Source organism: Paracoccus shanxieyensis, assembly GCF_009711265.1.
In the GTDB taxonomy this organism is placed as follows: domain Bacteria; phylum Pseudomonadota; class Alphaproteobacteria; order Rhodobacterales; family Rhodobacteraceae; genus Paracoccus; species Paracoccus shanxieyensis.
In genome coordinates this window covers 1-55,925 of record NZ_WMII01000019.1, presented here as the reverse complement: position 1 = coordinate 55,925, position 55,925 = coordinate 1, and the positions used below count along the sequence as shown (strand labels likewise).

The 55,925-nt window shown below is 59.4% G+C and carries 55 protein-coding genes and 3 pseudogenes (1 of these 58 running past the window's edge); 24 read left to right on the top strand and 34 right to left on the bottom strand.

Annotation, left to right across the window (positions count from 1 at the left end):
- The 4 genes and pseudogenes from phnE (GL284_RS17060) to phnC all read right to left on the bottom strand — a co-directional run.
- Window positions 1–780 carry the 5' portion of a phosphonate ABC transporter, permease protein PhnE gene (gene phnE / locus GL284_RS17060; protein WP_024899731.1) on the bottom strand. It extends 81 nt beyond the left edge of the window, so only the first 780 of its 861 coding nucleotides appear in the window; its start codon is at window positions 778–780; its stop codon lies off the left edge, out of view.
- Window positions 780–1,706 carry a phosphonate ABC transporter, permease protein PhnE gene (phnE, locus tag GL284_RS17055; protein WP_024899730.1) on the bottom strand — a complete coding sequence of 309 codons (927 nt, stop codon included), beginning with the start codon at window positions 1,704–1,706 and terminating at the stop codon, window positions 780–782. The genes phnE (GL284_RS17060) and phnE (GL284_RS17055) overlap by 1 nt, the downstream gene beginning before the upstream one ends.
- Window positions 1,707–1,770: 64 nt before the next feature.
- Window positions 1,771–2,673, bottom strand: a pseudogene (gene phnD / locus GL284_RS17050) (phosphonate ABC transporter substrate-binding protein).
- Window positions 2,674–2,694: 21 nt separating this feature from the next.
- Window positions 2,695–3,501, bottom strand: coding sequence for a phosphonate ABC transporter ATP-binding protein (gene phnC, locus GL284_RS17045; RefSeq protein ID WP_024899728.1), 807 nt, complete (start codon window positions 3,499–3,501; stop codon window positions 2,695–2,697).
- Between the two features lie 63 nt (window positions 3,502–3,564).
- Here phnC and tnpA (GL284_RS17040) point away from each other — a divergent pair, with 63 nt between their 5' ends.
- From tnpA (GL284_RS17040) to tnpC (GL284_RS17030), 3 genes are read left to right on the top strand one after another with little or no spacing between them, the layout of a single operon-like run.
- Window positions 3,565–3,960 (top strand): IS66-like element accessory protein TnpA, encoded by a 396-nt coding sequence (gene tnpA, locus GL284_RS17040; protein ID WP_035746776.1) that lies wholly within the window; start codon window positions 3,565–3,567, stop codon window positions 3,958–3,960.
- Window positions 3,957–4,304, top strand: coding sequence for an IS66 family insertion sequence element accessory protein TnpB (tnpB, locus tag GL284_RS17035; RefSeq protein ID WP_035746778.1), 348 nt, complete (start codon window positions 3,957–3,959; stop codon window positions 4,302–4,304). Before tnpA (GL284_RS17040) ends, tnpB (GL284_RS17035) begins: the two co-directional genes overlap by 4 nt.
- Before the next feature lie 58 nt (window positions 4,305–4,362).
- Entirely contained in the window at window positions 4,363–5,862 is a 1,500-nt protein-coding gene (tnpC, locus tag GL284_RS17030) for an IS66 family transposase (RefSeq protein ID WP_035746780.1), read from the top strand.
- Between the two features lie 192 nt (window positions 5,863–6,054).
- Here tnpC (GL284_RS17030) and GL284_RS17025 read toward each other — a convergent pair whose 3' ends face one another.
- The 15 genes from GL284_RS17025 to GL284_RS16955 all read right to left on the bottom strand — a co-directional run bounded on the left by GL284_RS17025 (window position 6,055) and on the right by GL284_RS16955 (window position 17,488).
- Window positions 6,055–7,224 (bottom strand): alpha-D-ribose 1-methylphosphonate 5-triphosphate diphosphatase, encoded by a 1,170-nt coding sequence (locus GL284_RS17025; RefSeq protein WP_155045812.1) that lies wholly within the window; start codon window positions 7,222–7,224, stop codon window positions 6,055–6,057.
- On the bottom strand, window positions 7,211–7,918 hold the full coding sequence (locus tag GL284_RS17020) for a phosphonate C-P lyase system protein PhnL (RefSeq protein ID WP_024899723.1): 708 nt from the start codon (window positions 7,916–7,918) through the stop codon (window positions 7,211–7,213). The genes GL284_RS17025 and GL284_RS17020 overlap by 14 nt, the downstream gene beginning before the upstream one ends.
- Before the next feature lie 7 nt (window positions 7,919–7,925).
- On the bottom strand, window positions 7,926–8,741 hold the full coding sequence (locus tag GL284_RS17015) for an ATP-binding cassette domain-containing protein (RefSeq protein WP_036568190.1): 816 nt from the start codon (window positions 8,739–8,741) through the stop codon (window positions 7,926–7,928).
- Window positions 8,738–9,652 carry an alpha-D-ribose 1-methylphosphonate 5-phosphate C-P-lyase PhnJ gene (locus GL284_RS17010; RefSeq protein ID WP_131390041.1) on the bottom strand — a complete coding sequence of 305 codons (915 nt, stop codon included), beginning with the start codon at window positions 9,650–9,652 and terminating at the stop codon, window positions 8,738–8,740. The genes GL284_RS17015 and GL284_RS17010 overlap by 4 nt, the downstream gene beginning before the upstream one ends.
- Entirely contained in the window at window positions 9,649–10,734 is a 1,086-nt protein-coding gene (locus GL284_RS17005) for a carbon-phosphorus lyase complex subunit PhnI (RefSeq protein WP_131390043.1), read from the bottom strand. The genes GL284_RS17010 and GL284_RS17005 overlap by 4 nt, the downstream gene beginning before the upstream one ends.
- On the bottom strand, window positions 10,734–11,291 hold the full coding sequence (gene phnH, locus GL284_RS17000) for a phosphonate C-P lyase system protein PhnH (RefSeq protein WP_036568189.1): 558 nt from the start codon (window positions 11,289–11,291) through the stop codon (window positions 10,734–10,736). The genes GL284_RS17005 and phnH (GL284_RS17000) overlap by 1 nt, the downstream gene beginning before the upstream one ends.
- Complete coding sequence (gene phnG, locus GL284_RS16995) at window positions 11,291–11,746, bottom strand: phosphonate C-P lyase system protein PhnG (RefSeq protein ID WP_107328120.1); 456 nt, start codon at window positions 11,744–11,746, stop codon at window positions 11,291–11,293. The genes phnH (GL284_RS17000) and phnG (GL284_RS16995) overlap by 1 nt, the downstream gene beginning before the upstream one ends.
- Window positions 11,743–12,489 (bottom strand): phosphonate metabolism transcriptional regulator PhnF, encoded by a 747-nt coding sequence (phnF, locus tag GL284_RS16990; protein WP_024899717.1) that lies wholly within the window; start codon window positions 12,487–12,489, stop codon window positions 11,743–11,745. Before phnF (GL284_RS16990) ends, phnG (GL284_RS16995) begins: the two co-directional genes overlap by 4 nt.
- 355 nt (window positions 12,490–12,844) lie before the next feature.
- A complete protein-coding gene (locus GL284_RS16985; protein ID WP_131390111.1) occupies window positions 12,845–13,990 on the bottom strand; it encodes a site-specific integrase in 1,146 nt (381 codons plus the stop codon).
- Complete coding sequence (locus tag GL284_RS16980) at window positions 13,980–14,399, bottom strand: type II toxin-antitoxin system VapC family toxin (protein ID WP_131390045.1); 420 nt, start codon at window positions 14,397–14,399, stop codon at window positions 13,980–13,982. The genes GL284_RS16985 and GL284_RS16980 overlap by 11 nt, the downstream gene beginning before the upstream one ends.
- Window positions 14,399–14,638, bottom strand: a complete 240-nt coding sequence (locus GL284_RS16975; protein WP_131390112.1) for a type II toxin-antitoxin system Phd/YefM family antitoxin — start codon at window positions 14,636–14,638, stop codon at window positions 14,399–14,401. The genes GL284_RS16980 and GL284_RS16975 overlap by 1 nt, the downstream gene beginning before the upstream one ends.
- A gap of 260 nt (window positions 14,639–14,898) precedes the next feature.
- Entirely contained in the window at window positions 14,899–15,543 is a 645-nt protein-coding gene (locus tag GL284_RS16970; protein WP_155045811.1) for a DUF6904 family protein, read from the bottom strand.
- 37 nt (window positions 15,544–15,580) lie between these two features.
- Complete coding sequence (locus tag GL284_RS16965) at window positions 15,581–16,003, bottom strand: type II toxin-antitoxin system VapC family toxin (protein WP_131390049.1); 423 nt, start codon at window positions 16,001–16,003, stop codon at window positions 15,581–15,583.
- Window positions 16,000–16,242: a type II toxin-antitoxin system Phd/YefM family antitoxin gene (locus GL284_RS16960; RefSeq protein WP_230383150.1), complete on the bottom strand. Its 243-nt coding sequence runs from the start codon at window positions 16,240–16,242 to the stop codon at window positions 16,000–16,002. The genes GL284_RS16965 and GL284_RS16960 overlap by 4 nt, the downstream gene beginning before the upstream one ends.
- 112 nt (window positions 16,243–16,354) lie before the next feature.
- Window positions 16,355–17,488 carry a site-specific integrase gene (locus GL284_RS16955; protein ID WP_131390114.1) on the bottom strand — a complete coding sequence of 378 codons (1,134 nt, stop codon included), beginning with the start codon at window positions 17,486–17,488 and terminating at the stop codon, window positions 16,355–16,357.
- Window positions 17,489–17,613: 125 nt separating this feature from the next.
- Between GL284_RS16955 and GL284_RS16950 the strand changes: the two genes are divergently transcribed.
- From GL284_RS16950 to GL284_RS16935, 4 genes are all read left to right on the top strand, one after another.
- Window positions 17,614–18,045 carry a DUF1403 family protein gene (locus tag GL284_RS16950; protein ID WP_155045810.1) on the top strand — a complete coding sequence of 144 codons (432 nt, stop codon included), beginning with the start codon at window positions 17,614–17,616 and terminating at the stop codon, window positions 18,043–18,045.
- 150 nt (window positions 18,046–18,195) lie between these two features.
- Window positions 18,196–19,824: a Mu transposase C-terminal domain-containing protein gene (locus GL284_RS16945; protein WP_155045809.1), complete on the top strand. Its 1,629-nt coding sequence runs from the start codon at window positions 18,196–18,198 to the stop codon at window positions 19,822–19,824.
- Window positions 19,802–20,659, top strand: a complete 858-nt coding sequence (locus tag GL284_RS16940; protein ID WP_230383148.1) for a TniB family NTP-binding protein — start codon at window positions 19,802–19,804, stop codon at window positions 20,657–20,659. The genes GL284_RS16945 and GL284_RS16940 overlap by 23 nt, the downstream gene beginning before the upstream one ends.
- Window positions 20,620–21,594 carry a TniQ family protein gene (locus tag GL284_RS16935; RefSeq protein ID WP_196217077.1) on the top strand — a complete coding sequence of 325 codons (975 nt, stop codon included), beginning with the start codon at window positions 20,620–20,622 and terminating at the stop codon, window positions 21,592–21,594. Before GL284_RS16940 ends, GL284_RS16935 begins: the two co-directional genes overlap by 40 nt.
- Here GL284_RS16935 and GL284_RS21565 read toward each other — a convergent pair.
- Complete coding sequence (locus GL284_RS21565; RefSeq protein WP_230383146.1) at window positions 21,534–22,031, bottom strand: hypothetical protein; 498 nt, start codon at window positions 22,029–22,031, stop codon at window positions 21,534–21,536. The genes GL284_RS16935 and GL284_RS21565 overlap by 61 nt on opposite strands.
- Before the next feature lie 29 nt (window positions 22,032–22,060).
- Here GL284_RS21565 and GL284_RS16925 point away from each other — a divergent pair, with 29 nt between their 5' ends.
- From GL284_RS16925 to GL284_RS16905, 5 genes and pseudogenes are all read left to right on the top strand, one after another.
- Window positions 22,061–23,128: a recombinase family protein gene (locus tag GL284_RS16925; RefSeq protein ID WP_198647702.1), complete on the top strand. Its 1,068-nt coding sequence runs from the start codon at window positions 22,061–22,063 to the stop codon at window positions 23,126–23,128.
- A 239-nt stretch (window positions 23,129–23,367) separates the two neighbouring features.
- Window positions 23,368–24,867 (top strand): IS21 family transposase, encoded by a 1,500-nt coding sequence (istA, locus tag GL284_RS16920; protein ID WP_131390051.1) that lies wholly within the window; start codon window positions 23,368–23,370, stop codon window positions 24,865–24,867.
- Between the two features lies 1 nt (window position 24,868).
- Complete coding sequence (gene istB / locus GL284_RS16915) at window positions 24,869–25,603, top strand: IS21-like element helper ATPase IstB (RefSeq protein WP_107327912.1); 735 nt, start codon at window positions 24,869–24,871, stop codon at window positions 25,601–25,603.
- A gap of 124 nt (window positions 25,604–25,727) precedes the next feature.
- Window positions 25,728–26,162: pseudogene (locus tag GL284_RS16910) on the top strand (integrase core domain-containing protein); the annotation flags it as partial.
- A gap of 73 nt (window positions 26,163–26,235) precedes the next feature.
- Window positions 26,236–26,520, top strand: coding sequence for an argonaute/piwi family protein (locus GL284_RS16905; protein WP_131390053.1), 285 nt, complete (start codon window positions 26,236–26,238; stop codon window positions 26,518–26,520).
- A gap of 302 nt (window positions 26,521–26,822) precedes the next feature.
- Here the strand turns inward: GL284_RS16905 and phnF (GL284_RS16900) are convergent, their stop codons facing one another.
- The gene (gene phnF, locus GL284_RS16900) at window positions 26,823–27,599 is read right to left on the bottom strand and encodes a phosphonate metabolism transcriptional regulator PhnF (RefSeq protein ID WP_230383145.1); all 777 of its coding nucleotides are present in this window, start codon (window positions 27,597–27,599) and stop codon (window positions 26,823–26,825) included.
- 117 nt (window positions 27,600–27,716) lie between these two features.
- On the opposite strand from phnF (GL284_RS16900), the gene phnG (GL284_RS16895) reads away from it, so the two are divergent.
- The 10 genes and pseudogenes from phnG (GL284_RS16895) to GL284_RS16850 form a co-directional block, all read left to right on the top strand.
- Complete coding sequence (gene phnG, locus GL284_RS16895) at window positions 27,717–28,232, top strand: phosphonate C-P lyase system protein PhnG (protein ID WP_131390055.1); 516 nt, start codon at window positions 27,717–27,719, stop codon at window positions 28,230–28,232.
- Complete coding sequence (gene phnH / locus GL284_RS16890) at window positions 28,232–28,843, top strand: phosphonate C-P lyase system protein PhnH (protein WP_024897962.1); 612 nt, start codon at window positions 28,232–28,234, stop codon at window positions 28,841–28,843. Before phnG (GL284_RS16895) ends, phnH (GL284_RS16890) begins: the two co-directional genes overlap by 1 nt.
- A gap of 3 nt (window positions 28,844–28,846) precedes the next feature.
- A complete protein-coding gene (locus tag GL284_RS16885; RefSeq protein ID WP_024897963.1) occupies window positions 28,847–30,016 on the top strand; it encodes a carbon-phosphorus lyase complex subunit in 1,170 nt (389 codons plus the stop codon).
- A complete protein-coding gene (locus GL284_RS16880; RefSeq protein ID WP_007875096.1) occupies window positions 30,013–30,906 on the top strand; it encodes an alpha-D-ribose 1-methylphosphonate 5-phosphate C-P-lyase PhnJ in 894 nt (297 codons plus the stop codon). Before GL284_RS16885 ends, GL284_RS16880 begins: the two co-directional genes overlap by 4 nt.
- Window positions 30,903–31,691: a phosphonate C-P lyase system protein PhnK gene (gene phnK, locus GL284_RS16875; RefSeq protein WP_230383144.1), complete on the top strand. Its 789-nt coding sequence runs from the start codon at window positions 30,903–30,905 to the stop codon at window positions 31,689–31,691. The genes GL284_RS16880 and phnK overlap by 4 nt, the downstream gene beginning before the upstream one ends.
- Before the next feature lie 67 nt (window positions 31,692–31,758).
- Window positions 31,759–32,478: a phosphonate C-P lyase system protein PhnL gene (gene phnL / locus GL284_RS16870; RefSeq protein WP_024897965.1), complete on the top strand. Its 720-nt coding sequence runs from the start codon at window positions 31,759–31,761 to the stop codon at window positions 32,476–32,478.
- Entirely contained in the window at window positions 32,475–33,131 is a 657-nt protein-coding gene (locus GL284_RS16865; RefSeq protein WP_024897966.1) for a DapH/DapD/GlmU-related protein, read from the top strand. The genes phnL and GL284_RS16865 overlap by 4 nt, the downstream gene beginning before the upstream one ends.
- Window positions 33,124–34,263 carry an alpha-D-ribose 1-methylphosphonate 5-triphosphate diphosphatase gene (locus tag GL284_RS16860; RefSeq protein ID WP_024897967.1) on the top strand — a complete coding sequence of 380 codons (1,140 nt, stop codon included), beginning with the start codon at window positions 33,124–33,126 and terminating at the stop codon, window positions 34,261–34,263. The genes GL284_RS16865 and GL284_RS16860 overlap by 8 nt, the downstream gene beginning before the upstream one ends.
- Window positions 34,263–34,847 carry a phosphonate metabolism protein/1,5-bisphosphokinase (PRPP-forming) PhnN gene (gene phnN / locus GL284_RS16855; RefSeq protein ID WP_230383143.1) on the top strand — a complete coding sequence of 195 codons (585 nt, stop codon included), beginning with the start codon at window positions 34,263–34,265 and terminating at the stop codon, window positions 34,845–34,847. The genes GL284_RS16860 and phnN overlap by 1 nt, the downstream gene beginning before the upstream one ends.
- Window positions 34,848–35,062: 215 nt before the next feature.
- A pseudogene (locus tag GL284_RS16850) lies at window positions 35,063–35,305 on the top strand (transposase); the annotation flags it as partial.
- Between the two features lie 126 nt (window positions 35,306–35,431).
- On the opposite strand, the gene GL284_RS16845 reads toward GL284_RS16850, so the two are convergent.
- A complete protein-coding gene (locus GL284_RS16845) occupies window positions 35,432–38,407 on the bottom strand; it encodes a Tn3 family transposase (protein WP_131390057.1) in 2,976 nt (991 codons plus the stop codon).
- Window positions 38,408–38,562: 155 nt separating this feature from the next.
- On the opposite strand from GL284_RS16845, the gene GL284_RS16840 reads away from it, so the two are divergent.
- On the top strand, window positions 38,563–38,970 hold the full coding sequence (locus GL284_RS16840; protein WP_230383142.1) for a recombinase family protein: 408 nt from the start codon (window positions 38,563–38,565) through the stop codon (window positions 38,968–38,970).
- A 21-nt stretch (window positions 38,971–38,991) separates the two neighbouring features.
- Here GL284_RS16840 and GL284_RS16835 read toward each other — a convergent pair whose 3' ends face one another.
- Genes GL284_RS16835 through tnpA (GL284_RS16820) form a run of 4 tightly spaced genes read right to left on the bottom strand, consistent with a single transcriptional unit; the run spans window position 38,992 to window position 42,059 of the window.
- The gene (locus GL284_RS16835; RefSeq protein WP_155045806.1) at window positions 38,992–39,594 is read right to left on the bottom strand and encodes a plasmid pRiA4b ORF-3 family protein; all 603 of its coding nucleotides are present in this window, start codon (window positions 39,592–39,594) and stop codon (window positions 38,992–38,994) included.
- Entirely contained in the window at window positions 39,591–41,243 is a 1,653-nt protein-coding gene (gene tnpC, locus GL284_RS16830) for an IS66 family transposase (RefSeq protein WP_155045805.1), read from the bottom strand. Before tnpC (GL284_RS16830) ends, GL284_RS16835 begins: the two co-directional genes overlap by 4 nt.
- A gap of 58 nt (window positions 41,244–41,301) precedes the next feature.
- Complete coding sequence (tnpB, locus tag GL284_RS16825) at window positions 41,302–41,652, bottom strand: IS66 family insertion sequence element accessory protein TnpB (protein WP_112312267.1); 351 nt, start codon at window positions 41,650–41,652, stop codon at window positions 41,302–41,304.
- Window positions 41,649–42,059 (bottom strand): IS66-like element accessory protein TnpA, encoded by a 411-nt coding sequence (gene tnpA / locus GL284_RS16820; RefSeq protein ID WP_120441954.1) that lies wholly within the window; start codon window positions 42,057–42,059, stop codon window positions 41,649–41,651. The genes tnpB (GL284_RS16825) and tnpA (GL284_RS16820) overlap by 4 nt, the downstream gene beginning before the upstream one ends.
- Window positions 42,060–42,079: 20 nt before the next feature.
- Between tnpA (GL284_RS16820) and GL284_RS21905 the strand changes: the two genes are divergently transcribed.
- Window positions 42,080–42,331, top strand: a complete 252-nt coding sequence (locus tag GL284_RS21905; protein WP_341870496.1) for a helix-turn-helix domain-containing protein — start codon at window positions 42,080–42,082, stop codon at window positions 42,329–42,331.
- 40 nt (window positions 42,332–42,371) lie between these two features.
- Here the strand turns inward: GL284_RS21905 and GL284_RS16810 are convergent, their stop codons facing one another.
- The 8 genes from GL284_RS16810 to GL284_RS16775 all read right to left on the bottom strand — a co-directional run bounded on the left by GL284_RS16810 (window position 42,372) and on the right by GL284_RS16775 (window position 55,631).
- Window positions 42,372–43,040: an LbetaH domain-containing protein gene (locus tag GL284_RS16810; protein ID WP_024897970.1), complete on the bottom strand. Its 669-nt coding sequence runs from the start codon at window positions 43,038–43,040 to the stop codon at window positions 42,372–42,374.
- Window positions 43,041–43,116: 76 nt separating this feature from the next.
- Window positions 43,117–44,019 (bottom strand): CehA/McbA family metallohydrolase, encoded by a 903-nt coding sequence (locus tag GL284_RS16805; protein ID WP_131390059.1) that lies wholly within the window; start codon window positions 44,017–44,019, stop codon window positions 43,117–43,119.
- Between the two features lie 14 nt (window positions 44,020–44,033).
- Complete coding sequence (locus GL284_RS16800) at window positions 44,034–45,152, bottom strand: ABC transporter ATP-binding protein (RefSeq protein WP_131390061.1); 1,119 nt, start codon at window positions 45,150–45,152, stop codon at window positions 44,034–44,036.
- A gap of 17 nt (window positions 45,153–45,169) precedes the next feature.
- On the bottom strand, window positions 45,170–45,949 hold the full coding sequence (locus tag GL284_RS16795; protein ID WP_230383141.1) for an ABC transporter permease: 780 nt from the start codon (window positions 45,947–45,949) through the stop codon (window positions 45,170–45,172).
- 41 nt (window positions 45,950–45,990) lie between these two features.
- Window positions 45,991–46,818: an ABC transporter permease gene (locus GL284_RS16790; protein WP_230383140.1), complete on the bottom strand. Its 828-nt coding sequence runs from the start codon at window positions 46,816–46,818 to the stop codon at window positions 45,991–45,993.
- A gap of 55 nt (window positions 46,819–46,873) precedes the next feature.
- Complete coding sequence (locus GL284_RS16785) at window positions 46,874–48,010, bottom strand: extracellular solute-binding protein (protein ID WP_131390067.1); 1,137 nt, start codon at window positions 48,008–48,010, stop codon at window positions 46,874–46,876.
- Window positions 48,011–48,264: 254 nt separating this feature from the next.
- Complete coding sequence (locus GL284_RS16780; protein ID WP_131390069.1) at window positions 48,265–54,576, bottom strand: sacsin N-terminal ATP-binding-like domain-containing protein; 6,312 nt, start codon at window positions 54,574–54,576, stop codon at window positions 48,265–48,267.
- Window positions 54,577–54,806: 230 nt separating this feature from the next.
- The gene (locus GL284_RS16775; protein ID WP_155045803.1) at window positions 54,807–55,631 is read right to left on the bottom strand and encodes a protein NO VEIN domain-containing protein; all 825 of its coding nucleotides are present in this window, start codon (window positions 55,629–55,631) and stop codon (window positions 54,807–54,809) included.
- Window positions 55,632–55,925: the final 294 nt, after the last annotated feature.

The following is a 55,925-nucleotide window of genomic DNA, read 5'->3' as shown; positions in this document are numbered from 1 at the left end:
GATCAGGAAGATGATCGACCAAGCCTCGTCCCATCGATAGGCGCCGATGCGGTCGGAGAGGATGAAGCCGATGCCGCCGGCGCCGACAATGCCGAGAATGGTACCTGAGCGGACATTGGATTCGAAGTTGTAGAGGGTGATTGAAAGAAGCACCGGCCAGACCTGCGGCAGCATCCCGAAGCGGATGGCCTGGGAGCGAGACCCTCCGGAGGCAACAACGCCCTCGACGGGCTTCTTGGAGATGTTCTCGATCGCCTCGGCGTAGAGCTTGGCAAGAACACCGATTTCGCCCACCGCGATCGCGAGCACTCCGGGAAGCGGGCCGAGGCCGAAGGCGCGGATGAAGACGAGCGCCAGGATCAGCGTCTCGAAGGCGCGTATGATGTCAAAGCCTCGCCGAACGCCGAAGCGGAAGAAGGCGAACCGGTTGATGTTTTTGGCGCCGAGAAAGGAGAGCGGAAAGGCAACCACGGCGCCAAGCAGCGTCCCGAGAAAGGCCATGGCGAGCGTTTCGCCGAGGCCCGTCAGGATATCGCTTACCTGATCCCATTCCGTCCAGATATGGGGTGGGAACATGAAGGAGAGAACGCGCCCGAGGCGGCTAAGACCGTTGATGATGCGTTCTGGCGTGAAGCCGAAATCATAGAGGCACCAGGCAAACAGCGCGGTAAAGCCGAGCATCAAACCCCAGCGCTTCAGCCGCATCTCCATGGACGGACGGAAGGCGAGCGGCATGGACTGGCGCAGCGCCAAGATTTCCGCGCGGGTAACGGTTGTCATCAGTGGATCCTTTCCATGCCGATGATCCGGTGGCGCAGCTTTTCCGAGCCCCAGTCGATCACAAAGACTGTGACGAAGACGATGATGAAGAGCGCCGACAAATCGGTGTATTCCTGCAACGATACGGCAGTGCGAAGCTCCTGACCCAGGCCGCCGGCGCCGACATAGCCGATGATCGAGGACGAACGCACATTGATCTCGAAACGCAGCAGCGTGTAGCTGATGATGTTCGGCAGGATCTGCGGCACCGCGCCATAGCGTATCTGGTCAGCCCTGCTGCCGCCCGCCGATTTGACGCCCTCCAGCGGGCGCATGTCGATGTTCTCGTTCACTTCCGAATAGAGCTTGCCGAGCGCCCCGCAGGTATGGAGCGCGATCGCCAACACGCCCGCCATCGGGCCGACCCCGAAACAGAAGACGAAGATCAGCGCGAATACCAGTTCCGGCACCGTACGGGCAATTTCGAGATAGCGGCGCGACAGCCAGAGCATCCACCTGCTGGGTGAGAGGTTGCGCGCCGCCGGGAAGGACATGACGAAGCCGCCGGCCACCCCAAGGGCGGTCGCCATAAAGGCAATGAGCACGGTTTCGAGGAGGAGCCAGCCCCAGACCTTCCACCGCCAGAACCACGCGGCGAGGTCTGCACCAAGCGTTTCCGACGACAGCTGAGGAACGGTCTTGGCAAGGTATTCGCCGAGCCGTGGCAAGCCTGCGAGCAGGATCCAGCGTTCGGCTCTGCTGCCGTCAGACAGCGTGATCTGGCTGACTTTGAGGAGATTGGAGAAATCGGCTGTCACAACAAAGGCGATCAGCAGAGCCGCCGTCACGACGAGGAAGGTCAGCCGCCCGCGGGCGCGGTGGCGGGCATAGGCGCGTTCGAAATCCAGCACCGCCTGGGAAGGGGCTGCGGCAGGGGCGAAGGTCATGACGTTTCCCTGTAAAAAAGGGGCGATCCCTGTCGAGATCGCCCCGTCTGCGTTTCGCTCGGGATCAGCTCTTGCGCTGGGCCTTCAGCCAGGCGCGCATGTCGACGATCCACTGGTAGCGGTCATGGTCAACTTCGACGTAGCCCTTGGCCGTCGAGTTTTCGGCGCCGGTCATTTCCTTGAAGGCTGCCGGATCGGCTGTCGGCACGTTCTTCACGGCATCCTTCATGGCGCTGACCATTTCTGCCGGCAGGTTCCTGCGGGCGGTGAAGGGGCCGGACGTGATCTCGGGCGACTCCCAGATCCAGCAGACTTCGCCGGCCTTGATCATGCCCTTGGAGACCATGCGCTGGGGAATGCCGCTCTTCTCGTTGTTGATATAGGTGGCGGCTGCATCAAACTGGCCGTTGACGACGCCTTGAACGCCGGCCTCGTGGCTGCCGGAGAATGGCGTTGCCGAGAAATAGGTCGAGGGCTCGAAGCCCTGCTGCACGAGGTTTTAGTTCGGAACGGCATAGCCGCTGGTGGAATCCGGATCGGCAAAGGCCAACACCTTGCCCTTAAGGTCCTCGATCTTCTTATAGGGGCTGTCGCAGCGCACCGTAATGACCGAGAAATAGCCGGTAGAATCGTCTTCCTGAACCGCGGTCAGCAGTGGAACGACGCCGCCGTCGGTCTCGGTATAGGCGGCTGCATAGGCCGAGGAGCCGAGGAAGGCGAATTCGATCTGGTCAGCGGCGAGTGCCTGGACGACGCCGTCGTAGTTGCCAGCGGTGAAGAGCTCGACGTCGATGCCGAGGGTCTTTTCAAGATAGGCCTCAAAAGGCTTGTAACGAGCAACACGATCCTTCTCGTTCTCGCCGGACAAAACGCCGAAGCGAACGACCTTGTAGTCGGACTTCCAGTCGGCAGCGATGGTCGGCAGGGCAAAAAGCGTGAGGAGGGCTGTGGCGGCGATGAGACGCATTGGTATTCTCCCAGAGGTTGATCAGGCCGGAACCGCCGACCGGATGGAGGTCGAGGTGATGGATTCGTTGAACTCGGTGAGGCCGGAACTGCCGTAGATGTCGCGAACGACCTCGTCGGTGAGGTTGCGGGCGCTGCCGTCAAACATGACGAGGCCGGAGCGCATGGCGACGATGCGGTCACAATAGGCGCGCGCCGTGTCGAGCGTGTGCAGGTTGACGATAACGGTGATGCCGTCCTCGATGTTGATGGTGCGCAGCGCCTCCATGACGCGCATGGCGTTGCCGGGGTCGAGGCTGGCGATCGGTTCGTCGGCAAGCAGGATACGCGGCTCCTGCAGGAGTGCGCGGGCGATGGCAACGCGCTGTTGCTGACCGCCTGAAAGCGTGCCGGCGCGCTGCAGGGCCTGCGGGGCGAGATCGAGCCGGTCGAGCGCACGGATCGCCAATGCACGTTCGGCGTCGGAAAAGCGCATCGCCATGGAGCTCGCGAAACCATGCGAGGAGATGCGGCCGACCAGCACGTTGGTCAGCACGTCGAGCCGCTCGATCAGATTGAATTGCTGAAATATCATCGCGCATTCGCGACGCCACTGGCGCAGCGCTCGTCCGTTGAGCGACGTGATCTGGCGCTCGCCGAAATGGACGCTGCCGTCCGTCGGGTCGATCAGCCGGTTGATTAGGCGCAGAAGCGTGGACTTGCCGGCACCCGAGCGGCCAATGACGCCTACAAACTCTCCGGCGGCGATGTCGAGACTGACACCGTCGACGGCTCTGGTCGGGCCGAAGCTGCGGCCGAGATTGCGAAGGGAGAGCGTGTTCTTTTCCATGAAGCGATCATGGAGGTAACCGTCCGGTCTAACCGCTCTGCCGCGGTGTGAGAGTGCGGGATAGTGTCCACCATTGATAGTGGACACTGTGGTGATGACGTGGCGCGTCGGACGAAGCGGCTTTGGACGGATGAGGAGAAGCGGTCGATCTGCTTCCAGACGGCGGCGCCGGGGGTATCGGTCGCCCAGGTGGCGCGGCGCTACGCGGTGAATGCGAACTTGATCTTCAAGTGGCTGCGCGATCGCCGTTACGCGCCGGACCCCGCCTCGGCTCTTCCCCCGTCAGAGGAGGCGCGCTTTCTGCCTGTGGAGATTGTCGCGGAGACCAGGTCTGCCCGGGCAACACCTGCCGCCGACAACCACATCGAGATCGAATTGGCGGGCGGGCACCGGATGCGCATCAGCGGGAGCTATGATCCCGAGGCTCTGGCGCGGCTGATCCGGGGCGTGACGGCGTGATCCCGGTTCCGGCGAACACGCGGGTCTGGCTGGCGGCGGGCGCCACCGACATGCGCAAGGGGTTCACGGCACTGGCGGCGCAGGCCGAGGCGGTGCTGAAGCAGGACCCGTTCGCCGGGCATCTGTTCGTCTTCCGTGGCCGTCGGGGCGATCTGGTGAAGGTGATCTGGTGGGATGGCCAAGGCGCGTGCATGTTCATGAAGCGGCTGGAGAAGGGTCGGTTCGTCTGGCCCTCGGCCAAGGAGGGCAAGGTGGCTTTGTCGCCTGCGCAACTGTCGATGCTGCTGGAAGGCATCGACTGGCGGGCACCGGAACGGACGTGGCGGCCTCTGGCGGCGGGATAGTCCACGGCGCCTGCAATCAGTGATTCCCACAAGTAATACAGTGGGATAAACTTTCCGCATGCTCACCCAGGCCCTGACATTGCCGGAAGACCCCGAGGAGCTGCGCAGCTTCACCGCGCGGCTTCTGGCCGAGGTGAAGGCCCAGGCGATCCTGATCGAGAAGCTCCGGCATCAGCTGGCCGGGCACCGGGCGCACCGGTTTGGTGCGTCGTCCGAGACGGCGGAACAGTTGCAGCTGGCCCTTGAGACCAGCGAGATCGCCGCCGCCGCGATGACCGCGCGGATGAAGCTGCCGGACATCGAGGAGAAGGACAAACCCAAGCGTCGTCCGATCCCGGACCACATCCCGCGAATGGAGGTGGAGCTGACACCGAGCACAGATGCCTGTGCCGATTGCGGCGGGCGCCTGCGCCGGATCGGGGAAGATGTGACGGAAGAGCTGGAATACGTTCCCGGGCGGTTCATCGTGAACCGGCTTGTCCGCCCTCGGCTGACCTGCTCGTGCTGTGAACGCTTCGTGCAGTCCCCACTGCCCTCGCGCCCGATCGAGCGCGGTCGCCCGGGGCCGGGCCTCCTCGCCCATGTCTTGGTGAGCAAGTATGCCGACCACCTTCCGCTCTACCGCCAGAGCCAGATCTTCGAGCGCGAAGGTCTCGACCTGGACCGGTCCACCCTGGCCGACTGGGTGGGCAAGAGCACGGCCCTGTTGGAGCCGCTGGCCGACGCCATCGGGCGCCATGTCTTCTCAGCCGAGGCGATCTTCGCCGACGACACGCCGATCAGCATGCTGGCGCCCGGCACCGGCAAGACCCAGACCGCCCGGCTCTGGACCTATGCGCGCGACGAACGCCCTTGGGGCGGGCAGGCCCCACCGGCGGCATGGTATCGCTTCTCCGGTGACCGCAAGGGCCAGCATCCCAAGGACCACCTCGCCCGCTTCCGCGGCTGGATGCACGCCGACGGTTATGCCGGGTTCGAGGATCTCTACCGCTCCGGCACCATCCGCGAGGTCGCCTGCATGGCCCATGTCCGGCGAAAGTTCGTCGATATCCATCGGTCGCAGGGCTCTCCGATCGCCGGAGAGGCCATCGGCCGGATCGCACAGCTCTACGCCGTCGAGAAAGAAGCCCGAGGGTCGCCGCCAGACCGCCGCACGGAACTCCGCAAAGCTCACGCCGCCCCGGTCTTCGACGATCTGCAGCGATGGCTGGCCATGAGACTGACGGAAATCTCGGGCAAATCCCCGCTCGCGGCCGCCATCCGCTATGCCCTGACCCGAATGGACCGCCTGCGCCCCTACCTCGACCACGGCATCCTGGAGTTGGACAACAACACCGCCGAACGCGGCATGCGCGCCATCGCCCTCGGGCGGAAGAACTACCTCTTCGTCGGCTCCGAGGCGGGCGGCAACGCCGCTGCCATCGCCTACACCCTGATCGAAACGGCCAAGCTCAACGCCGTCGATCCCCACGCCTGGCTCGCTGACACTCTCGCCCGCATTCCCGACTACAAGATCACCAAGGTCGATGACCTGATGCCGTGGCGCTGGAACGGATAGCGGTCACGCCGGACGGTTACGTTTGGAATGCCTCTGTGACAGCGACATATCATCCGAATGAATTTAAATTGGAGGATTTGCGACAGTTCTGTAGCAGCCTCAGCGGCGCTCCAAGCCCTGTAGACAAGGGCAAAAGAGAAACGGGCCGCGCAATGCACGGCCCGTCTCACAGTGATAGGCTCCCTCGCGATCTTACGCTGCGCGGGCTAAAGTGAGCGAACCGTCGGAATAGATTTTGCGGCCGCCCCGGAAGACGCAGCGGACATGGCCGATGCCGTTGTCGTCGGCGACAAGGAGGTCGGCTTTTTTTCCGACTGCGATCTCGCCGCGATCGGAAAGCCCGAGCGCCTGGGCTGGATTGGACGTCGCCAGCCGGCAGGCACCGGAAAGTCCGTGCTTGTCGGTTTTTGACAGTTCCAGCACCGCCGGCAGGATGGCCGAGGGATGATAATCGGCGGCCAGGATATCCAGCAGTCCGGCGGCATGAGCGTCGCGCGCCGAAAGATTGCCTGAATAGGACTGTCCGCGCAGCGCGTTTGGCGCGCCCATGGCGTTCATCAGGCCGAGCCTCTTCGCCTCGGCGGCGGCCTCGAGGGTGACCGGGAACTCGCTGATCAGGACGCCAAGCGAGTGCATCAACTGCACCTTGGCCACGGTGTCGTCGTCGTGGCTGGCGATCACCACACCATGGGCATGGCAGGCTTTGGAGATCGCATCCAGCGTATGCGTCATTACGTCGGCAGGCTGGGTGCGTTCCTCGATGCGCCGCGCGATCGACTGTGCGGCCTCTTCGAGGCTCGTGCCCTTGTCGCGGGCGAGCCTTTCGACGTGGCGCTCCACATTGCGATACTTACCCTGTCCCGGCGTATGATCGTTGAGCGAGATCAGATCTACGGAACCCTCGGCGATCAGCTCCTCGATCACGGCAAGCGCCTTGGGGAAGGTGATTTCGAAGCGGGCATGGACTTTGTGATCGACCAATAGCTGGTCGCGCATGGTCTTGATAGCGCGAATGACGCTGCTGGTGTGCTCGTAGCTGCGCAGGTGCCCGTAGGTCGAAGCCGGGCTAAAGGATAGCGCGGCATAGGCGGTCGTGACGCCGGAAACAGCAAGACGGCGGTCGAGATCGCGCAGACCGAGCTCAAGCGGCATGCGCACATTCGGCCGTGGTTCCACCTCGCGTTCCACCATGTCGCCGTGCATGTCGATGAAGCCCGGCATAAGGATCAGGCCTTGCGCCGACATATCGGCATTGGCGACGGGTTTTTCCGAGATTTCGGCGATCATTCCGTCCTCGATGCGCACCGCAGCGTTCGGCAGCATGCGGTCTAGCAGCACCACCCGGCAATCAGAGATCCACATTGGCAAGTTCCTCAAAAGCATGAAGTTCGATTTCCCGGTCGATGAGACCCGCTACATCGCCCGGGTGGTGAAAGACGCCGATCATGGCGACACCCTGCGCCTTGAGGTCGGCGAGACGGTCGACCAGCGCCTTTCGGGCGCCGGCATCGAGGGAGGCCGTGGGCTCATCGAGCAGCAACAGCCGCTGCGGCAGGATGAGCGCTCGTGCGAGGTTCACCTTCTGCTGTTCGCCGCCGGAAAAGGTGGTGGGATAGGCTTTCCAGAGATTGCGCTTGACGCCGAAGGCCTCCAGCCAGCGCCGCGCCTCGACGAGCGCTTCTTCGTGCTGCATGCCCGCTTGGCGCAAGGGTTCGGCAACGATATCCTCGGCAGGAACCCGCGGACGGGCGATCAGGAATTGCGTGACGAAACCGATCTCACGCCGGCGCAGAAACGCGATATCGACATCGGCTGCCCTGGCAAGGTCGATGCGGCCTTCAGCCGTGTGATACCAGATCTGGCCCGCGCGTGGAAGGTAGCTGCGATAGAGGGTGCGCAGAAGCGTCGATTTTCCGACGCCGTTCGGGCCCCTCAAAAGCAGGAATTCGCCTGGTTTCAGTGTGAAACCAATATCGGAATATGCGTGAAGGTTCTGGTCGAGATGGTGCATGTGGAAGGTTTTCGAGAGGCCTTCCACCTCCAGGACGGGCTGCATGGCGGCCTCACAATTTGGCGTGAACGAGTTGCTGGGTGTATGCGTGCTGGGGATCCTGGAAGATCTGGTCGACCAGGCCTTCCTCGACCACGCGACCGCGCCGCATGACCATGACCCGGTCGGCCATGGTACGGATCACGCCGAGATCGTGGCTGACGATGACCATTGTGATCGCTCGGTCCCGCTGCAGCCGCTTCAAGGTGTCAAGCACCAGTGCCTGTACCGAGACGTCGAGGCCTGTGGTCGGCTCGTCGAGCAGGAGCAGTGCCGGTTCGAGGGCGATCGCCTTGGCGAGCTGCACCCGCTGCTGCATGCCGCCGGACAGTTCGATCGGACGCGCATCCATGCGCTCCAAAGGGAATTCCGAAGCGTCGAGCGCCTCTCGCGCCTTTGAGCGCAGTTCGGCGAAACTCCGCTCGCCGGCGATGAGCAGACGCTCGGCCACGTTGCCGGAGCTGGTATGCCCCATCAGGAGCCCGAGATGCGGGTTCTGATAGACAATACCGATCTGGCGCGCGCAAAGCATACGGCGAGCGAAGCGGTCGAGATCGAACAGGTTGCCATCGAGCTCCGGCAGGGCCAGGCGATAGTCACCGCTGTCGGGCGTGTCCTCAAGGTTCATCATCCTCAAAAGGGTGGACTTGCCCGAGCCGCTTTCGCCGACGATGCCGAGCACTTCGCCCGGATAGACGGTCGCGGACACGTCCTGAAGAGCGACCACGCTGCCGAAGCGTTTGCTGACGTCGGTCATCGTCAGAAGCGGCGGGGTCGTCATCAGTTGCGGGGCATTCAGCCGCCGCGCAGCCAGATTTTCTCCGATCATGGGCGGAATGCTCCGTGCTCGTACCAGGTTTCGCCCTGCTTGACGTCCAGCCCCTCGGCACGGCGAATAGCCTTGATGCCAAGATTGCTGTCAGACAGCTCGAATTGTGAGCCGCCGTCGTCCTGTGGGATCTCGTTCATGAAATAACCTCTGACGCCTGAGCGGTGGCAGGTGAGGTCGGCATGGTCCTCGACCTTGTAGGGCACGTCGGAGAAGACCAGCGGCTCGACCCGCGTGAAGGGCGGCACGGCATACAGGCGCTTCTCTCGCCCGGCCGAAAGAAAGGTGAGGTGCTTTGCCATGTCGAGCTTTGGCACGTCCCAGCGCGGGATCGGCGACGGTGTCATGACATGGCGACCATTGACGAGGGAAGGGTAGGACGCGCCCTGCATGATGCGGCCCGAATGCACGATCTGCTCATAGAGCGTCAGCCACAGCCGGCCGTAATCGGCGTCGGCATGCATCTGGCGGGCGATCGACATGTTGGGCTCGACCGGGCGCAGCGGTTCGGGATTTGGCACCTGCAGCACGAGGATCTGATCCTCGCGCAGCTTTTCCTCAGGGATACGGTGCCGGCTCTGAATGATCGTTGCCTCCTGCGTGTCCCAGGTCTCACCGGCGCCGGATACGCGCGAAAGGAATCGGCGGATCGAGGCGGCGTTGACGCTGTCGTCGGCGCCCTGGTCGATCACCTTGATCACGGAGGAGGGCTTGATCAGGGTCAGCGTCACTTGCAGGCCGCCGGTGCCCCAGCCGCGCGCAATCGGCACCTCGCGGCTGGTATAGGGCATCTGGCAGCCGGGCACGGCGATCGCCTTCAGCATCTTGCGGCGCAGCTCGCGCTTGGCCGAGGCATCAAGGAAGCCGTAGCTGAAGGCTTCCCATGGCTTTGTGAGTGCGGAAAGGCTCATGCCGGCTCCTTCACGGGCTTATGTGTGTTCGTTACGTCGCTGGCAGGGGCCGCCGTCTTCTTCGCGTCGCGCAAGGCGTCGAGCGAAGACTGGAAGGTGACGTAGTGCGGCAGCTTGAAATGGATGCAGAAACCCGAGGCTTCTACGGGTTCGGTGTGGTAGAGGAAGAATTCCTCGTTGACGGGTGAATTCTTATCCGCCGCTGCCGAATTCAGATCCAGCGTCGCGCCAGCGATGGTCTTGATTTCGTTCCAGCCGAGTGTCGCGCAGAAGCCGAGCGGAAGCTGGCCGCCTTTTCCTTTGCTCGTGACTTCCGCCTGCGAGACGCGGACGCGACCAGCCGAGAAAACCGTGCCCGCGGGATGGCGCACACGCACCTCCGCTTCTGCAAGTCGCAGTTCGTTGACGGTCGGATGCGCGTTGCCATAGCCGCGCATCGCCGAATAGCCGAGTGCCAGCACACCGCCAGTGTCGGCGCGAGCCAGGCTTTGCAGCGTATGGGCGCGCTTGGCCGGAAAGAGAAGCGGCTCGCGGGTGAGGTCTGGAATGTCTTCAAGGGCGACTTCGTCGGCGGCGACGTCGGCGACCAGTCCCTGCGCCTTCTGCCAGGCGGCAAGCGACGGCTGGCGTGCCGGAGCAGGTTTTGCCGCGGGTTCAACCGGGGCCGGCATGAAGGGTTGGCCTTCCAGCACGCCGGTCGCCAGCAGACGGTGCGAATAGTCGAGCGTCGGGCCGAGCACCTGACCGCCGGGAATATCCTTGAAGACAGCAGAAATGCGGCGGTGCGTGAACAGGCTTTCCTGCGTCACCGGTTCGGCGATCGCAAGGCGCGGTTGGGTGGTCCGCCAGGCACGCAGAAGGAGCACCGCCTCGTATAGGTCGCCGCCGGCCTGGGCGAGCGCAAGTGCTGCCAGATCACGGTCGTAGAGCGAGGCCTCGCCCATCACGCGATCGATCAGGTAAGGCAGACTGTCGCGGACGTCCGCGACACGCTCCATGTCAATCGTCCCCATTTCTGCGCGGTAGAGCCGCTCAGACTGTTCAATGGCACGTTCACCGCCTCGAGTTGCCACATAGGCCATCAGAGCACCTCCACCGTGGTTGAGCGTGGCAGACCGACAACGCGGTCTCCATCGATGAAGAAGAGTTCGAACCCGGTCGGGTAGAGGCAACGCGTCGCGCGAAGCGTCCAAACATCAGGCCTGAGGCCGCCGAGGCGGATATCCTTATAAGTTTCGATGCCGGGGCCGCGCAGGCGAAGCCCTTGTCCCTCGCCAATCCTCGCCCCTGAAAACACCGTCGCGCCGTCATCGGGATAGAGATGCGAGCCCGCAGGCACGACGGCCAGATCGCGAATGCCCGCCTCCGCTTCGAGATCGAGGAAGGCGTGGTCAGCGTCGCGCGCGCCGCTAATCGCCGCTCCGGTCGAGGCGATCAGCGGCAGGAGCGTCTTGTGGCCCGAAAAGACCCGGCATTCGCGGTCAACCAGCGTTTCGACGATGGCTTCCAGGCCCAGCTGCGGCAGTGATTGCACTGTGCCGGGGCGAGCGAGCGCCCACATCAGGGCATCGTAGGTGGCATTGTGAAGCCGCTCCAGGTCGTTTGGAACGGGGACAGCAATCAGGGCGGAGGCATTCATCAGAAGGTCTCCATGTCTACGCGGGTCGCCTCGACCGCGCGAAGGCGTTCGGTGTCGACTGCCACGATCGTCAAGGCCTCATCTTCCACGAAGTTGCTGACGCGCGCGGCAAGGGTTTCGATCGATCCGGCGGCGTCCACGATCGCCATTGCCATGGCGCGCTCGAGGTCGCGGCCGACGATCATGCCATAGCCTTCAGTGCCGTTGGACTGGAGCCGGATATGCGCCTCTGCCACCAACACCTCGCCGAGATGAAAATCTGTGCCCTTTACTGTGTCGCGCATCGGCAGCATCGCGAGCCCTGTGCGGCTCTGGATGACGTCGATCGCGCCGAGCGGTGGAAGAAGCTCTTCCGCGAAGGCCTTCAGCGCGGCTGCATCGGCGCGCGCAAGGGTTTCGAGCCGGCGGGCGTGGTCTTCGCCTGGCGCACCGGCATGCTGGAACTGTGTTGTCATGGGGTCTTGCCTTCCTCGCCCACGAAGGGGTCATCGAGACTGTCGAAAGAAAACTGGACACGGTCGCCCGCCCAGACCGCCTCGGAGTAACCCAGCGCCGTACCCTTGGCATCGACGTCGATTTTGGTGACGATCATAACGGGATGATCCGGATGTTGCCGCAGCAGCCTGGATTCCTCCGGCTCGGCGCGGCGGGTGAAGATGGTGGTGCTCTTGCGGAAATAGTCCGTGACCCCGTGGTCACGATAGATCTCGGTCACGGAAACGCCGGCCTCGCGGCGCGCGCCTAGATCGGGAAAGAGCGCGACCGGATGAAAGGCGATGCCGAGATTGATCGGCATGTCGTCGGCCAGGCCGCGCCTCATGATCCGGTGGACCTCGGCCCCGCGAGCGATGCGTAGCGCCTCGGCCACACGGTCGGGTGCCGGCACGATCGTGGAGGAAAGATGCTCTCCGTAAGGCTTATAGCCCTGGCCTATCAGGTTCTCGCGGAAACGCGTCCTGCGCCCGATCTGGTAGTTTATCAGCCGGGCCGCCTCGACGAAGGTGCCGCGCCCCTGTTCTACCCTGAGCTTACCCTCGACCGCGAGCGCCGGAACTGCGCGCCGGACCGAGTGGCGACCGACACCGAAGACCTCGCACAGCTCGGGCTCCGTCGGCAACCGGGCGCCGGGAGCAAGTTTGCCGGAGGCAATGTCACCGGCCAGGTGGTCTTTGATGATTTGCCAGGTGTCTCTCTGCATGCGCTATCCATGATTCATTCGAATGAATCATGGATAGCGCATGAGTATGACGTAGCGATGACACGGCCTTGATCCTCAAAACTGCACGGGACCACCACTCCTCGGGCAATGCCAATCTGCAGTTGAGATGTAAGCTGCCTATCGCTGCGGATGCTGTCGTTGCTCATCGTGATGCGCGGTTTGCTTCCGATGGGAACGGCAAAATGGCGCTCTTCTTAACCGTGACAGGACCTTGGCTTGACATGGCGCTGATGGCTTTCGTCGTCGGGACCGTCGGGTCGATCTGAACAGCCCCGGATTTGTCGGAGACTGCTTTGTTTAAGCCATTCAGCCATCGCCAGTTTTCTTGAGCTTTTCAATCCATCAGCCTTGCGGCCCTGCCACTGCGCCTGGTGGCGCTGTTGTAGTATTCAGAAGCTTGCTGGACGGATCTGTGTCGTGATTGCTCCATCGCCTCAGGCAGAGGAATGCCGCGATTGGCCGCTTCCGTGAGATAACCCGACCGCAGGCCGTGGGCTGAGAAGTTGTTCGGATCGAGACCGGCCATTTCGGCCCGCTGTTTGACGATGTCGTTGATGGCCTTCGGATCAAGGGCACGCTGCGAGACATTGCCCCAGCGATCGATCGCCCGGAACACACTGCCGCTTTCGATCCTGGCAAGCGCGAGCCAGGCATTCAGCGCGTCGACGGGCCGACCGGTGAGGTAGACGACCTCATCATTGTCCGCGCCGCTGGTCTTGGTGCGTCCCAGGTGAATGGACAGCGAGGGCAGGGGAGGGGCGCCGTCAAGGTAGATAGGCGCTTCCGTAGCCAGTTGATCCTTACGCAACCCCGCAACTTCGCTGCGACGCCGACCGCCTGAGGCGAAAGCGACCATCAGGATCGCCTTGTCTCTGACATCGCGCAGATTGTCGGTTCGGCATGTGCCAATCAGCTTCGACAGGATATCGCCTGTCACCGCCTTGGCGCTCTTGCGTCGTTTGGGGCGTGGCGTTGCGCGCACTGCAAGCCGGATGGCGGACTTCAGGGCAGGGGAGGAAAACGCACCAACATGCCCACGCCATTTCGTCAGCGTGGACCAGGTGGCGAGCCGCCGGCGCACGGTATCGGGTGCATGCGGTCCGACCGTCCGCAGAAATCCCTGGATCCGGAGCTTGTCGTCGACATCTGCCGGCATCCCGTGTTCCGGATCCGTCAGACGTTTCTCTGCGTCCCACAGGTGGTGCGCGACGAATTTGAGAAGGAGCGCTTCGGGTGCCGGCCAGGGAAGGGAGCGGCCTGTCGCCGCCAGCGACCAAGCCTGCAGGTAAGCAAGATCGGAGGTCAGCGCGCGCAGCGTGTTGGCACCCATGCCCTCGTTGACGAGATGGCGAAGGGTCTCGATGTCCTGATCGGTCAGCAGTTCCGCCAGCTCATCCCGTCGGTCCATGGGTAGAACTGCGGCAATTGTGTCGAGTGTCGCTACACGGGCCGCGAGCTCAGCAGGGCGATCAATGCTCATGCTCAGGCGATCCAAACACCGCCACACCTTCTGCACGGGCAGCTTCCGCCAGTCGACGGTCGAGCGTGGCAAGAGGGAGTTGTTCCAGAAGTGCTAGTGCGAGGTAGGCGGCGTCGTAAGCGCTAAGACGGTATTTCCGGGACAAACGCACCACTTCCGTGTCGTCGCCGGGGCCGCTCAGTTGCAATGGTAGGCCGCGAAACCGTGCCAGCGCCGAATGAACAAAATCAGCCGAAATCCGCTCGCGTTTTTCGGCGCTCAGGAGAATGCTGCGGATCTCATGGCGAAGCAGATCAGGGGCAACCGCGTCCTCCTCTATCATGCGGGTCATTGCCAGTTCGGCGGTCGCGTTTTCCTCGTCCGGCAGCAGCCACGCGCCAGCGATCGAAGCATCAACGACAAAGGCCATCAGCGACGCCCTTCCTGCTTCCACTCCTGAATTTCCTCATGGGTGACGGGCCTGGCCTGCATGCGAAGTGCCCGCACCGCTTCAATCGCGGCCAGACGCTGCCGCCGTTCGTCCATGGCCACCAGGCGCGCAACCGGATCATTGCCACGGGCAATAATGAAGTCCTCGCCGGCTTCGACGCGAGCCAGCAGTTCAGACAGATGCGTTTTGGCCTCGGCCACCTTTACGGTAACGGTCATGGCAATTCCTTCGTCACGCTTGCGTTCACGGCACAGACTAGTAGCAATACCAATATTGGTCAATAGGTTGACCATATCACATACGATAAGGGTTACTTATCGGAGGTGAGCCATCGCGGGCACATTTGTGGCTTTTTCTTTCCGATTTCAATTGAAGCGATAAGCGGAAATCCTGCCCTTGGTTTTCAAGCTTGCGGTTTCAACAGAGAGCAGGGGAGGGGCGTCTATCCGGGTGATATCACTATTGATGAGCCCGTGATCTACCACCGAGGATCCGGCCATTCGGCATTTTCCCAGCCCGCGAATTCTGTCGGAGAGATCAGGTTCTTTTCGCCGTTCTCCAATCGCATAGCGTAGAAGCGGTCATACATCGGATCGAAACTCGAAAGGAGCTGCGCAAAGCCGGCCTTCCGCTGCGCCTTCGTCCATGAGCAAAAGATTGCCCCTCGACTGTCGATCATGTCGAACACTTCAGACTGTGCCGGATCAAGGCGCTGCCAGAGATCGATGATATGCCCCGCCTGCGCACCAAAATCCTCGCGCAACGCATCTTCGATGACGGCCTCCAATGCGTAGGCTATGGTTTGGGTCTTGGCAGTATGATTGAGGAACGCGAGAGATTGCCTCAGCAGCCTTTGCTGCAACATAAGGACGGGCCAGAGGATCTGGACACCATATCGGACGCCGATTTCTTCAATATGTTTTGGCGGCTGAATAACCTCGCGCTGCCGCTCATATGCTTTGCGCACATCGTAGGCCAACCCAAGGAACGAGCCTTCCTTGTCTTTCACAATCGGCGAGCGCTCATTCACGTCATGGACGACTTCATGCAGCCAGGTCAGGGACGTGTAGTCCCCGACGAGCAGGATCCCGGCGTGATTTTTGAGCAAGCTGTAGGAGAGCACCGAGACCAATCCTTTCAATCGACAAACAAGAGCCTGATCAGTCCACCCATGGGTCAATGATGTCTATTCCAAAGCCCTCGAAATCCTTGATGTTGCGCGTCGCAAGGGTCAACTGGTGAGCGATGGCTGTGGCGGCAATCAGACCATCCATCGAGGCAAGCCCCCGACCACTTCGCTTGGCAAGTGCCATGAGATCGCCCCAGGCCAAGGCGACATGCCCTTCCACCGGAATAATCCTGCTTTCGAAGCGTTGAGGCAGATCATGCGCGAGCCATTCGTTCAGGGCATCGCGTTTTCGCCCAGCATCCATCAGCGCGACACCGCGGCGAATTTCAGCGATCGACACGATGCTGATGAACGTACGGTCTTCGTCCAGCCCGTGAAGCCACTTAAGAACCGCTTCATCCGGGCGAGGTTTCGTAACTTCCGACAGAACGTTCGTATCGAGGAGCAGCCTCATAACGACAAGTCACGTGGCTCGTCGTGCTGCCGTTCAAGATCCAGATCCGCGCCGCGCAGAGGCGATGCCAACAGAAATTCCGCGAGCGATCCCCTACGCCCAGTTTTCCGCTGCCACTCTTCTGCGGAAACGACGACCACGCTCGGCTTTCCGTTGCGGGTAATTGTCTGAGGCGCCAATTGCGCACGTTCCATAACTTCCGAGAGCTTTGCCTTCGCGCCAGCGACCGTCCAGCTCATATCTTCGTGCGTTGATGCTTGCATCGTCTCACCTATAACCAAAATGACTATTATGACTATAATACACAAACGGTCCTGCTGCAAGCGCTTGGCGGGAAAGGGGAGGGGACAGCTAAAGTCCGGATGCCTTGGTCAGATTTACCCGGAAGCGGTCGCGCCTTCGCTGGTACCGGCGAGTCATCTCTGCTGACGCGTGCCCCAGCTGCTTCTGGACATAGCGTTCATCGACCTCGGCCGAGGAGGCGAGGCCCGCTCTCAGCGAATGTCCGGAGAACTTGAAGACGCGCTCGATCTCGCTGAGATCGCCGCGAACGCCTGCCGCCATCGCGGCCCTTTTTACAAGCCGAGCAACCTCCTTGTCGTTCAGCCGCTCTGACCCGACAGCTTTTCCTTGCCCCGTCACCCGACGAAACAGGGGGCCATGAGCCAGCTTGGCGAACTTGATCCAGGTCTCGATTGCGGCAACCGGGCAGGTCGCATCGGCTGAGCCGCGGCCGACCTCGACCTCTCGCCATCCGGTTTTACCGCGCAGGGTAATAAGCATGCCCTTGTCGAGAATTTCGATCCAGCCGCGGCCGTCTTCGGTCTGGTTGGCCTTCAAATCAAGGCCAACGATCTCTGAACGCCGAAGACCGCCAGCAAAGCCGACGAGCAACATAGCCCGATCCCGCAGGCCGCGCAGAGAGCTGCGATCGAGCGTCTCGACCATGGCGATGATGTCTTCAGCCATGACCGCTTCCTTCTGGACCGGTGGCTTGGCGTGGCTGTTGCGGATGCCGGCCATCACGGTGGCGATATGCCGGTCTTTTCGGTCAAGCACGAGTCCGCGCTGGGCATAGTTCCAGGATAGGGAGGAGAGGCGGCGTTCGATGGTCGAGACTGAGTTCGCTTTTGCACCCCGTTCAGCCGTGCCGGAAGCGCAGGCAGTGATATAGAGCCCGATGGTTTGAGGATGCGGAGGAAGAGGAGCCAGGTTTGACCGCCGGCACCACGCCGAAAAGTGCTTCCAGTCTGCGGCGTAGGCTTTGCGGGTATTCGCAGAACTCGCGGCTTCAACGTATCCCCGGGCGCGATCGGCGAGGCTGGTAAGATGCGCTGGCGTCTGATCCTGATCAGTAGGGGAGGGGAGGGCGCTGTCACCCAACACCTCCGGCGTGGAAACATTATGCCTGGTCACCGTACTGAGAGACGGCGCTGAGGTCTTCTCGACGTGATTTTCGGTGTTTTGCTCGATGATTTGGGCCATTTCACCCATAATGAGAAAGATGTCCGATAATGCAAGATTATCGGACATTTTATATTTCTGACATGTAGTGCGGTTTGCATCTATATAGATAGCATAAACCGCACATTTGATCTATACTGCGAAGCATGAACTCGATCACCAAAGTGCAAATTCCATCAGTGACATGGTCGGCGAACATGCCGGGCTGGACGTTGGCATATGGCCGTGACATCGACGAAATTGATGCCGCCTTCGCCGCCGGTATCGGATTGAAATCCCTCGACGATTTGATCCGCGCCGACCCTCCTTGGCTCGGCTGCTGGCGCGACCGCCTAGCCCTGAAATCAGCCGCCGTCGCGGCCCGCATGCTCGATCGGAATGAAGAAGAGAATGCGCTGCGCGACGCCGTTTTGCTGACTCCCGCGAATGGAGATCCGGGACCGGCCGGAAAGCTGTTTTTGGCCACACGAATGCTGGCACGTCGAACAGCGATGCCCGGCACTGCGTTTGTCAGGGAACTGGCCGAGCTTCTGTCTATCCGATGGGACATGGAGCTGTTGTCACCGTATCCTAATTAATCAGAATCTGGTCTGAAATTTTGTAACAATATCAACAGTGACCTGTATTCTTAATTTTCATATTGTATCGTTAATTACAATACTGTACCTTTTATTGCCGTAAGGTCGGAACTGTGGATAAGTGTCGACCTATTGAGGCGAGGGATTTACGTGGTCAACGAGCTTTCTGCGAAACATCGTGCAGCGGTTCTTCGTCCGATCCTGGAACTTGAGAAGAAGGGCGAGCCAATCAGCGCGGCTATCGGAGATGCCGCTTGGGAACTGGGCTTAGCAAAAAGCCACACATGGTCGCTCTACCGGCGTCTGAGAGAGAACGATGCGCGCGCTGCGGCGCTGGAATTGGGTCCCCGCGGGCCGAAACCGGGGTCGAAACGGATCGCGCAAGGGGTCGAAGACCTCATCGATGAAAGCCTGCGCAGGTATTATCTGGTCCGCGAACGGTCGAGCTTTTTACGAATCTGGCGGGAGATCCGCGCGGAATGCGAGGCGAAGGGGTTCCAGCCGCCGACCCGGAAGACGGTGAAAGCCCGGCTCGACGCGATGGATCAGCGAAAGGTTCTCCGTAAAAGGCACGGGACAGAGGAAGCTGACAAGGTCTTTGCCGCGCGTCCTGGCCGCCTTGAAGTTTCGGCCCCGCTGGAAGTCGTTCAGATCGATCATACAACTTCGGACATCACGTTGGTAGATCACGTCAATCGACGGCCGCTTGCGCGCCCCTATCTGACGGTAGCCATCGATGTCGCGACCCGAATCGTTCTCGGGGTCTATGTCACTTTCGATGAGCCATCTGTCTTGTCGATCGCACTATGTCTCGATCACTGCGTGCGTCGGAAATCGGTGCACCTCCCAGAAACACTGGAAGAGGTGGTTTGGCCGACGGCCGGCATCCCGAAGGCGATCCACGTCGACAATGCGCAGGAGTTCCACAGCGACGCCTTCAGAATGGCCTGTGAAGATTGGGGCGTTGCTGTCGAGTATCGTCCGCTTGGCGGCAAACACTACGGCGGCCATGTCGAACGGCTGATCGGAACGACTATGGGGGCCGTTCATGTGCTGCCCGGGACTACGCAGTCCTCAATCGTCGAGAAGGGCGACTATGACAGTGAGAAGCATGCGGCCTTGACCCTGGCCGAGTTCGAGGATTGGCTTCATCTGGAAATCTGCCGCTACCACAATACGGTTCACGAAGCCCTCGGCCGAACGCCGCTGGCTGCCTGGGCTGACTTGGGCGGGGATACTGCGGGGCGGCAGGTCGTCGACGTCGAAGCCTTTCGGACGAGCTTCTTGCCCTTCGAGTGGCGCCAGCTCGGGCGCACCGGGGTCACGCTCTTCGGGGTGCACTACTGGAGCGATGTCTTTGCGTCGTTGGTGGGACGCAGGCAGGGCAAGCTACAGGTGAAATACGATCCGCGAGACTTGTCGCAGATCTGGGTCATCACCGATGATGGCCGCGTGATCTCGGCGCGCTACCGGGATCTCAGCCACCCGCGGATATCGCTTTGGGAAAGTCGGCGGGTGCGGAAAGAGTGGCAGGATAAACATGGTGGCCGGATCAACGAGCGGGTCCTATTCCAATTGATTGACGCGCAGCGGCGGCTGGCTGAGGCGGCGCGCCAAAAGACGCGGACTGCCCGGTTGGAAAACGAAAGAGGTGCTCGGCTTCCCCGGCACCAACCGCGCCGCGATCCGTCGCGCGAAATGTTCGCGATTGATACAGGCAACCCTGATCTCCCAACCTATGAGATTGATGAGTTTAATGACCCCAGAAGAAAGAACTGACCGTATCCGCGGCGATCATTGGATCGCGTTTGACCGTGCCACGATCGTTCTCAACCGATTGACATCCTTGATGGAAATGCCGCAGCAAAGCCGGATGCCGGGGCTGATGGTCTATGGAAGCTCTGGTATCGGCAAGACTATGATCGCCAAGCGTATCGCGAGCAAATATCCAACACAGTACAACGCCGAACTGGGCGCCACGAAGACACCCATCCTTTTGGTTCAGGCCCCGCCTGCGCCGGACGAGCGCCGGTTCTATCAGCACATCCTGGCGACGATCGGGGCGCCGATGTGGGGCCGGCATACCGTGTCCGAGCTCGAGGTGCGCGCGCTCAGTCATCTTCGGGATATGGACCTTAGGATGTTGATGATCGACGAGGTGCACAATCTGCTTGCTGGCAGCTACCGGGAGCAACGCCGCTTCCTGAACATGCTCCGGTTCCTCGCCAATGATCTGTGCGCATCACTTGTCGTTTTTGGCGTGAACGAGGCCCTTGAGGCCGTTCGAGGAGACGACCAATTGGCCCGACGTCTGGATGAACACTACTTGCCGCTCTGGGAAGACGACGTGGAGTTCTCCCGCCTCATCCAGACACTGATCGCGGCAATGGCGCTTGAGCAACGCTCAGGCCTTACGGTGGCGTCGCTTCGGACGATCCTGAAAGTGACTGGCGGCGTCACCTCGCGCGTGTTCATCATGATCAAGTCCCTGGCTATCGATGCGATCGAGACCGGAGAAGAGCGGATCACGGACGAAGCGGTTCAGGCTTGGCAACCGGTTTGGACGAAGCACGCGTGGAACATCCCTCGCCAGCCCGCCGCTGCATTCGGGTGACCCCCCCCGGACCGCTACCGTTTCGACCGCCACCTGCACGCGATGAGCTTCTGTCCAGCTGGATCGGGCGATTGGCGAGGGCCAATCACTGCTCCGCTGAAGAACTTTGCGGCTATCTCGGATTGGGGCAGGGCAGGGTGCTGGAGCGTATCAACAATCTCGGACAGGTGGACTGGGCCCGCCTCTGCTCGGCAGTTCAACGGACCCAGCATGAGATTGCCGCCATGACCCTTCCGGATACGGTGCATCATGCCGTGCGATACCTGTCGCGGCATGACTTCCAGCATTGTCCGGGGTGCGCGGAGCAAACGCCCGGTCTCGCTCTTCGTCATTGGCGCTTCGCGTGGTCGCTGACCTGCGAGACCTGTGGTCAGTCCCTCGCGGCGAAATATCCGGCCGGGGCTGTATCAGACCGGCTACTTGCGCGCGCTGCACGTGGCGCGCAGGTCCTAGAAACGGCTGTGGCGAACAACGATCTCAGGCGGCTGCGCCGGATGGATCTGACCCTGCATGTCGTATCGATGCTGGACGTCTGCCGCTCAGCTTCCGTTATCTCCGCAAATGAGCGCGAAAGATTGATAGCGCTCACCGCGGTCGACGTCGGCATGACCCGTCCCTTGTTGGGTGCCGCCATCATCCTGAGAGGAAACGAACGTGCGGTTCGGGGGTTGCGCCGTGCCTTTCCGCAGCATGGTCGGGTGTTTGAACGGATACGAGCATTGACGCATTACCTCGACCAGCGGCTTCCGGGGCGATGGGAAACAGAGCATCCGACCGGGCAGAAAACAAATGGAACGAGCCGCCCAAGTGCATCCGAGAGCGCTCTGCAGGCAGCTCGTCAGGCCATCTCCGAACTTGGATCCGAGGCAGATCGTCAAGCGCTTCTGGCGCGGGCCGATGCAATCTGGAAGCGCTCAAGCGGCATCGAGCACTGAAGCGTGTTGCCTGTGGATGTATTGTAATTAAGGGTATAAAAACGCCCCAAAATGCTCCGAAGCCGCAGAATCTGATTAATTAGGGTACAGTGACAGGTGGCGTAAGCTTCTCTGGTCGCAAAGCGAATGACGCGATCGTTCGCAGGAGAAGTTTGCTCGGATGCCGGGCCTTCGATGATACCAAGTACAAACGCTCTTACGACCGGCGAGGAGACCACGAGCCGAAGGAAAAACATAACCTCTGGAGCATGTTGACCAGACAGCCAGTGTTTTACGGTTCGTTCGCTGGCGCCTGTCTGGCGCATCAACTCCTTGATTGCGCGGTGACTATCGCCATGCTCTTTCTTCAAGAGATCGGCGACGGTGAGGGCAAGGACCTCTCGGTCACCCAGAAAGCCGGGCCAAGTCGGCAACTTACTGCCCTTTTTCGGCAACATCTTCCGCTCCTTCATGCGCTAGGATTGCGATGCGGATGTCTGCAAAAATGGATGTGCTCGGCGCCGCGCCAGCCTCAGGATCAAGCGCCTTTGATCAACGACAGGAGGGGCAAAAAGTGGATCGGGAGACCTTTAACGGCATGTCATCGGAGCCGCAGCCAATTCGGGCTGCCGAATATGTCCGTATGTCGACCGATCATCAGCGATATTCTACCGAAAACCAGTCGGAGGCAATTCGGGACTATGCTCGGGCGCGTGGTATTGAGATTGTCCGGACATACGCGGATTCCGGAAAGAGTGGCCTGAAAATCGAAGGGCGCGATGCGCTACGCCAGCTCATCGAGGACGTGCAGATCGGCACAACCGATTTCACGATGGTCCTGGTCTATGACGTAAGTCGATGGGGCCGGTTCCAAGATGCCGATGAAAGCGCTTATTACGAATACATCTGCCGCCGTGCCGGGATCTCTGTCCAGTATTGCGCCGAACAGTTTGAAAATGACGGCAGCCCGGTGTCCACCATCGTCAAAGGCGTTAAGCGGGCTATGGCTGGAGAGTATAGCCGTGAGTTGTCGGCGAAGGTTTTCGCGGGGCAGGGCCGGCTGATCGAAAAGGGGTACCGGCAAGGCGGACCAGCTGGTTTCGGCTTACGACGAACCCTGATCGATGAACGCGGCCAGGTGAAAGGTATTCTACAGCGCGGTGAGCACAAAAGCATTCAGACTGACCGTGTGATCCTCACTTTGGGGCCGGTTGAAGAGGTGGAGCTGGTTCGCGAAATATATCGCAGATTTGTCCATCACGGGGAAAGTGAGAGCGAAATTGCAACTGATCTGAATAAGCGGGGCATCAAATCCGACCTTGGGCGCAACTGGACGAGAGGGACCGTCCATCAAATCCTGATCAATGAGAAATATGCCGGCGACAATGTGTGGAACCGACAGTCTTTCAAATTAAAGAAACGGCATGTCCGTAATGATCCCGACATGTGGGTCAGGGCTAACGGTGTGTTCGACGCTGTCATCGAGCGATTCCTCTTCGAGGCAGCTCGAACTGTTATCAACGCCCGGTCGTTCCGGCTGAGCGATGAAGTGTGATTAGGCATGGAATAAGGACCCCGCACATGGGGTGATCGGCGTCCAAACGGGACCCCCATCTGCAATGGGGTTACAACAGCCTCCGGTTTCATCGGAGGCTTTTTGTTCGGATGCTTATTGTGGATGTGATTAGGCATGGAATAAGGACCCCGCACATGGGGTGATCGGCGTCCAAACGGGACCCCCATCTGCGATGGGGTTACAACAGCCTCCGGTTTCATCGGAGGCTTTTTGTTTGGATGCTTATTGTGGAAACAATTCTGAAGATACGGCGGCTAGCCCATGTTCAGGGCAAGTCGATCAAGGCGATCTGTCGGGAGTTGGGCATATCGCGGAAAGTGGTGCGGAAGGTTTTGCGCACCGATGAGACGGAGTTCAAATACGAACGGAGCCGTCAACCTCAGCCGAAGCTCGGCCCCTGGCGCGGTCAGCTCGATGGAATGCTGCTCGCCAATGAGGCCAAATCCTCTCGCGAACGGCTGACACTGATCCGGATATTCGAGGACTTGCGCGACCTCGGCTACGAGGGCGGTTACGACACAGTCCGGCGTTACGCCCGAACCTGGGCGAAGGAGCGCGGGTCCGTGACGGCGCAAGCCTATGTACCGCTCTATTACGCGCCGGGCGAGGCCTACCAGTTCGACTGGAGCCACGAGATTGTCGTGCTGAACGGCGTGACGACGACGGTGAAGGTTGCGCATATCCGGCTCTGCCACAGCCGGATGATGTATGTGAGAGCCTATCCGCGCGAGACGCAAGAGATGGTCTTCGACGCCCATGACAGGGCGTTCGCTTTCTTCGGCGGGGCCTGCACGCGCGGCATCTATGATAATATGAAGACCGCGGTGGAGACGGTCTTCGTCGGCAAGGAACGGCAATACAATCGCCGCTTCCTACAGATGTGCAGCCATTACCTGATCGAACCGGTGGCCTGCACGCCAGCGTCGGGATGGGAAAAAGGCCAGGTCGAGAACCAGGTCAATCTGGTGCGCGAACGCTTCTTCACGCCGCGGCTGCGCTTCAAATCCTACGATGAACTGAATGGCTGGTTGTTGGACAAGTGCATCAGTTACGCCCGCGCTCATAAGCACGTCGATCAGACGGAGCGCACGATCTGGGAGGTGTTCGATGCGGAGCGGCCGCACCTGGTCGGCTATCCCGGCAAATTCGACGGCTTCCACGCTGTGCAGGCCTCGATCGGCAAGACCTGCCTCGTGCGTTTCGACAACAACAAATACTCGGTGCTGTCCACGGCAGTCGGCCGCCCTGCCGAGATACATGCCTATGCAGATCGCATCGTCATCCGGCAGGATGGCGTGGAGATCGGCCAACACGATCGCTGCTTCGGCCGTGGCGAGACGATCTATAATCCCTGGCATTACGTGCCGGTCCTGACCCGCAAACCGGGAGCACTGCGCAACGGTGCGCCGTTCCACGACTGGGTTTTGCCCGCCGCCATGGAGAAGGTGCGCCGCCGGCTGAAGGCCATGCATGACGGCGACCGGCAGATGGTGTCGATCCTCGAATGCGTGGGCCTGGACGGGCTCCCCGCCGTCGAAGCGGCCTGCCAGGAGGCGATCGATCAGGGCGTGTTCTCGGCCGCCGTCATCATCAACATTCTGGCCCGCAAGCGTGATCCGCAGCCGGCTGCCATCCTTTCCATCCCCGATGCGCTTCGCCTGACCCATGAGCCTCTGGCCGACTGCGCCCATTACGACAGCCTCAGGAGGGCAAGCTGATATGGAACGATCCCAAATCCTCGACATGATGGGCACGCTGAAGCTGTTCGGCATGCGTAGCGCCTATGACGAGATCATGGCCTCCGGCATCAAGCGACAGCACGAACCGCCGCGCATCGTCGGTGACCTGCTTCAGTCGGAGATCGCCGAGAAGCAGGCACGGTCCATCAAATACCAGATCACCGTCGCCAAGCTGCCACTGGCCAAGGACATCGACGACTTCGACTTCACCGACACGCCGGTCAACGAAGGCCTGGTGCGCCAACTCGCAACCGGGGCCTTCCTCGCCGAGCAGCACAATATCGTTCTGGTCGGCGGAACCGGCACGGGGAAGTCCCACCTGTCCATCGCGCTTGCACGTGCCTTGATCCGCAACGGAGCACGAGGCCGCTTCTTCAACGTTGTCGACCTCGTCAATCGGCTCGAGACGGAGGCACGTAGCGGTAAGCAGGGACGACTGGCCGACTTCATCACCAGGCTCGACTTCGTAATCATGGACGAACTGGGCTATCTCCCATTTGCCCAGGCGGGCGGCCAGCTCCTCTTCCATCTCATCAGCAGGCTCTACGAGCGGACATCGATCATCGTCACGACGAACCTAGCCTTCGGCGAGTGGCCGGCCGTATCCGGCGACGCCAAGATGACCGCCGCTCTACTCGACAGGCTCACCCACCATTGCGAGATCGTGGAAACCGGGAACGAATCCTGGCGCTTTAAAAACCGCTCTCAAAGCTAAAGCCGAAAAGACAAACAACCCGCGCCCGCAGGCCCCTGCGCTAAATGGAGAGCTCCGGGCCTACGCGCGCTGACCCGATGCAACTAGAGGCAGGGGTCCCTTTTGGGAGCCGATAAGGGGTCCCGTTACGACGCCGATTGACACACTGGCCGCCTCAGGCTGCGACAAGGTCAAGGTCGAACATCGGCCGCGCCTGCTGTCCGACAACGGCCCGTGTTACGTTGCGTCCGATCTCGGCGAATGGCTGGACAAATACAAGATCGACCAGGTCCACGGCGCTCCTGGCCACCCGCAGACACAAGGCAAAATCGAACGCTGGCACCAGACGCTGAAGAACCGCATTCTCTTGGAAAACTACTTCTTCAAGGAAGACCTCGAAGCCCAGATCGCGGCCTTCGTCGAGCATTACAATCATCGCCGATACCACGAGAGCCTCGACAATCTCACCCCGGCCGACGTCTACTTCGGACGCGGCCAGACCATCCTCATCGAACGTGAAAGGATCAAACGAGACACAATCCGACAGCGCCGCTTGAACCACCACGCCAAAGCGGCTTAAATCAACATGCAAACCGAGCCGGAAACTCCGTTCTTCCAAAGCCCAAAACGTCTCAAATCATTCGACGACGGACATGACACCCGACCGTGTCGTGATCCATAAGACGACAAACTATCAGCCAGAAGAAGAGCGGGGCTTTCGGACGGCTGCCAAAGATCGGGTCGCCAACTGTGATCTGATCTGGCTGCGCAATACCTCATTTCGAGTCGTTCGCAAAGGAACAGAAGAACCATGGCGCGGCACGTTGTGTTCGCTGGATGGTCATTCCTATCTTTTCACGAGCGGATATATCCCGTGGTGGAACGAGTTCCCTGGGATGAACATTCCGGCACCACTGGAAATCCTCTCTTCGCAATGAAGCCAATTCTGTCTCATGGGCGCTGATGTCGGACAGCCACAACAAAGTCGGCCAGCCTCAACACCGGTGGTGGCCAGAAGACCGACCATGCACTAACACTCCAAACGGATCACCCCATCGGGCAGGCCACCCCGTGCGGTGACGTCCTGCCCGAATACTTTCATCATTCAGTTCGACATACATACGCGGGTTCGCGTTTGAACCCTTCTGCAAATTCTTGCTGCTTCAATTCTAAGTCTCCTGTCAGTCTTGTCTAACAGAAGCTCTCAACTTTTGAAGGCCAAGTCCAAGGAAAAAGGTGGTCACATGATTGAGTTATTTTCATTGTCAGTTTCTATCACGAACTCCATACGGTCTGAAGAAAACCGTGTTAGTGAATATTGTATAGGCTTTCCCTTAGTATCGATATTAATTGCGCGAGCGGTCAGAACGATTGCACCTGGAGACAATTTGAGATGTTTGAGATCGTCTGGATCGGCATGGCGTGCCGATATCACAGTCGATTTCCTGAAATAATCACTGATGCCTGCCGCTTTGAAAGCGGAAGTGATCGAGCCGCTGGCCGTATAATCTTCGGTGAAAGTCGGAAAAGCGTTTGAATCTACCCAGTGAGTGGCGATTGAGATGGGGTGCCCGTCGGCGCTGTGCATGGTCTCTAATCGTAAGGCTACAGAACCAATATCCATTCCAAGCGCCTGCGCGATGTCAGTAGTCGCAGTTTCCAAAGAAGAGCTGAGCAGTATGCCCTTGGTTTCGCTCACTTGTGGGGCGAGCGCTTGTGAAATACGCGTGCGGCGCCCGATCTGGTAGGTGAGGCGCTTTGCATTGGCGATAAAGGTGCCGCGTCCTTGTTCCGCGCGCAATACACCTTCCTGAGTAAGAGCCGCAATTGCGCTGCGTACGGTATGGCGATTGACGCCAAATCGTTCAGCCAGATCCATTTCGGCTGGCATGCGCGCACCCGTTGTAAGTTTCCCGACCATGATGTCACCGCGTATCTCGTCGGCAATCTGCCGCCAGATGGCTACACCGCTGTTTCTTTCAATCCGTCCGCTCTTTTTCATCGGCGCCTTTGTCATCAATTGTCATCGTCCTGTCATTGACAGGGTGTATCTATTCTGATATTGTATAGTTGTCTATATGAATAGACAATTAAGGTTATCAAGTCAACCGGATTAGATAGGGCGGATAAGCTCATGAACGCGACGGAGCAAACGACAGTCGAAAGTGGAGATGGCTCCACGGCTGGAGCCAATTTTGCACTGGATACAACGCAGGCTGCACGTCAGGCAAGCATGGCGCTTCTCGCGCGCGCAAGCGGTGAAGAATTGAAAACGTTCTGGCAGAACTGGGCGGACAAGCCTGAATTTGAAGTTTTGCGTGGTCCGGAAATCGGACTGGTCATGATGCGTGGCCGCATTGGCGGTGGCGGTGCCCTGTTCAATGTAGGCGAGGCAACCGTTACCCGCGCAACTGTTCGTCTGGCGAATGGCTCTGTAGGACATTCCTATGCGCTTGGACGCGATCAGGAAAAGGCAAGGCTTGCCGCATTGTTTGATGCGCTCTGGATCGATGAAGCCACCCGCGATGCGATCGAAAGCGATGTGCTTAAAACATTGCGCGGGCGTGTTGATGCCACAGATGCAAAACGGCGTGGCGAAGCTGCCGCTACAAAAGTCGATTTCTTCACTATGGTTCGGGGAGACAACTGATGCTCCATTCTACTTCTGCATTTGAGGGCGGACTGACAGATCCAGTCAATGAAGCGCAGATGGCGTTTCATGCGGTCATGCACGCAATGGCTAATCCCGGTCGCATCTATTCGCTGCCGAGTGCTGCTGTGCCATCAAAGCCACTCACGCCAGAGCTTGGCCTGATCGCTGCAACGCTGCTTGATCACGACGCAAGCGTCTGGGTCGACGCCAAAGTCGCAGCCAATCAGGATGCAACAGCCTGGCTGACATTCCATGCCGGCGCGCCCATCGTTGGGGATCAGTCTAAAGCACAGTTCGCGCTCGTAAGTGATGCGCAATCGCTGCCAGCACTTTCTTCCTTTTCCCAAGGAGAACCAGAATTTCCGGACCGTTCGACGACCGTTGTTCTGGCTGTATCGTCGCTCGATAGCGGACAGGGGTTCACCCTCAAAGGCCCGGGCATCAAGGATGAAACTGTGCTGAACGTCGATGGTCTGCCGCAGGATTTTGCTGCGCAATGGCGTGAAAATGGCGCGCTGTTTCCGTTGGGTATCGATCTGCTACTCGTTGCTGACGGCAAAGTCGCAGCGCTTCCGCGTACCACGCGTATCGTTAGTTCGGAGGGTTGATCCATGTATGTTGCAGTAAAGGGCGGTGAAACCGCCATCCGCAATGCCCACCGTCTGCTTGATGATCGCCGTCGTGGCGACCGCTCGGTTCCAGCGTTACGTCTTGACCAGATTGCCGAACAGCTGGGTCTCGCCGTTGATCGCGTCATGGCCGAAGGTTCGCTTTATGACCGAGAGCTCGCAGCACTTGCCGTGCGCCAGTCGCGGGGCGATCTGATTGAGGCAATCTTTCTGGTTCGTGCCTACCGCACAACCCTGCCGCGTTTTGGCTATTCGCTACCCCTTGAGACCGCGAATATGCTGATCGAACGCCGCATTTCGGCCACCTATAAAGATCTGCCCGGTGGGCAGTTGTTGGGGCCGACATTTGACTACACGCATCGTCTGCTTGATCCGGAACTGGCGGGTGATGTCAGTGTTCCCGAGCCGGAAGTGCGTGCGATTGAGCCTGAAGAAACGCCACGCGTGACCGATATTCTCGGTGTCAACGGCATGATCGAAGAAGACGGTGCGATGCCGGAGGGGCATGAGCCGGGCGATCTTACCCGCGAACCTTGGACGTTCCCGATGCCGCGTGATCTGCGCTTGCAGGCTTTGGCGCGCGGTGATGAAGGCTTCCTGCTGGCTCTGGGTTATTCCACGCAACGCGGTTATGGCAACACGCATCCATTTGTCGGTGAAATCCGCATTGGCGAGGTGGAGGTTGAGTTTGATGTGCCTGAGCTCGGCTTTTCCGTTTCGCTTGGCCGTGTTCAGCTGACCGAATGCCAGATGGTGAGCCAGTTCAAAGGCTCGTCCAAGCAGGCACCACAGTTCACCCGTGGCTACGGTCTGGTGTTCGGACAAAGCGAGCGCAAAGCCATGTCGATGTCGCTTTGCGACCGGGCGCTGCGTGTCCGCGAATTCGATGCGGATGTGACAGCACCCGCGCAGGACGAAGAATTTGTCATCTCCCATTCCGATAATGTGCAGTCGACGGGCTTCGTCGAGCATCTGAAATTGCCCCATTACGTGGACTTTCAGGCCGAGCTTGATCTCATCCGCCGTATGCGTGCGGAATATGAACAAGCGAACAACGAGACTGAAGTTTTGGCAACCGAAGCAGCAGCCAATATCGGCACAGGCAAGGAAGCAGCAGCCAATATTGCCGCAGGCAAGGAAGCAGCAGAATGAGCGATCTAGCCAATTACAATTTCGCCTATCTGGACGAGCAGACAAAGCGGATGATCCGTCGTGCTATCCTGAAAGCCATTGCTATTCCGGGCTATCAGGTTCCGTTCGCAAGCCGTGAAATGCCGATGCCTTATGGCTGGGGCACAGGCGGCGTGCAGGTGACGGCGGCAATTCTCGGTCAGGATGATGTGCTCAAAGTTATCGATCAGGGCGCTGATGATACGACCAATGCCGTTTCCATCCGGGCATTCTTCCAGAAAACCGCTGATGTTGCCGTGACCACCCATACGGGTGAGGCGACTATCATCCAGACACGTCACCGCATTCCGGAATATCCGCTGACTGAAGGGCAGGTGATTGTCTATCAGGTGCCAATTCCTGAGCCGCTGCGTTTTCTGGAACCGCGTGAAACCGAAACGCGCAAGATGCACGCGCTTGCCGAATATGGCCTCATGCATGTGAAGCTTTACGAGGATATCGCGCGCCATGGCCATATCGCCAAGACCTATGATTATCCGGTGATGATCGAAGGGCGCTATGTCATGGCACCGTCGCCGACGCCCAAGTTCGACAATCCAAAGATGCATATGTCGCCAGCTTTGCAGCTGTTTGGTGCCGGTCGTGAAAAGCGCATCTATGCCGTACCGCCTTATACGGATGTCGTGAGCCTCGATTTCGAGGATCATCCATTTGAAGTGCAGAAATTCAAACAGCCTTGCGCATTGTGTGGCGCACGCGGCGTCTATCTGGACGAAGTCGTGCTCGATGACCGTGGCGGCTCGATGTTTGTCTGCTCCGACACCGATTATTGTGAAGATCGTCAGGCGAATGGCCACTTTGGTCATCTGGCAGCGAACAATGAGGCCGCAGCCAAAGGAGCCCTGAAATGAGTATTGAAATGAGCGTCGAACCTCTGCTGAAAGTCAGCAATCTCTCGAAGTTTTATGGCAGTCGTCGCGGTTGCGCGGATATCGATTTCTCGCTGTGGCCGGGCGAAGTGCTGGCCATCGTCGGTGAATCGGGTTCGGGCAAGACGACTTTGCTCAACTGTCTGGCGACACGTCTGGAACCGACATCGGGCAGCGTGGAATATCGAATGCGTGATGGCGAGTTCCGCGATCTTTACAAGATCGGAGAGGCTGAACGCCGCTTTCTGATGCGTACCGACTGGGGCTTCGTGCATCAGAATCCTTCGGATGGTCTGCGCATGACCGTTTCGGCAGGTGCCAATGTCGGTGAACGGCTTATGGCTGTTGGCGAGCGCCATTATGGCAATATTCGCAACACGGCAACTGAATGGCTCGGACGTGTCGAAATCGCTGCCGACCGCATCGACGACCAGCCCGGCGCTTTCTCCGGCGGCATGCGTCAGCGTCTGCAGATTGCGCGCAATCTCGTCACAGCGCCGCGTCTTGTTTTCATGGATGAACCGACTGGCGGTCTCGACGTGTCCGTGCAGGCACGCCTTCTCGACCTGCTGCGCGGTCTGGTGAGCGATCTCGGCCTTTCGGTTGTCATCGTGACCCACGACCTCGCAGTGGCGCGTCTTCTGTCCCATCGCATCATGGTCATGAAAGACGGCCATATTGTCGAACAGGGCCTGACAGACCGCGTTCTGGATGACCCGCAAGCGCCTTACACGCAGCTGCTCGTGTCGTCTATTCTGCAGGTTTAGTAAATTAAAACAGATGTTTGCAGCGTGTTGTTCGTAAATTAGCGAAACTTCATGCGTGAGGTGAGAAATGACACAAGTTAGAACATCCTCTCCGTTGGCCGTGTCGGGTCTGGCGAAGACTTTCACGATGCATTTGCAGGGTGGCATTCAGTTGCCAGTCGTAAGTGGCGTGGACTTCAATCTGGAAGCAGGCGAATGCGCCGTGCTAGGCGGACCTTCCGGTGCTGGTAAAAGCTCCATTCTCAAGATGGTCTATGGCAATTACGCCGTGAATGCAGGTTCAATCCTCATTCGTCACGAAGACCGTATGGTGGATCTGGCAACAGCCGATCCGCGCGAAGTGCTGGCTGTTCGGCGTGATACGATTGGTTATGTCAGCCAGTTCCTGCGCACATTGCCACGCGTGGCGGCAATCGATGTCGTTGCGGAGCCATTGGTGGCTCGTGGTGTTGATCGCGATGCTGCTCGCAATCGTGCAAGCGAATTGCTCGCGCAGCTCAACCTGCCGGAACGGCTCTGGGCATTGCCACCTGCAACCTTCTCCGGCGGTGAGCAGCAGCGCGTGAATATTGCGCGCGGTTTCATCACGGATCATCCGGTGTTGCTGCTTGATGAGCCGACAGCTTCGCTCGATGCCAAAAACAGGGCAGTCGTTGTTGATCTCATCAAGGCCAAGAAGGCGCAAGGCGTCGCAATGCTTGGCATTTTCCACGATGAAGATGTGCGTGAACAGGTTGCTGATCGCATTATCGACGTAACCGCTTTCTCGCCGAAGGCAGCAGCATGACCAAGCTCTCAGTAGAACCACTGGTTCACGAAACGGCTGAAGTAAACGGTAGCAAGCTCGGTCGATATACCGAGATCGGCGCGCGCAGCCGTGTTTCGGAGACTGTGCTGGACGACTATTCCTATCTCGGTATCGATTGCGAAATCTGGTGTGCTGAGATCGGTAAGTTTTCCAATATCGCCAGCCATGTGCGTATCAACGCCACCAATCATCCGACATGGCGTCCGACGTTGCATCATTTCACCTATCGCGCCGGTGATTACTGGCCGGAAGAAAAGGATGAGACGGAGTTCTTTGATTGGCGTCGCGGCAATGCCGTGAAAATCGGTCACGACACATGGCTCGGCCATGGCTCCACCATCTTGCCGGGTGTGACGGTTGGCAACGGTGCGGTTGTCGGTGCCGGAGCTGTCGTGAGCAGGGACGTGGCGCCCTATACAATTGTTGGTGGGGTTCCGGCGCGTCTCATTCGCGAACGCTTCGACGCTGCGATCGGCAATCGTCTGGATCGACTGGCCTGGTGGGACTGGAGCCATGATCGTCTGCGCCAGGCGCTCGATGATTTCCGCGCGCTCGATATCGAAGCATTCCTCTCGAAATATGAAACGGCCGCCAATGCGAATGCGGTCATGAAAGAGCTATCCAATGGCTAATGAAACCGTTCTGAAAAATGCGCAGATCGTGCTTGCTGATGAGATCGTTTCCGGTTCTATCCTGATCCGTGATGGCAAAATTGCCGCCATTGATCAGGGCAATACCAACGGCGGCGATGACATGGATGGCGATTATGTTATTCCGGGCCTCATCGAGCTGCATACCGATCAGCTGGAAAGCCATTACGCGCCGCGTCCAAAGGTGCGCTGGAATGTCGATGCAGCGGTTCAGGCGCATGATGCGCAGGTTGCAGCATCGGGCATCACGACAGTTTTCGATGCGATGCGCGTTGGTTCTGATTATGACCGTGACTTCGTGGGCAAGGATATGCGGATGCTTGCGGACGCCATCGACAGCGGTGTTCGCGAAAATCGTCTACGTGCAGACCACTTTCTGCATCTGCGTTGCGAAGTTTCCTCAGCAGATTGCCTTGAAACATTCGAGCTTTTCGCAGCCGATGACCGCGTTAAACTCGCTTCGCTGATGGATCATGCACCGGGACAGCGTCAATTCGTTGATCTTAATACGTATCGCACTTATTACATGCGCAAGATGAAGCTCACGGATGAGGAGTTCCGGGTGCATTGTGAGAAGCGTATGGCGGATTCGGACGCCTATTCGGCCAAACATCGTCGTGCCATTGCCGAACTGGCAGCAGCGCGCAGCATCGTGCTGGCCAGCCATGATGATGCGACCAGCGCGCATGTCGATGAATCACTCGACCATGGTGTGCGGATCGCCGAGTTTCCGACCACGATGGAAGCAGCCAGTGCCTCAAAAGGTGCAGGCCTTTCCATTCTGATGGGCGCGCCCAATATTGTGCGCGGTGGCTCGCATTCCGGCAATATTGCTGCACGCGATCTCGTCGATAATGGCAGCCTCGACATTCTGTCCTCGGATTACATTCCGTTCAGCCTCATTCAGTCGGCTTTCGGCCTTGCTTCGGGGGAGCGTCCGATTGCGCTGCCACAGGCTGTCCGCCTCGTAACCAAGAACCCGGCTGATGCCATGGCGATGGATGATCGCGGCGAAATCGCTATCGGAAAGCGTGCCGATCTGGTTCGCGTGCGGCCGAAAGGTGCAATTCCGGTTGTGCGCACTGTCTGGCGCGAAGGCGAACGGGTGCTTTGATGCAGATGCAATCCGATACGCCGAAAGGCTGTTTCGTTGCCGTTGTCGGCCCCAGCGGGGCCGGCAAAGACACGATTATGGATGCAGCGCGTGTGGCTCTTGCGGGCGACACGCGGTTTCATTTTGTGCGCCGGATCATCACGCGTCCGCAAATGCCGGGCACGGAAGATCACGACAGTCTGGATGAAGCAGCATTTACTAAAGCCGCAGGCGAGGGTGCTTTCGCGCTGCACTGGCAGGCGCATAGCCTGAGCTATGGATTGCCGAAATCGCTTGATGATGAAATCGCCGACGGTATCGTGGTGATTGCGAATGTCTCGCGGCGTGTACTTGGCGATATCCGCAGGCTTTATTCGGAACGGTCCGTGGTCGTCATTTCGGCTAGGCCGGAAGTACTTGCAGAGCGGCTTGCATCGCGTGGACGTGAAAGTCGAGAAGAAATCGCTTTGCGACTTAAGCGCGAAGTGAGCTTCGATGACGGTGCAGACGATGTCGTCATAATAGACAATTCAGGGGAAGTCGCTGCTTCCACAGATGCCTTCCTGCGTCATCTGCAGGAAATTAGCATTAAAACAATTGCCTAAATTAAAATCTTAAAGCGGAATGTAAGTTTACACAAACGTCATGGTCCGTTCATTGCAGTGTCATTGAACGGATCATGAGCGGGCATGACTGAAGACGAACTCATGCTTCAACTAAAAAATTGACCCGCCGCTATAATGATAAGGTGGCGGTTTGGCCTGCCGCCGGTTTCATGGACATCGAGGTAAGATATTCCTCCTGAAACCGGAGAGCATGAATGCAAAGACGAATATTCAGCCGCGAGTATAAGCTTGAGGCTGTGAAGCTTGTCAGGGAACGTGGGGTCACTGTTGAGCAGGCTGCTCGTGATCTTGATGTCCACGAGAATGTGTTGTGCAAATGGGTTCGTGAATACGGCGACGATCCCAGCCAGTCGTTTCCTGGAAAAGGCCAGATGAAGCCGGAGCAGCTTGAGATCGAGAGGCTTCGGAAAGAGGTCGCCAAGCTGAAGGCGGAGCGCGCCCCGAGGGCGTTCTTTTGAAGGGGGGCAATCAAAACTTTCTCACTAACAATTATTGCCCCATACTTGGGGTCGGAACAAGGTCTGTTCAAAATCCTGCGCTAAGCTCGAACGAACCCTGAACATTCACGCTGCGCGAAGGATTTTTCCGGGAAGCCGCAGGGGCCTGAAGCCCTCGGACATCTGCTGCTCGGTGTCCCAGGAATAGATGCCGGTGAGATTTATGTGCTCCCAACTGAGGGGCGAGACGTGTTTCAGCAACTCGTCGGGGATAATTCGGCCTTGCTGGCGCAGATGAGCCGTTGCCCGGCTGAGATAGACGGTGTTCCAATGGACGATAGCGCTGACCACCAGGTTGAGGCCTGAAGCCCGGAATGCCTGACTGTCAAAGGAGCGATCACGGATCTCGCCGCGCTCGTGGAAAAAGACGGCGCGTTTGAGCTTGTGAGCGGCCTCGCCCTTGTTGAGCCCGGCTTGGCAACGCCGGCGTAGCGCCGGGCTGGAATACCACTCGATCATGAACAGGGTGCGCTCGATGCGGCCGAGTTCACGCAACGCTTTGGCCAGATCGCTGGATTTCGACGACGCGGAGAACTTCTTGAGGATCGCCGACGGCGCGACGGTGCGCGTCGTGATCGACGCGGCAAGGCGCAGGAGTTCGTCCCAATGTTCCATGATGAGGGCGGTGTTGATCGGCACGCCGATATGATTTGCCAGCGCCGGATAGCTATCGGCCTTCTCGAAGGTGTGCAGTTTCCGGTCCTTGATATTGCGAAGGCGCGGCGCGAAGCGCTTGCCGATCAGGCAGAACAGCGCAAAAACATGATCGCTGGCGCCGCCGGTATCGGTGAACAGCTCCTCGATCTCCAGAACCGTGTCATGGTCGAACAGGCCGTCGAGCACATAGACGGCCTCGCTTTCGGTCGGGCTGATCGGCAGGATGCTGTAATAGCCGTATTGGTCGGAAAGCCCGCTATAGAATTTTGAGCCCGGCTCACTGCCATAGTGCAGGTTGATATCGCTGCGCCTAGCGGCCCGGTCACTGGCGCGGAAGAACTGCCCATCGGATGAGGCTGTCGTTCCGTCGCCCCAGATCTGCGAATGCGGATGGCGCGTATGGGCATCGGTAACGCAGGCCTGCGCGGCCCGATAGGTTTCGGAGCGGGCATGGAAGCTGCGCATCCAGCCGATCTGGTGGGCGCTGATCCCCTTCGACGCCCCCGCCATGCGCTTCGGGCCGAGATTCGTGCCATCGGCAAGCACGCCGGCCAGCATGGCAGCGATGTTCTGCGGTGCATCTCCCGTCCGGACATGGGTGAACTGGTCGGCAAACCCCGTCCACTCATGCACTTCCCGCAGAAGATCGGGCACCTCGACCAGAGGATACATCTGCGTGATTTCGGTATTGATGACTTCCGCCGCGGCGGGAACATCGCCGGTCAGCGGCGTCACGATCAGCGTGCCGTTTTCCATCCTGACGCCATCGAGCTTGCCGAAACGGGCTCGCCAGGCCAGCCGTTTGAGGTTGACGTCCATCATCTCCCGGACGTCCGCGAGCCAGGCAGCGCAGTCGGTCTGGACACCAAGGCCAAGCTGATCTTTGTCCTTCAGGGCGACAAAGGTTGGCTTCGGCATGAGATCTTCGTCTATCGGCCGGAATGACCGGCTGCCCTCGACCCACACATCGCGCGAATGCAGCCGGTCCCGTAGATGAGCGAAGGTGGCGATTTCATAAAGCCGCCGATCCGGCTTGCTATCCTCGAAGACCAGTTTTCTTTCGTTCGCACCCAGATGGCCGACCGGAACGCGATCCGGTAGGATACGACGCCCTTCCGCATAAAGCATTTTCAGGGTCGCGACCGCCGCAAGCAGCGGATCGTGCCGGCGGCGCGAGCGGAACGTGAATGCCTGAAGGAACGCGCCGGCGAACTTGCGGATGTTTCCATGTTGCTCGGCCGCCAGCACCAACGGCGAAGCGTTGGCGCTCTCCACCATCGCCTCAAGGCCGGGTTTGATCTGCAGCAGCCGATGCCAGCCGACTTGCCGGTTTACCGTCTCGATCGCATCTTCATCGGCATCATTGGCGGCCTGCAAGGCAACGATCGTATCGAGGAACAGCCGCAGCGCCTTGGACGTTTCCATGCGGGCGCTCATGTGACGCTGCTTCTTCCGGTTGTTCGCCTGGGAGAACAGCCGGCCCATCAGTTTGATGAACATGGTCATTGCATCGTCGGTGAGCTTCTGGCCAAGCTTGATGATCTGCACCACGATCGTCGCACGCCGGCGGCTGGCGCCAAATTCGCCGGTGAGCCAGGCCGGTGCTGCATCACCTTCCCGGACCATCTGGTCCCATCGTCCGGAGGGGATGCGGGCCTGCAAGCGCGGATCGATCTCGAGCGAACGCAGGAACATGATACGCTCCGTCAAACCGACCAGATTCCCCGCTCCCGGAGCATCGGGAGCGGAACGCAGCCAATGGAAGCGCGTCTGCCCGATTGCAGGATCAACAGCCAATAGGGCATCGAGGGCTTCGAGCTTGTCCGGATCGAGATCCGAGATCAGCGCGGCCTCGGCACGGCGGCGGGCGATTGCGCGCGCTGCCAACCCCATGCGCTCGATCATGGTCACTGCCGGCAGCAGAACCCGGCGCTCCCGATACGTGGCAATGATTGCATTTGCGATCATCGCTCCCTTGTCTGTCGTTGAAGCTGTGTCGATAGCTGCCAGGAGCGCTGCGCGTCGATCCTCGCCTGTAGGGCTTCTCATTTCGAGATAGCCCAACAGGCGTGCGGCGTGGTTCATGCGTGTTTCTTCGCGGCGAGCATACAATTCGAATGACGCTGGATCGGCTCCGACTTGCTCAGCAACATGGTTGAGCATCGGCATGGGAAGGGCTTCGTTGGCGATAAGCGCACGGCCGGGATAACGCATCAGGCAGAGCTGCAGCGCAAAGCCGAGCCGGTTATGCTCGCGACGACGAACCTCGATTTCCAGCCGATCGGCCGACGACAGGGAATAATGACGGATCAGACTGTCTTCATCAGTTGGAATGCCGAAAAGCTCTTGTCGATCATGAGGCTTGAGAAGAGTCCTCCGGGCCACCGTTGTTACTCCTTACTATATGCGCTGGTGGCCAAACCTCTGTCCGGAAACGGACGTTTGCGTACAGGGGCGGAACACACTGTCCACAAATTATCTTGACAGGCTTATGAACAGAGGCGATATTTTGGACAGCCTATTCGGACAAAATTGCCCTCATGCCGCGCACCTTTGCCTATGTCCGCGTCTCCACGACAGGACAGACCACCGAAAACCAGCTTCAGGAAATCGGAGCCGCCGGCTTCCAGGTCGAACCGCGCCGGATTGTCACCGAGACGGTTTCCGGCAGCACCGCCATCGCGCAGCGCCGCGGCTTTTCCCGGCTCATGGACAAGCTGGAGTCCGGCGACATTCTGATCGTGACAAAGCTCGACCGCCTCGGCCGTGATGCGATCGACGTCAGCACCACCGTCAGAACGCTGGCCGAAATGGGTGTGCGCGTCTATTGCCTCGCGCTCGGCGGAGCCGACCTCACCAGCTCGTCCGGCACCATGACCATGAACGTGCTCAATGCCGTTGCGCAGTTCGAGCGGGATTTGCTGATCGAGCGTAACCATCCGGCGTAGGCCGCGGACGGGTGTCCGTGCTCAGGGAGTGGGCTTGGGAGCTTTGGGCTTGCCGGGCCGCGGGGACCATTTCTTCGCGAGTTGGTCAAAGCGTTCGACGATCCTGTCGATCCTGGCATCTTCGGGATCAAATGATCCACCTGACCAGCCGACCATGTCGTCGTGCTGCTCGTGGTTCGGATCTGCGAGGGCTTCGAGGAATTCCTCGTAGCCCGGAGCACCGCCGACATCCTCGGGCGGGCAGGCCCCGCTGGCCTTCAGAAGCCTTGGATAGGTCACGCCCGGGCTGGCCTCGGTGACCCGCTCGATCCGGATGCAGTGGTCCCAGTCATCACCGAAGTCGTAGACATACTGGATCGTCCTGACGCCGGTATCCTCGAGCACCTTCTGCAGCGTCGCCTTCTTCGCGGGCATCGGGCCGTCGTAGAATCCGTCCGGACCGGGCACGCCCCAGCCCGCCCCCCCGGCCCTGAATTCGTAGAGATGGGTGTCCGTCCAGCCCATCGCCGCCTGGACCACCTCATGCAGCCGGTCGAGCCTGATCTTCAGCGGCACCTCGATATGGCGCATCGGCTGAGGATCGACGTCGTTCAGAAGGATCCGGAGGCGGGCGATCAGGGTCATGCGGCCCTCCTTTGCGGTATTTGCGACCAGTTCCAGGGAAGAAGTTCCGGCAGGCGCGACAGGGGTATGTCCGGCAGCCGGGCAAGGACATCGGCCAGCCAAGCCTGCGGGTCGACGTCATTCATCTTGGCCGTGACGATCAGGGAATACATGAAGGCGGCGCGGTCGCCACCGCGCGGAGATCCGGCGAAGAGCCAGGCTTTCCGCCCGAGGGCGACGCCCCGCAGCGCGCGTTCTGCTGCGTTGTTCGTAAGGCAGATGCGGCCATCATCGAGGAAGCAGGTGAAGGCGTCCCAGCGGCCGTCCTCCTCGAACATGTAGTTGATCGCCTTGGCGACGGGGTTGTGCTTCGACATTCGGGCGCGTTCGGTCCGCAACCAGTTGTGCAGATCCTGGACCATCGGGCGCACCAGCCGCTGACGGGCGTCATGGCGGGCCTCGGCGGTCAGGCCGGTGATCTCGCGCTCGGCATCGAAGATGGCGTCGAAGCGTTTGACCGATTCCAGCGCGATGGGCGAGATCTCCTCGGCCACCGATCTGCCCTTGCGGGCCGTGGCTTTGATATCCGCCAGTTCGAAGAACTTGCGCCGGGCATGCGACCAGCACAGCGCGCTCAGCACCGGCGCGGGCCTGTGGCTGGCATGATAGAGATCGTTGTAACCGCCATAGGCGTCAGCTTGCAGGATGCCGGTCCAGCCCGTCAAATGCCGGGTCGGATGTTCCTTCCTGCGGTCAGTAGAGAAGTAGTAGAGCGCCGCGGGGGGTGCCCCACCACCAAAGGGCCGGTCATCACGCAGATAGGTCCAGAGCCGGGCGGTTTGCGTGCCACCTTTGGCCAGCAGCGGCACGGTCGTGTCGTCAGCATGCAATCGCTCGGCGCCGAGGACATGGGCGCGGATCAGATCGTGAATCGGCTGCAGCGCGACCGCGCAAGCCCCGACCTGGTCGGCGAGGGTGGAGAGGCTGATCTCCACCCCTTCCTTCGCGTAGCGTTCGGCCTGCCTGTTCAGCGGTTGGTGCTGGCCGAACTTCTCGAACAGGATCATGGCCAGCAGGTTCGGCCCGGCCCAGCCCCTTGGGGTCGGGTGGAACGGCGCTGGCGGCTGGCTGATCTTCTCGCAGTCGCGGCAGGTGAACTTCTCGCGGACGGTTTGCACGACCTTCCACTGCCGCGGGATCACCTCCAGCGTCTCGGTGATGTCCTCGCCCATCTTCACGATGCGCGCCGAACCACAGCAAGTGCAGGAAGTCGGCGCCTTAACCACGACGCGCTCGCGGGGCAAATGCTCGGGGAACGGCTTGCGGGCTGGGCGGCGGCGTTCGAAGGCCGCGACCATCGCCCTCGGGCCCGTCGCCTCGGCTTTGGCCCGGTCATCGGCAATGTCGGTCTCGATGTCTTCGAGCTGCATCTCCAGTTGCTCGATCAGCCGGGCATGGCGTTCGGCACCATGGCCATATTGCTCGCGGCGGAGTTTGGCGATCTGCAGTCGGAGGTGCCGGATCATGTCTTCAGAGGCCGAGACGATCGCCTGAACCTGGGTCAACTCCCCCTTGGCGGCGACCAAGGCGTCCTCTGCGGCAGATGCGCGAGCCTCTGCCGCGGCGAGTGCGGCGCGCAGAACAGCGATCTCCGAGGTGGTCTCCGACATGCCGAAGACCTATCACGAAACCCCGGAATAGTCCAATAAAACAAGGGTATTTTGGCTATCAACCCGCCGAGGCAGGCCGCTGCGTCCAGCGCGGATTGCGCCAGTCGATTCCTTCCAGAAGATAGCCGAGCTGCGCCGCCGAAACCGGAACGGCTGAGCCATTCTGGCTCACCGGCCAGATGAACTTCCCCGCCTCCAGCCGCTTCAGATACAGCGACATGCCGACCCCGTCGTGCCACAACACCTTGATCAGGTCACCCTTGCGCCCCCGGAAGCAGAAGATCTCGCCACCGTGCGGATCGCGACCCAGGCCCTGCTGGACCTTCAGCGCCAGGCTGTTCATCCCGCACCGCATGTCCGTCACCCCGCCTGCAATCCACACGCGCGCCCCCGCCGGAAAGGCGATCATGCGCTGTCCAGCACCGGAAGCAGCCGCGCCAGAATGACCGGGTCAATTCCCGCAGGAACCACGAGGTGCCGGCCATTCACCAGTGTGATCGCGACTGTGACGGCATCGGAGATCTCCAGCTCTGCCGCAGGTGATACCGATACAGGCACAGGTTCGGCAGCAATCATCACCGGCGCAAAGGTCAGGGCAGGCTCATTTCCGAGAAGGCCCTCGCGATAGTCCTTCCGCCAGCGCGTCAGCAACGCGCGAGAGATATCGTGACGCCGCGCCGTCAGCGCCACGCTGCGCGGACGCGACAGGCTTTCCTCGACGATACGGATCTTCTCGGCAGCCGACCAGCGACGCCGCCGACCACTATCGGTCACCGAGAGAACCTCGACTTGGGAACTGAAGCTATGGGTGTCCATAGCTTCAGCCTCCTACATCCATCCCGCCTTCAGCGTCAGACGGTCCTCACCGGGAGCTTACGATCGAGCGGACACAATCCGGTCTCAAGCGCGCCAAGTCGGAAGGCAAGACCCTCGGCCGGCCCTTCACGCTCAACGATGAACAGAAGCAGGGTGTCCGCAACGATCTCGCGATGGGCATGAGCGTTTCGGCGATCGCCAGAAAATTCGCGACCAGCCGGCAGACCATTATGCGGGTTCGCGACGAGGGTTCACGCTCCGTTCGACCTTAGCGCAGGATTTTGAACAGACCTTGTTCCGACCCCTACTTGATTACGATTGGCTATTGCCATTTTCGTTGGCATTTTTGCCCCACCAACGATCACAAAATGCGTTGATGTTCTCTGACTGGAAGTCTGGAAGACGTTCGATAATTGTTGCAAAGGGCCAATCCCACCAGGCAATATCGGTAAGCTTCGAAACGATTACAGGTTCAAAGCGTTTCCGTATGAGCTTGGCCGGCACACCGCCGACCACGGTGTAAGGCGCAACATCCTTGCTGACGACCGCGCCAGCCGCCAGAACCGCGCCATTACCTATTTTCACACCGGGCAGTACGATGACCCCGTGCCCGATCCAGACATCATGTCCGATAGTCACACAATCAGCGGCGCGTCTTGTGAAAAAAGTCAGATCGCGGTCAGCGTCATGCGAATAATATTCTGGACAATAGGTAAACCGGTGCATGGAGGGGCGGTTCATCGGGTGATTGGGCGCTCCGATCCTGACCTCGGCAGCGACAGCGCAGAACCTTCCAATCACCGCATTTTCGACGATGCAACGTTGGCCGAGATATGAAAAGTCGCCCAGCTCCACGGTGTGGAGTGAAGTATCGTCCAGTATTTCGCAGCAGGTTCCTATTCTGGCGTCCCTCAGTTGTACCGAGGGATGAATAACCGTCTCGGCAATTTTCGGACGGGGAACTGGATATGTGTCTGTCATTTCTGCTCTCCAAGGGTTGAAAACCCCTTTTGTTAGAGGGGTTTCCCCGTGGCCCGTGATCTCGTAGCCAGCAATCTCACGACTTCGATGATAGATGGAGAGGATTGCTCCAGGCACGTTTGCTGTTCTCATCGCAGATTACCAGTCTTGCCCATCCGCCTCTGAATTTTTCCAGAGGAAGCCTTGCATGACGAATGCCTGCTCCCATTACACTTTGCGAGCGGGCAGCCTCGCCGATGAGCCATACCGTGTTTACCGGGCTCATTTCAACATTCAGGAAATCCCCATCGATTTCTACATGATGAAAATCTGGCCCTTGCGATGCATAATAGGCACCAGATTTCAATGCGCAGAGAATCGCTTCCGGTGTATTGGCTTGCGCTTTGACCATGACCCAGCCGCAACAGACTTCCGCTAGGTAACGATGGGCATCATCGGTGGCGATTACGCCCGTCGGACGCCCATTATTGAGAAGCTGGTCGATCAAATAGCCGCCGTCGCCCCGACCGGTCTCTTTGTCGCTAATTGAATTGAAAACTTCGACCGCATGTACCTGCGGCAGGGAGAGCGCATCTTCAAGGGTCAGCCCATACCAACCGGGATGGGCTATTGAGACAAAGGCACCTGCATCGAGTGCACGCTGGGCAAGCTCACGGCCGGTCTCGTGTGCATCGGGAGGGGCAAAGTCGAGAGGAAGTCCGTTGGCCACCAGGTGCCATATTTCGCCGTTGGCTATGGAAGGAGCATGAAGTTCGGCTCCGTTGAGAGTCGTGAAACCGTCCCGTCGGAAAGCGGATGTGTCTACAATCGGAAAACCATATTGCTCCATGAAATGGTCTGTCAGGCTGATAAAATCATAACCGGCATTTTGGTAGAAAGAGCAGACTCTTTCCGGCGTCGGGTTGCCGTCGGATATGGATGAGTGGCAATGCAGGTTTCCGCGTAAAAAAGTACCGGCAGTTTCGAAGGCTGCGAGCATGGCTGTGCTTTCGTTTAATGTTGGTTGTCGGATAGCTGGAGGGTTTTGGAATATGTCAGGTACGAGGCCCGCGCCGATTTATCACTATCAAGTGTTGGCATTGGCAAGTCGCATACCCGACCGTCTCGATACACGGTAAATTTACGGGGCAGCATTTTGGTGCGCATACCGGGCACCCATTCTTCGGAGGGCGAGGTCATTGCTTTGAACTGCGCTCCGGTCTCGGTTCGCAGCTCGACCGCAAGATGGGTTCCAAAATCTGTCACGCGCAGCACCGTCGCGTCCCATTCGCCATTTGCCCTTTGCAGGCACAGATCCTCGGGGCGGATCGCCAATGTCGCCGGACCGTCGGAAAGCGATACGGGGAGGGCGATGCCACCGGCTCTCAAGCTTCCTGCATGGACATCACCAGCGAGAAGGTTCATCTGGCCGATGAAACCGGCGACGAATTCTGTCTGGGGCTGCCTGTAGACGACATCCGGTCGGTCGACTTGTTCGATCCGGCCGTCGCGCATGATCGCTACTCGATCGGCAAGTGCCAGCGCTTCATCCTGTCCGTGGGTCACGAAAATCATGGTGATCCCCGCCCGATGCTGAATCTCTCTAACCTCTTCTCGTAGTCGCTCGCGCAGATGCTGGTCCAGACTGGCGAAGGGTTCGTCAAGCAGTAGGATTTTAGGTTCCAGAACCAATGAACGTGCCAGGGCTACGCGCTGTTGCTGCCCTCCCGAAAGCTGGCTCGGGCGACGATTGCCATAGCCGGTGAGGCCCACCATATTGAGCGCACGTTCCGTCCTCGTCCTGATCTCTTCACGGCCAAGCCGTCTGAGCTTCAGCCCGAATGCGACATTGGCAAACACATTCATATGTGTCCATAGCGCATGGCTCTGAAAGACCATGCCTGTTGCCCGTCTCTCGGGCGGGACATTCGTAACGTCAGCCCCATCGATCAGGATAGAGCCTGTGCTTGGGCGTTCGAAACCGCCTATCATTCTGAGGACTGTCGATTTGCCAGAGCCGGACGGACCGAGAAGGCAGACGAGTTCGCCTTCGTCGACATTCAGGGAGACATCTTCGACGGCGCGGGTGGAGCCGAATGTCCGGCTGAGGTTTTTAACTTCGAGTTTGGTCATAGCAGGCAGCTCCGTTTTCAGGCCCCTAGCGCCCGGCCTAAAGCCTGGGCGCCGAGAAAGCGGCGGACAGAGATCAAGAGGACGAAGGATGGAACCCACATGATGAGGGAGAGGATTGCGCCGTACTGAACCACCAATTCGGAATTGATGAACCGGATCATCAGAAGCGGGACAGTACGTACTTCAGGTGCACCGATGAGCCATGCGACTTCAGTTTCGTAAAAAGTGTTCACGAAGGTCAGCAGGACGGCTGCGGATATGGCCGGGAGCACCTGAGGCAAGGTTACGGACCAGAACACTCGCAATGGTCGCGCACCGACATCCCGAGCTGCTTCTTCCTGCCGTCGATCCACATTCTGAAATGCTGATACGGGTATCCACACCATGAACATCAGCGTGGAGACCAACTGGATCAGAACGACGCCCCAGAAATTGCCGATGAGCCCGAGGCCGATGAATATTGTCGCAATAGTGATGTACAGCCCGAATTTGGGGAAGGCGTAGACAGCAAGGAACGACATGAAAAATAAATTTCGTCCCGGAAAACGCATTCTGGCGAACGCATAGGAAGCAGGCAGGCAGATTATGGTCGACAGTGCCGTCACGATAGCAGCGAGCGATAGCGAGGTGGTCATCGCTTCGCGCACATCTACACGGCCGAGTACGTCATACCAGTACCGCAAGCCGAATTTTTGCGGGATGACGGCAGGATAGCGCCATACCTCGGTGAAAGCCCATACAGCAACATTTATCAGCGGCAGCAGAATTGCGACCGACAGCAGGGCCGCTATCGTCAACCCCTTCCAATCGAACCTTGACGACCAGTGAGAACTTGAAATCACGACGAACCTTCCCTTCTGGTTCGAGCGACAGAACGCACATAGAATATGGCAAATGCTGCGCAGATGATGAACGTCACCACTGCCTGCGTTCGTGCCTGGATCGGATTGTCGGCATCAATGATCGTGCGGCGCATAAACGGCCCCATCATTTCGGGCGCCGCTGGACCGAGCAGGTAAGGAAGGGTGAAGGCTGAAAACAGGCCCAGAATAATGAATGACGCAGCGACCAGCAGTGTCCCGCCGATTCTTGGTAAAATAATATACCAGAAGACAGGGATGTTACCGGCGCCGACATCTCTTGCGGCGTCTATAGAGGCGCGTGAAACGTTTGACAGGCCCGCCAGAATAATGAGCAGGGTCAGTGGGAGGTTATCCCAAACTAGGCCGATAATCGGCCCCCAAGGTGTCAAATAAGGAGAAGGGATTTTGGGAAGCCCTAGCGCCGTCAGAAGCGTGTCAACGGTTCCATTCGGACCGAGGGTGCGTATGAGTGCATAGGCGAGCAGGATAGAGGGTACGAAAAGCGGAAACAGCGCCAATGCCTGAACATAGCCGGCGAGCCGCGTTTCAGAAAAACGTAGATAAAGCGCGATCGGAATGCAAATAGCCAAAAGAAGGATTGTGCAAATTAGCGCAACCCACACTGTCAGCCAGAGATTGCTAAGGCTGAAGCTGTCGGAAAAAAAGAAACGGTACGCGTCCAGACTGAAAACATATCCATTCGTTGCTTCCACAGTCAATGTATCGAAGATCGACAGTATGACCGGATAGATGATCAATGTCAGAACCAATGTGACGGGAATGGCAACGAGGAGGAGGCCCAACAGCCCCCTCCAGAAGATGCCGGATTGTGCTGGGCGCACCCGGAGGGAAGTCGTTTCAACGCTTGACATTGGGTGCTACGGTACGGAACCAGCCGTCATTGATAGCAGCAGCCCATGGGCCACCGGGGAAGGTCGGGATCGATGCCGGTTGCAAGGTCGCATATTTTTCTGCGAGTTCCTTAGGGAGTTTTTCCCAGGTGATTGCAGGAAATGCTCCGATTTCGGTCACTACTTTGGTTTGTATTTCTGGGGAAAGCACCATGTCCGCCAGCTTCAGTGTGGCTTCTAGGTTTCCGGCGTTTGTCGGAACTGTCATTTTGGCGAAACCGCCGGAGAACGCTAGATCCTGAAGCTGAACAAAGCCGATGGTTTCCGGCAATACACCCTTGTTAATGGCATCCAGCGCCATGTCGGACCATACCGGGGCCATGATGACGACACCTTGGGCGAGCAGCTGGATGGACTGCATGTTGTCAGCCGTGTAGGAGCCAGGGCCATAGGTATAGGGAGCGATTTCCTTCAGAATTTCGAAACCCTTTGCCAGAAGCACATCGCTCTCGCCCTTGGCGTAGTTATCGATGCGAAACAGTGAAGGATCGCGACCGTTGGCTTCGTGAATGGCGCGGCGTACGAAATTGCCGCCCGAGCCACCAGTGTCGGGCCGATTGTAGACGAATTGGCCCGGATTGTTCTTCATCCAGGCTACGAGCTCGGTCCAGCTGGTAGGCGCATCCTTCGGGTCGAGTTTTGTCTTGTCATATGCGAGGACAACTTGGGTTCCCCGATAAGGAAGGCCGTAATCTGTTTCCAGGGTGACAGGATTGATGCTCGCATAATTGCTCAGCCCGGCCTTCTTGAAGTCCACCCATAGCCCCTTCTTGATCGCCCCTGCAGGCAGATTGGGATCGTTCTCGTCGAAGAGGTCGACTTGAGGATCGGCGGCGGTGCCGAGAGCAGCAAGGGTCCGTTCAACAATCGGCGCAATTGCGTTGCGTGCGCTGACGACATTGAGCTTGTAGCTTGGATAGGCCTTCTCATAGGTCGGCTTGATGATGTTATTCCAAAAATTGATGATGTTGGAATCGCCCGTTATATAAACATCGATACGGTTTGTATCTGCGATGGCGGCCGCCGGCGCTGCCATTAGGGCCGCAGCTACCAGCACGGAACCAATAAACTGTCTGCGTTTCATTTTCGTCTCCAGATCGAAAACAGCGAACGGCACTTTTGCGCCGACGGGCTTTGGGGAATGTCGCATGAGCCGGACGGTGACTCACTGGCGTTGATGTTGGTCACTGGGACGTTAATGTCCCTGAAGAAGGCATTATCTGGAGTCCATGTAATTTGTGTGACAGCTGTAGGTACAGCTTGATTTTTTGGCGATAATCTTCCATTTAAAAGTCGAAATCAGATCGGGGTGCATGTGAAATCACAATGGAAATTAGTTTACGAGAGCCTGAAGTCCGACATTGAGAGCGGAAAGATCGCGCCCGGTGCGCGGCTGCCCACGGAACATGAACTCTCCGGGCAGATGTCGGTTAGCCGTAATACCGTAAGGCGCGCGTATCTCGCGCTTTCCCAAGACGGCGCTATCCGGATCGTCAATGGCAGGGGCAGTTTTGCCATGCGGACGTATTCCGATGGCACGAACTCGGAAATCAACTGCTCGTCCGGACCTGCCCGGTCATTGCCATGCGGCATGAATGCTGCCGACCCCCATTTGCCATCCGCCATGCGGAATGTCGCATCGCGCAAATGGAGCAAGGCCTGGTCTCTCTCGCCCTGCTCCATGCGCGCGGATGACAGGATACTGCCAAGCCAGGTCGCCAGATCGGGGTCGATCCGGCGGGACTCTTTTAGGACCTCCGCCAGAAGGCCACCACCGTGCAGCGGACTCGGCACCCGGAGGCCGATCTGTTCGAGCGTACGGGCTGCCTTGCTCGACACGCTGCGCGACAGCAATCGATGGGCTGCCGGATGGCCTGCAAGCAGCTCCGCGGCATCCGGCAAGTCCATGACGCCGGCCACTTGCCAGAGGACTTCCGTGGCTTGCAACAGGGGCTCAAAGGGGGCGGTGAGACCTGTAGGGAAGACGGGCGCATCGCAGACTAGGCTCGCCCAGCCAAGCCGGGCGGCGTCGGGGGCCAGATTGGTGACGTCACGCGGTCGGGTGTCGTCCACGTGGAGCGACCCCAGCAGGTCGTGACGCAGATCCGGTGTGAAGCTGTCGGCGAGGGCGGTCCAGAACAGGCTTCTTCCTTCGTTCGGGTCCGGGTTGGATAGTCCTGCCTTGAGGGCAAACGCAGGCCAGTGGCGCTCAAGCAGCTTTGCCAAGGCCTTGAGCCTGCGCGCGAGGCTGGTGCCGTGCTTGCGGAAGAGGGCCTTGCGATCGTCCAACGTGCCTCGCAGGTGCCCCCGGCCCGGGTTGACTGCAAAGCTGCGGCTGTTCATCAGCCAATGCGGACGCGCGTCGACATCCAGTGGTGCCAGCAACCACAGGCCGGGTGTTCCTTTGGCGGGGGGGATCGGCCCGGTCGGACCGAGAGGCAGGAACAGCGTCGTATCGTCGTCCAGGTCCAGGACAAGCGCCTTGCCGGCTTCGGTTCCGGTCAAGGTCAGAATGCGGACGTTCTCGGCACCCGTGTCTTCGAAGGAGGCGCCGAAGGTCTCGACAAGAGCCTCCTTACGGATATCGACCTGCCGGATGCCGCGCGCCATGGCGGGCAACCAGCGCGCCGACTGGCGGAAGGCGTCCCAAGCCGTGTCGTAATCCTGTCCCCCGTTCTGATCGAATTCAATGATCGTCGCGGGGCGGCCCTGCCTTGTCGCATCAAATGAACGCTCCTTTCCTTGATCCCAAGGATCGGGCAGAAGCCCTCCGCGAACGTGGCAGGCGACGTGTCGGCTGGCAATGCGCACCTGATCGGCCAGCAGGTGTACTGCCTTGAAGCCGAGGCCGAACTTGCCGGTCACGGCCTCCGCGCGATCCTTGTCACTGAGGTTGAGCAGGAGCATGTGGTATAGGTCGCGGTGCCATCCCATGCGTTCGCCGTGACTGCCTGCACCGACAACGTTGATGAGCCTTCCCCAGTGAATCATGGTTGTGGTTCCGCGATCTCGTGACAGCTCGAACTTTCCGGGAGCATCGCTCCAGGCTGGATCTTGCTGCCAGGCGTCGTCCGCGTTCTGGAAAAGCTCGAAAAAGATTCGTGCCGGGGCGTATCCATCCTCTGTAATCCGCGCCCGCACGCGTTCCAGCAATTCCGCGTGACCTTCGGGTTGATCGACTTTCGTCCAGAGCCGATCCTTGAGATCTTGGCGGATGGTATCGACACCGTCTCCAGCGCCGCGCACGGCATCCTCGTAGTCCTTGCGCGCGCGTTCCAAAGTGCCGCTTGGCCTCGGCTTCATCTCGCCAAGGATTTTCGGCATCTGGTCACGGATTTCGGCCCTGACCGCACTCGCGACATGTTCGGCAAACCGCGCACGACCTGCAAGCAGCGCCTCCAGAGCTGCGCGTGCTTCGGGTTGATCCTTTACACTGCCGACATATTCCTCGGCGAGGGTCCGGCAGAATTCAGTGACATGTCGGTCCGTCAGCCGAACATCGTCCGGCAACACGACATCGAGAGCGCGTCGCCTTGTCAGGTTGTGCAGATCCTTGGTTTGCTCGTTTTTCCAGTTCTGATGGATTGTTCCGACGATCTCCAACGGCTGAGCGTCCCCGAGCGGGAGCATCACGGGTGTTCCCGCGATGGTGACGAACTCGTCCTCACCTTGCAGATCGCGTCGCGGACGGAACTGGATTCGCATTCGGGCGGATCGGGCCATGAGGCTTTGGTCGCTACCTTTTCGATACGCCGTATCTACCTGGTTCTCGAAATCGCGCTCGATCCCCTCGATCACCGGGGTGGCCAGCCCAAGCTCTTCACGCATCAGCGCGCGCCAGCAATCCGACCGACCGAGCATGAACACCAGAACGGCGAGCATCTCGGCGGGTACGGCAACTTTCGCACGGGCGAGGATCGGCCTCAGGCTATCGGCGGACTGCTTCTCCGTCAGTTCAGCGGGCGCGTCACTTGGGCGAAGCTTTCGCGGGTCGTCACTTGAACCCTGTGCCGATTGCGGGAGCAGCCGCGACAGTTCGGGGTCAAGGCGATGCACGAAGGCAACGGCACCGCCATGCGCGACCACCTCGTCGGCGGCACGCCAGGTTCCGTCGCGCGTTGGCACCCGTGTTCCGGAAAGGATTTTCCCGATCTGATCGTTCGACGTTCTCGCCAGAACGCGGAAACCCGAGTCATAGACGGCACGGGCAGACTGGTTCCCTAAAGCGGCGATGCGTGAGAGAGAATCCATCCAACCATGGAAATGGTCAGGCTCAGGAGTCCCGTGCTGCTGGACCTCGCGCACGATGGTCTGTGCCTCGGCGCCTGGCGTCGACAACAGCCAGGCCAGAAGGGGCCATCCCGGCAAGGTCAGATCCGCGCCGTCTTTTGCGAGGGACTGCAGGTAAGGGGCGATGTCACCGGGCCGCTCGCCGATCCAGCACGGGAGGCTTCCATCAGAGAGACGGTCCAGAAGCGCACTTTTGCTTGCGGCGGTGTCCTTCAGCGCACCGTCCTTCACCAGAAGATGCAGGGTGTCCTCGTCGAGCAGGCCGACTGGTACATCCTTGCGTGTTGCCATGTCCGAGGGGAGCAGGCCCGAATTCAAGCCAGGTAGATCCATTACGGCTGCGGGCGCGACTGTGCGCCCGTCGATCAGGGTGAGCCATTGCGTCTCAGCAAGCAGAGGTAGCGTTTCCGCTGTCCTGCCAACCCGAATGGCCGCGATGATTTGTGCAACATGTTTTGCAGGCTCGGGTTGGCCGAGCAGGAAGGCAAGTTGCCGCTCCGCGGACCAGATGCGCGCCGAAGTGATCCGGCGAAACTGTTCCTGCGCCGTGTTGCCGAACGGGGCGTGCAAGATCGGCACGTCGATGCCATCCGGAAAGGGCAAGTCCGGGTTCTGGCGAAAGCCATGCACGGCAGCAACGCGCCCCTGGTTGGTCTCGAAGATCGGCAGAAGTTCGAGATCTTCGTCCGGGATATTCGCCGTGAAAAAGGCCGAGAACAGTTCGGGCGAAATCGGAGTGGCTGCGATATGCCTCTGATTGGCCACGAACTTTTCGCCAAGTGTCGAACCATCGAACTTCCGGACGCCAAGCTGTCCCTGTTTCACGGCGTCAATGCGCATCATCAGGGTCGAACTCAGCAGGATGGTCTTGTCGTCTCTTCCGACAAGGCTGCGCGCGAAAGTGTCGAGTTGGCCGTTCCCCCCTTCGATCCACAGCAGGTCGCAGTCATCGAAGCGGGCTTCGCGGCGTCCGGCAAGGAGCGCGCGCAGGTACGGGCGGTACTTGCTCTCGGTGCTCCAGAGCTTGTGCATCAGGTCGAGACGCGCTTCATCTGGTCCCGAAGCATCTGCCTCTGCGGCAAGACGCGCCGTTTCGTAGGAAGGATCTTTCGCATAGGTCAGACCGGCTCCGAGCTCGGTCAGGAGCTGGGCAGCCTCGGCGTAGTTGATCATCATGGCGCCGGCACCGGGAGCTGCACGTTCGAGCAGCTCGACAAGCTTCCGGTTCTCGTTATTGTAAGCGAAAAGGCGACCGCTGCTTGCTGCCTTTGACAGATCGTCGAGGCTGGCGCTGCGCGGGAAGCCAAGCCCCTTGTCGACACGGACGATGTGCAGTGTCCGGAACTCCGGATCGCTCTGCGCCTCGGCCAAATTGTCTCCCATCGCCTTCAGGATGGCAATTGCGGCGGTTGCGGCCGCGTCCTCGGTCGCGGTGTCCTTCAGCAGCGATTGCAGGGCCGTCAACAGGACCTTCGCTTCGATCAGCGACAGGGTTCGGGCTCCGAAGCTTGTCGGACGCCAGTCCTGGTGAATACACAGCGGCGCGCCCTCGACCGAGGCTAGCGTCCGGCGCATCTGGCTGCTGCGCATCACGCTGGGTGGCATGGGCAGCACGCAATCATCCGGAAGATGGCGAAGGACCATCCGGATGTGTTCGCCCTGTGCCATATCGACATCACGCTTTGTCATCGCTTGGCGAAGCAGGCTCAGGACAGGCGCGACAAGCGCTGCCGACTTGTCCAGACGCCCGCGGCGTGCAAAATCAAGGAATTCGCCGAACCGTGCGAGCTTTCCCCCTTGACCAAATACAGCGGCGGTCAGGAGCCCGGCCATTTTTGCAAGTTCCTCGTCTTGCCAGGCCGCGGCAACTGGCGCCAGGACTGCGTTGGACCCGACTGTTGGAACAAGGTTCCACTCAGCCATGCGTTGCTCGAGGTCGGGGATCAGTTCCAGGATCCGGGGAAGCCGGGTGTCTTCCGGCGCGGGCAGTGCCCGGAATTGAAGACACGGGGCGTTCAGCGTCCAGCCGATCTTTCGGTTGTTCAAGGTCCGCGCCAGAACTTGCCGCGACGAGATTGCATTGCGATGTTCACTTATGAGCCCGGACGCATTCAAGCCGGATACGACTGCCTGTAGCCTCATCTCGGTCAATGCGTCTGACTCGAGCGCATCCATCAACAAACCCGGCAGCAGAGGCAGCACGAGTTCGTTGCGCACCCGCGCATTCCACGCGGCGCTGACGTCGTCCGGCGTGTCCTTGTCATGACCGAGGATGGCGTCCCGTCCGCTCGTTACGAAGAAGTAGCCATGCAGGAACAGCCGAACCTGTCCGGTCCCGACGACGCGGGGCGCGCTTTCGCTCGCGACCGGAAGGAAAACGGACCACGTGATGTCGAGTTCATCTTGCCCGTCGGGATCGACGAGAAGCGCCACGGCACCATGCGGCAACGCCTTCTGTGGAACCATGGCATCGTCCTGCCGGTCGAGGATATCCGGCCAACCTTCCGAGTCGGTCAGATCGGTGCCAAAATCCGCCGGCGCCATCATTTCTTTGCCGACGCTGCGGATTCCGGCGCACAGCGGACCACCGAAATCCGTCTGCCCCGGCGTTGCAGGATCAAAGCGCAAGCGCGGGGAAGCGGCCCGATCAATGACACTGGACGTGCCATCGGTCACGATAACTTCGAGTTTCCGGACGTTACGCAACAGCGAAACGATGCCAGACAGCCAGAACGGGTCGTTGGCATCATCCAGCAAGCTTGTGTCGTAGGACTTGGGTAGGAAGCCGCTGGTGGTCGTCTTCGGTTTGAGGGTTGGGCTCCGGAGGGGATACCATTGGACCATCTGACGGGCGGAGCCTGCGAGGCCACTGGACAGAAGCAGATCACGGTCCCGCGTGGTCAGTGCGGCTTTCCATTCGACGCATGCATCACCGGGTTTCCCGATGACGATATAGGGATTAACCACGAGGGAGGGCACCTCAGTGTCGTGCCCATCAGAAACAACGAGGAAAGCATCGCAGACGTGGAACGCCGTCTTCTGTCCCATCCCGAACCGCCCGATGGCAGCGGTGTCGGTGGCCTTGATGCTGCCGCCGAAGCGCGCAATGCCTTGCGCTGATTCCGCGTCATATCGGCCGTCGTTCGCAACCATCAGCCCCGGAACCCTCAGAAGTGGGTGATCTGCCTCGGGCCAGCCGGGCAGGACTGCGATCCTGACTTGCTCTGAACCGGAATCATCCGCGTTTTGCAGCAATTCTCGCAGGAGCGTCCGTCCGCCCTCGAAATGGTAGCGTTCCTTCAGGTTGGTCCGAAGGTCCTCGATAATCGACTTTTCGTCACGGTGCATCGTCATCGGCAAGAAACTCTTCTGAATAAGCGAAGCGGCGACAGAAAGTTATGGCGACCCGCGCGGTTGATTTCCATCGGCTCCTCGGAACATCGCAGAGCCACCTTGGAACATCGATGCCGTTGAGGGGCAGTCATATCATATGATCCACCGCAAGCTTCCGGCAGCACTCAATTGGCGATACGCCACATCCGGTACCCAAAGAAGACCTCGATCTGATTCCTGCATTGAGCACTCGAAATTTATTTTACACCGTCAAGTGCGGGGTTCTCTGCAGGCGTCAGTTCAAAAGAAGCACTGTCAAGAACATCGTCTATCAACAATTCATAGATCGTCCTTAACGCCGAGCGTTGGGCCGTTGGATTGCGGACGATCGTGAGCCGTGCGCGGTCGCGTTTCCCGCTGTCAAAACTCACACGATACACGAAGTATCGTTCCCCAACTTCTCCCGCCTTCTTCCATTCGTTTGGCGTGAACCTCACGCTGCCGGATTTTGCCTCGATGAAGCGTGCAATCAAGTCCACCCTCTGCGTATCCTGCTTGAACGCCTCGCGATCGTCGGCCGAATTGAAGGTTAAACAGTCACAGCCGAAGGCACCGGAGCCAACCAAGTTCGCAACAGGCAAAGGGTGGCGGCCTTGTGACTCTTCGAAGGCTACCGTCCAGTGTTCAGCATCGGCCGCGCGGTTGGCGTCCCCATTGCGATTAATTAGGGGCCCCGTCCCGCCTGTTACACGAACGCCGGCTTGCTCTGCAGCTTTCTTGCGGGGGACGCTACCTTCGTCGGACAAGGATGTCGCATTTAGCTTCAGATCCTTTTGCCCGTTCTGCCATTCAGGATTCGACGCCTCATCCTCGTCAATGACAGGCATCTCGTGAGAAACATCCTCTCCAGGTGTCAGATTTTCAGCCGAATCTTCTGTTTCCCTCTTCTCGAGAGCATGTGCGAGTGTGATTGGATCGACGGCGGTCACCAGACCGACCGGCTCGATATAACCAATTCCGGCCTGAATGGACGCCTTTTCCTCATCACTGAGCGCCGGAAGGGCCCTCAGTAGATGGGTCATCCTGAGCCGCTGTGTTGATGCGACAAGGAGTGGTGTGAAATCACTGCCTGACTGAAGCTCGAACAGTTCTGCAAACCCGTCAGAAATCGCGTGCAAGCCCAGCTCAAAATTCTCGTCGAAGGGCCGACTGCGGTCTATCGTTACTGTCAGCTCATGAGTCTTGAGATCGATAGTGCCCCGCGGCGTGGTGTAGGAGCGCCGACCCTCGGAGAGGTCAGGGCTTGTTCAGGTGGCCACGGCGGGCAGCCTGACGGTTGGATTGTCGGTCACACGGGCGAGCGTTTCAAGGCTCAT

What these genes read in the sequence shown, in the direction of transcription:
- GL284_RS17020 (WP_024899723.1), bottom strand. Translation starts at nt 7,918, where the DNA reads ATGCAGCCCGTCCTGGAGGTGGAAGGCCTCTCGAAAACCTTCCACATG.
- GL284_RS16960 (WP_230383150.1), bottom strand. Translation starts at nt 16,242, where the DNA reads ATGAGCTGGACGGTCGCTGGCGCGAAGGCAAAGCTCTCGGAAGTTATG.
- tnpB (WP_112312267.1), bottom strand. Translation starts at nt 41,652, where the DNA reads ATGATCGCCTTTCCGGCGGGGGCGCGCGTGTGGATTGCAGGCGGGGTG.
- GL284_RS16925 (WP_198647702.1), top strand. Translation starts at nt 22,061, where the DNA reads ATGCGGATGTCTGCAAAAATGGATGTGCTCGGCGCCGCGCCAGCCTCA.
- tnpA (WP_120441954.1), bottom strand. Translation starts at nt 42,059, where the DNA reads ATGGACACCCATAGCTTCAGTTCCCAAGTCGAGGTTCTCTCGGTGACC.
- GL284_RS21565 (WP_230383146.1), bottom strand. Translation starts at nt 22,031, where the DNA reads ATGTTGCCGAAAAAGGGCAGTAAGTTGCCGACTTGGCCCGGCTTTCTG.
- GL284_RS16785 (WP_131390067.1), bottom strand. Translation starts at nt 48,010, where the DNA reads ATGAAACGCAGACAGTTTATTGGTTCCGTGCTGGTAGCTGCGGCCCTA.
- GL284_RS16865 (WP_024897966.1), top strand. Translation starts at nt 32,475, where the DNA reads ATGACCAAGCTCTCAGTAGAACCACTGGTTCACGAAACGGCTGAAGTA.
- phnH (WP_024897962.1), top strand. Translation starts at nt 28,232, where the DNA reads ATGCTCCATTCTACTTCTGCATTTGAGGGCGGACTGACAGATCCAGTC.
- GL284_RS16880 (WP_007875096.1), top strand. Translation starts at nt 30,013, where the DNA reads ATGAGCGATCTAGCCAATTACAATTTCGCCTATCTGGACGAGCAGACA.
- GL284_RS17005 (WP_131390043.1), bottom strand. Translation starts at nt 10,734, where the DNA reads ATGGCCTATGTGGCAACTCGAGGCGGTGAACGTGCCATTGAACAGTCT.
- phnG (WP_131390055.1), top strand. Translation starts at nt 27,717, where the DNA reads ATGAACGCGACGGAGCAAACGACAGTCGAAAGTGGAGATGGCTCCACG.
- GL284_RS16950 (WP_155045810.1), top strand. Translation starts at nt 17,614, where the DNA reads ATGAACTCGATCACCAAAGTGCAAATTCCATCAGTGACATGGTCGGCG.
- GL284_RS16905 (WP_131390053.1), top strand. Translation starts at nt 26,236, where the DNA reads ATGACACCCGACCGTGTCGTGATCCATAAGACGACAAACTATCAGCCA.
- GL284_RS16975 (WP_131390112.1), bottom strand. Translation starts at nt 14,638, where the DNA reads ATGACCGTTACCGTAAAGGTGGCCGAGGCCAAAACGCATCTGTCTGAA.
- GL284_RS16800 (WP_131390061.1), bottom strand. Translation starts at nt 45,152, where the DNA reads ATGACCAAACTCGAAGTTAAAAACCTCAGCCGGACATTCGGCTCCACC.
- GL284_RS16965 (WP_131390049.1), bottom strand. Translation starts at nt 16,003, where the DNA reads ATGAGGCTGCTCCTCGATACGAACGTTCTGTCGGAAGTTACGAAACCT.
- phnF (WP_230383145.1), bottom strand. Translation starts at nt 27,599, where the DNA reads ATGACAAAGGCGCCGATGAAAAAGAGCGGACGGATTGAAAGAAACAGC.
- phnK (WP_230383144.1), top strand. Translation starts at nt 30,903, where the DNA reads ATGAGTATTGAAATGAGCGTCGAACCTCTGCTGAAAGTCAGCAATCTC.
- phnG (WP_107328120.1), bottom strand. Translation starts at nt 11,746, where the DNA reads ATGACAACACAGTTCCAGCATGCCGGTGCGCCAGGCGAAGACCACGCC.
- tnpC (WP_035746780.1), top strand. Translation starts at nt 4,363, where the DNA reads ATGCTCACCCAGGCCCTGACATTGCCGGAAGACCCCGAGGAGCTGCGC.
- GL284_RS16980 (WP_131390045.1), bottom strand. Translation starts at nt 14,399, where the DNA reads ATGGCCTTTGTCGTTGATGCTTCGATCGCTGGCGCGTGGCTGCTGCCG.
- GL284_RS16885 (WP_024897963.1), top strand. Translation starts at nt 28,847, where the DNA reads ATGTATGTTGCAGTAAAGGGCGGTGAAACCGCCATCCGCAATGCCCAC.
- GL284_RS16985 (WP_131390111.1), bottom strand. Translation starts at nt 13,990, where the DNA reads ATGAGCATTGATCGCCCTGCTGAGCTCGCGGCCCGTGTAGCGACACTC.
- phnC (WP_024899728.1), bottom strand. Translation starts at nt 3,501, where the DNA reads ATGGAAAAGAACACGCTCTCCCTTCGCAATCTCGGCCGCAGCTTCGGC.
- istB (WP_107327912.1), top strand. Translation starts at nt 24,869, where the DNA reads ATGGAACGATCCCAAATCCTCGACATGATGGGCACGCTGAAGCTGTTC.
- GL284_RS17010 (WP_131390041.1), bottom strand. Translation starts at nt 9,652, where the DNA reads ATGAGCCTTTCCGCACTCACAAAGCCATGGGAAGCCTTCAGCTACGGC.
- GL284_RS16835 (WP_155045806.1), bottom strand. Translation starts at nt 39,594, where the DNA reads ATGACCCTGATCGCCCGCCTCCGGATCCTTCTGAACGACGTCGATCCT.
- tnpC (WP_155045805.1), bottom strand. Translation starts at nt 41,243, where the DNA reads ATGTCGGAGACCACCTCGGAGATCGCTGTTCTGCGCGCCGCACTCGCC.
- GL284_RS16775 (WP_155045803.1), bottom strand. Translation starts at nt 55,631, where the DNA reads ATGACCCATCTACTGAGGGCCCTTCCGGCGCTCAGTGATGAGGAAAAG.
- istA (WP_131390051.1), top strand. Translation starts at nt 23,368, where the DNA reads ATGCTTATTGTGGAAACAATTCTGAAGATACGGCGGCTAGCCCATGTT.
- GL284_RS17025 (WP_155045812.1), bottom strand. Translation starts at nt 7,224, where the DNA reads ATGTGGATCTCTGATTGCCGGGTGGTGCTGCTAGACCGCATGCTGCCG.
- GL284_RS16955 (WP_131390114.1), bottom strand. Translation starts at nt 17,488, where the DNA reads ATGGCCCAAATCATCGAGCAAAACACCGAAAATCACGTCGAGAAGACC.
- phnN (WP_230383143.1), top strand. Translation starts at nt 34,263, where the DNA reads ATGCAGATGCAATCCGATACGCCGAAAGGCTGTTTCGTTGCCGTTGTC.
- phnF (WP_024899717.1), bottom strand. Translation starts at nt 12,489, where the DNA reads ATGCAGAGAGACACCTGGCAAATCATCAAAGACCACCTGGCCGGTGAC.
- phnE (WP_024899730.1), bottom strand. Translation starts at nt 1,706, where the DNA reads ATGACCTTCGCCCCTGCCGCAGCCCCTTCCCAGGCGGTGCTGGATTTC.
- GL284_RS17015 (WP_036568190.1), bottom strand. Translation starts at nt 8,741, where the DNA reads ATGATCGGAGAAAATCTGGCTGCGCGGCGGCTGAATGCCCCGCAACTG.
- GL284_RS16840 (WP_230383142.1), top strand. Translation starts at nt 38,563, where the DNA reads ATGCCGCGCACCTTTGCCTATGTCCGCGTCTCCACGACAGGACAGACC.
- GL284_RS16810 (WP_024897970.1), bottom strand. Translation starts at nt 43,040, where the DNA reads ATGACAGACACATATCCAGTTCCCCGTCCGAAAATTGCCGAGACGGTT.
- GL284_RS16805 (WP_131390059.1), bottom strand. Translation starts at nt 44,019, where the DNA reads ATGCTCGCAGCCTTCGAAACTGCCGGTACTTTTTTACGCGGAAACCTG.
- phnL (WP_024897965.1), top strand. Translation starts at nt 31,759, where the DNA reads ATGACACAAGTTAGAACATCCTCTCCGTTGGCCGTGTCGGGTCTGGCG.
- GL284_RS16940 (WP_230383148.1), top strand. Translation starts at nt 19,802, where the DNA reads ATGACCCCAGAAGAAAGAACTGACCGTATCCGCGGCGATCATTGGATC.
- phnH (WP_036568189.1), bottom strand. Translation starts at nt 11,291, where the DNA reads ATGAATGCCTCCGCCCTGATTGCTGTCCCCGTTCCAAACGACCTGGAG.
- GL284_RS16860 (WP_024897967.1), top strand. Translation starts at nt 33,124, where the DNA reads ATGGCTAATGAAACCGTTCTGAAAAATGCGCAGATCGTGCTTGCTGAT.